The following is a 57,671-nucleotide window of genomic DNA, read 5'->3' on the forward strand; positions in this document are numbered from 1 at the left end:
GGAGCCAGGTCACTCGGACCGCCGCGACCTCATCTTTCCGGGACGCGCAAGATTCCCTAACGGAGGTACCACCGTGAATCCGCCCTCGGCTCCGGCCCCCACGTCCTGATGGACGGCGGCCGCCTGAACAACGCCTATCCGTTCACCGCCGTCGTCGGCCTCGACGATCTGAAGCTGGCGCTGCTGCTCAACGCCGTCTCCCCGCGGGTCGGCGGCGTGCTGGTGCGCGGCGAGAAGGGGACCGCCAAGTCGACCGGGTGGCTCACCTCATGGTCGAACCCGGCCACGGTGCGGGGATCGGCGCACTCCCACGCTGCCCATGGTGGGCTGCCCGCCATCGGTGAGGCGGAGATGAGGTCGCTGAAACAGGCCGAAGGGCGCGGTTTCAGGGAATCGATTTCGCCGCCAAGACGTACGCCAACGGCGTCATGGAACGCACCAGGGGCGTGATCAGCCAACTGCTCGATCTCCTTAACAGCTGACACCGAAAAGGCGGCTTCCAACACGCCGGCCCGGGACCGCAATGGCTCCCCACAAGAGCTGCCGCACCGGGCACCACAGCCGTGAGCGTGCCTCGACACAGCGTCGAGCCGCGCTCACACGTTGTTCGCATCGCCGTAAGTGAGCGCATGTAGGGCCCCAAAATAGGCCCTTGTGTGTTGCCGATCATCGATGGATGCTTGATCTTGACGCTTATTCACTGTCAAGGGAGTTGTAATGGCGCATGCGGCGGGGATCAGGCCGGTTGTCGTGGCGGTGGCGTTGATGCTGTCGTCGCTCGTGGCAGGGAAGGGGGTGGCCTCGGGGGTAGCGGTCGGTGACCCTCCAGGCGAGCAATTACGCGCGAAGTTGAGAGAGGCGCGGCCGAGCGTCCCAGGAGCCGCGGCTTCGAATGCGGCTCCCCCGTCGCGTAGGCAGCGGGGCACTTGGGCGTCGCTCGGTGGGAACATCGTGGGGCACGTGTCCGCCACCGCGCGGAACGGTACCGGTGAGCGCAACATTTTCGCTAGAGGCACGAACAATGCCGTGTACACCAGGCACGGCAAGCCGTACCTGGTGTGGGATCCATGGGAGAACGTCGGCGGCCAGACGACCTCGGCGATCGGTGTCGACCCCCAGTTCGACGGCGACCGGCTCGACCTGGCCGTCCGCGGTGCCGATGGGAAGGTCTGGCACAAGGCCCACGGCCTCGGCGGAGCCTGGCACAAGCTCGGCGATCTCGATATCCAGGGGACGCCCGTGGTCAGGCATTTCGCCGGCGGCGACGCCATCATATTCGCGCGCGGGGCGGACAATGCGGCCTGGACGATCTACCAGGACAAAGGGGTATGGGGCCTCTGGGTCCGGCTTGGCGGAGATCTGAGGTCGGATCTCGACGTCGCCTGGACCGCCGGTGTCGCGGGGGTATTCGGCCGCGGAGCGAACGACCAGCTCATGTACTACCCGCTGTCCGCGCAGGAGCCGGCGTGGACTCCGCTTGGCCATGTTCTCGCGTCGGCCCCATCGCTGGCCACGCCGAGCAACGAGCGAATAGACGTCGCGGTGCGCGGCACCGACAATGCCGTCTGGCATCGTGCGCTCTCGGCCGGAGCCTGGGGGCCGTGGATGTCGAGAGAGGGCAACACGTCCGATCAGCCGGTAGTGGATTTCGGTTACACCCTCGGCATTCTCGACGTGGATTTCCTGGTGCGCAGTCCCAACAACCGCCTCTGGACGCGCGCCTGGTATCCGGACCGGGGCACCTCGACCACATGGCTCGATCTGGAAGGCGCGATCTCCACCCGACCCACGCCGCTGGCCTATCCCGCCGGATTCAATATCTTCGCCAGGGGCACCAACGGCGCGGCCTGGTACTGGTACCTCTAATCCGGAGGGCGCGGGCGGGCGCCGAAGGTTCGGCGCCCGCCCCGGCGGCGGCGTGAGAAGAGCGCGTAAATGCCCGCACCCAAGGCCAGTGGGAGGGAGAAATAGGCGGCGAATCCGAGGAGGTCACCGAATTTCAGGCTCGTGTAGTCAATGGCGACCATCGTCGCCGGGAACACCGCGAGCGGGAGGACGGCGAGCGCCGGGCCGCGTTTGCCATCGGCCAGCAGCAGGCCCGCCGCGGCGGCGATCGCCAGACAGGCCAGATAGACCGTGCGGCGGCCGTCGGCGCCGAGCTGCTCGTCCGCCGACCGGAAGTACGGCGAGGCGTCGAGCATGCCCTGGAACTGGTAGCCGATGCCCACTTCGATGACGGCGAGCGACATGGCGGCGATCGGGTCGAGCTTCAGGGTGCGGTCCGCGGCCGTGGCGTAGATCGCCGCGCCGAGGGCGATCGGGAACGTGATCAGCCAGATCAGGAACGGCGCCACCTGGGCGTCGCTGACGGTGACCAGGGCGGGCGCGACGGCCAGCGGCATGACGGCCAGCGCCGCGTGCCGCTGGCGGTCTGCGACCAGCAGCGCCGCGCCGGCCGCGACGACGGCGCTGGACAGGCCGAGGACGGTGTGGTGGACCGCGACCCGCTGGGTGGTGTCGTCGGTCAGCCCGAAGGGGATGACGCAGCCGCCGACGACGACCGCGATCAGCGCCGCGCCCGCCAGCCGGTCGATCTTCCGCCTGGGGGTCTCCGCGGCCGTCACCGTCTCGTCCGCTCGCGGTTCAACGCCCGACCGTGATGGGCCGCGAGGTGACGATGTCCAATTCGCCGCGGTCGTCGATCGTGGTCAGCGTCACGGTGTAGGTCCCTCGTTCGGCGAAGGTGTGGGTCAGCCGTTTCCCTCTGAGGAGCGTACCGTCGCCCAGTTCCCAAAGATAGGTCTTGATGCGCCCGTCGCTGTCGGCGGATCGTGACGCGTCGAAGACGAACTCGTTGCCCTTGTCGCCATTGCGCCGCAGGGTCATGCGAGCGGTCGGCGGGACATTCCGCTTGGCGATTTCCGTGGCCGCGAGACGGACCGTCATCGGGGCGCGGTTGGCGGCGGCTCCATGCAGTTCGATCGTCCAGCCGCCAGCCCGCGGCCCGGGTACATAGCCGTCTTCCTGGCTTATCCCGTCCGGTGTTCGCACCACTCGTCCGCGCAGCCCACGGCGGTCCCAGAGGCGGCCGTCAGGGTCGCGAAGCCGTGTTTCCACATTTCCCTGCTTCCAGGACGTGGAGATTCCGACGCCGGGACCACCGGCCATCGTGACCGGTATTCGAACGGTCTGGCCTGGGGAGACGGTGATGTCCCGGGTCATGCGGAGGGGCGTGGTGTCGCCCCCCATGTGCGACGGGGCGCTCGGCGCGCAAAGGTCCTCTTTGAGACGTTCGGCCGTGGTCTGGTATCCCCACTTCTTGGGGTGGAACGACTCGGGCTTCACCCCCGTGTTGGGAGGGAGGATACTTCCCACGAGTCCGTGGACGTACCGTTCATCGAGAGGCACGTCGCCGTCGGGGCAGATCTCACGGCCTTCAGAAAGCTGATAGATGTCGACCGGGGTCGCTCGATGGTCGGCGACCGCGGCGGCGACGAGGTAGTTGTCGAGCCGGCGGATCCAGTTGTTGATCCAGAGCTGGTCGCTCACGAGAATGTAGTTGCACCTGTCCTTCCAGGGGAGCCATGTCCTGCTGGTGCCGTCCTTCCCGCCATTGATGGAGAAGAACCTCGGATAGGTGAGGAGGAACAGCTTCGCGGCCGGGGCGCGTGCGCGTATGTCGCTCAGGATCCACTCGACCCGGTTGAGATTTCCGGGTTGGTCGCGTCGCGTGAGCCGGTCGAACGCCGCCTGCGCTTTCGCGTCGAGCCGGGCGTCGCAGGGGCCCTGGAAACGCACATAGCCCATGAGGCATTCCTCGAGCAGCGAGGAGAACCCGAGATCGTTGCCTCCGATGCCGAGCGTCACATGGGAGACCTCCGACGTCAGCGCGTTGACCTGCGGAGGCTCCCCTTTCATTCCGGCGTAGAGGGCATCGGTCGTCGCGCCGTCGCAGGCCACGAACGTGAACGGCACCTTTTGGCCGCCGGCGCGCAACGTGCCGTCCGTGTCGATGAGCTTTGGATGGGACGCGGGAGATCTGCGGCACTCTCCGCTGTCCGGATAGTAGTCGCCGGTTCCGGTGCCCGCCTGGTACGAGTCCCCCAAGGCCACCCATCGGCCCGGCGCCTCGACCGAGAATGCCGGGTCGCCGTTCGCGGAAACGGGCGTCGCGAGCAGGACCACCGGGAGCGCGATGGCGAGCGCCAGGATGACCGTATGTCGTCTTCGGCTCATGACTCCCTACGGACGTAGCAGTTTTCGGGTCTGCGCATTACGGGACGATGTCCTGATCACAGATACCCGGCCGCTACACGGCCGTCAATGCCGGGCGAATATCGTGACCGTTTCCGGCCTGAGATTCGATCAGGAAAAGGCGTCGCCGGTCGCCCGCCGTCGCGCCCGGAATACCCGCCATTACCGCTTTTGGATCGTCCACAACTGATCTTGCTCGGCCGATCCGGTGCGCGGGCGGCTACCCGCGGTACGACCCGGAGGTCATCCGGCCAGATGATCACTTTTTTGTGGAGGGGACGCCGGTTCGGCGCGCGGCCGTAGTGCCCGATAGAGCGGTCCGATATCCGGGGGCCGCCCAGGCCCAGCCGTTGGAACGATTCCTCCGGGCGGGCGGCGGCGTCCTTGACTCTTCGATGGCGGCGGCCGATGCTGCGCTCACCTTCCGGAAATGAGGAGTGAAGGGATGGCGAGTCCGGACGAGTGGCGGGAAGCGGAGCCGTACGTCGAAGAGGCGAAGCAACGGCTCTGGGCGAGATACCGGGACGACCCCAACGTGGTCGGTATCGCATTCGGACCGCCGGTCCGCGGCGGTGAACGCCTCGACGAGCCCGCCTGCGTCGTCTATGTCGCGCGGAAACTCCCCGAACGGGAACTGGCCCCGGATCGCGTCGTTCCCCGGACGGTGGAGGTCCGCGGACAGGAAGTCAGAACGGACGTCGTCGAGTCGGGACGTTTCTACGCCTACGAGTTCACCGGACGGGAACGTCCGGCCATCGCCGGTATCAGCATCGGGCACGCGCATATCAGCGCCGGAACCCTGGGCTGCCTCGTCCGCGACAATGACGTGAACGGGAGGCTGTCCATCCTGTCCAACAATCATGTGCTCGCCAACAGCAACAATGCCAAGGCGGGCGACTTCATTTACCAGCCGGGACCGGCGGACGCCCATGTCCAGCCCGGAAACGCGGTCGGCACGCTTACCCGATGGGTCCCGATCTCCTTCGGGTCCAGCGTCAACCGCGTCGACTGCGCGGTCGCCGATGTCCGGATCGACTGCGACATCTCCGACGACGTCAAAGGCGCCATGACCTCGCCGAGCAGGGACCAGCCGGCCATCGGGCTGCTGTTCGCGGGAGGCGCCTCACACACCGTTCTCAATCCCATCAACGATGTCGCGAGCCGGCTGCGCGTGGAGATGACGGCCGGTCCGCAGGCGCGCTCCGCGGTGACGGCCGCCGATGTCGTCCCGCCGGGCGCGCCCGTTCAGAAGACCGGGCGCACCACCGAATACACGACGGGCCGGGTGCTGGCCATCAACGGCATCCTGGAGGTCAACTACGGGGACGGCCGGATCGCCGCGTTCGACGGCCAGATCATCACCACCCCGATGGCATGCGGTGGCGACTCGGGTTCGGTCGTCTGCCGTGGTGGAACCGGCGTCATCACCAAACCGGAGTGCCTGGTGCTCTGCCCGTTCCTCGGCGCCGGCGAAGACCTGACGGGCATTCCGTTCACCCAGGAATGGGTGTCGATCCGCCATGTGCGCGACAGGTATCTGTCGACCTCGTTGATCGGCCGCTGGCTCATCGACCTCATGTACGAGAACCAGGAAAGCGCGCTGCGGCGCGCCCGCGAGGCCCAGGTCCCGCCACAGGATCGGGCGCTGGCTCAGGCGCTGTACGCCACTTACGGCACCGAGCTGAAACTGGCGGCGGCGGACCCCGACCGCAGCGACCTCGTCGTCACCGACCAGCATCTGCTGGACGCGGAATCGGCGCTGGCGAGCCTTCACAAATACCTCACGCCGAAGGAGCAGGAGGCCGCCAAGGAGATCCGCGACATCGGGTTCTCGTTGCGCGGCAAGACGGCCCGCGAGCTGATCACGATGCTCGATGATCAGGAGCTCTACGACAGGCTACGGAGGATCGTTGACGACACCGGATCCCTGGTCGACCCGCATCGCTGAGCAGGCCCCGCGAGGGCGGGCGCGGACGCGGCGACGCAGCGAGATCACCGACGTGCTCGTGTGCGGCTGCGGCCTGCTGCTCGCCGGCACGCTGGCCGGATGCGGCGACGACGCCGGGGACACGGGTCGTCCCGCGACTTCCGGGTCGGCGGCCAGAACCCCGGCCGGCACGCCCTCCACATCGATGACGCAAGGCGTGGACTTCGCGACCGCGAGCAAGGCGCTCGCGCGATATCAGCACGATATCCGGCGTCAATACCCGGGCGTCACCGGGATGGGCGTCGGCAGCGTCGTGAACGACCGGGCCGCCGACGGAAAGGGCTGGCGGATCTACGGGATCCTCGTTTTCGTGGTCGCCTCCGCGGATCTGCCCGAGCGGCCTCAGTCGATCGGCGGTGTGCCGCTCAAGTTCCAGGTGAGCGGTCCGTTCACCGCCAATCCGGCCGACGGCCGCACCTGAGGACCGCCGGTGAACTCGACGAACGCGGCGGGCGAATTCGGCTGGCTGCGCCACCCGGCGGCACGAGAACGGCTGGCCGGGCTGGAGAGCGCGCTGGACGAGGCGCTGCGTTGCGAAGACCCGTGGCTCGCGGACGTGACCTCCCGTCTGATCCGGCGTGGTGGCAAACGGCTGCGTCCGGCACTTCTGTTCGTCGCGGCGGGGCTGGGGCCATCCCGCGATACCGGCGACGAAAGGGAACTGCTGCTCGCGGCCGCAGCGGTGGAACTGCTTCACGTGGCCGCGCTTTATCACGACGACGTGATGGATCGGGCCCGGACGAGACGCGACGCGCTCACCGCCAACGCCCTCTGGGGAGAGGCGGCGGCGGTCACGGCGGGCACCTTCATCTTCGCGCGAGCGATGAAATTGCTGGCTCGCATGGACGAAGAACTCGCCCGCTGGGCGAGCCAGAGCGCGGTGGCCCTCGCTCTGGGGCAGTTGCAGGAGGCCGAGAACACGTTCAACCTCGATCACCGGCTGGATTCGTACACCCGCATAGCGGCGCGGAAGACCGCCTCGCTGTTCGAGCTGCCGTGCCGGATCGGGGCATATCTCGGCGGCGCCGGTCAGGCCGTCATCGACGCTGCCGGACTCTATGGACGAGCGGTCGGCATGGCCTTCCAGATCGTGGACGACACGCTGGATCTCACGGCCGAGGCGGCGTCCTTCGGAAAGCATCCGGGAACCGATCTGCGCGAGGGCGTCTACGGCTTGCCGGTACTGCTCGCACTGGAACGAGGCCCTAGGTCGCGGGAGATCAGAGGGGTTCTGGAACGTCAGGACCTCACCGAGGCCGAAATCCGCGAAGCGTGCCGCGAGATCGTGAGCACCGGTGCGGTCGCCGCGGCGCTCCATGCCGCGAACGAGTACTCCGCTCAGGCGGTCGAGCACCTGAAAATGGTCCCCGACGGCCCGGCCAGGGAGTCATTGATCCTGTTAGCGAACTATATCGTCGTGCGTCGTTATTGATGGGCCAGAAAGGTGTGGACAATGGATGTTTCGCGGGGCCGCCGGGCGACGCGCAGAGGCTTCATGGCGACCGCCGGAATGACCGTCGCGGGCGGCACGGTGGCGTTCGGCCTGCCCGATACGGCCACCGCGGACCCGCGCCCGCCCGCCGCCCTGAGCGGTGAACGGCAGCGCGCCTACCGTGCCTTGGTCGAGGTGGTCGCGAACCTCTCGCACCCCGCGCAGGCCGCGGGCATCGCCGACGCGGCCACACGCAGACTGGCCGCGCGTTACGACCGTGCGAGCGCGGCCGAGCGACAGGAGATGGACGGCGTGCTCGACGCCGTCGAGGCGGGCCTTCATCCCGGCGCGTTCGCCGCGCAGCCGCTCCGGATCAGGATCTCGACGCTGGCCGATCGGCTCGCCGGGCCGATGGAGGGGCGGCTCACCCCGGCGATCGCGCTCGCCGTGGCCGGAGTGCACGGATTTCATGATCGAGATCGGGGTCCGGCGGCCGGGCGCCTGCATGCGCGGGCCATCCGGGCGCTGCCCGCGCAGCGCGGCCCGGGCCGCACTCCCGGCGCGGCCCGCACGACCGGGGCCTCCTGCGCCGCGGTCGCCCGCTGACGCGGTGAGGGCCGTCGACGTGGCGGTCGTGGGAGCCGGTCCGGCCGGGGCCGCCGCCGCGTACCACCTCGCCCGCAGCGGACGCACCGTGGCGCTGCTGGAGCGCGCCGCCTTCCCCCGCGACAAGAGCTGCGGAGACGCGGTCACCCGGGCCGGGGTCGGGCTGCTGGAGGAGATGGGCGTGACGGAAGACCTTTCGGCCGCGCGGGAAATCGGCGCATTGAGAGTCTCCATGGGCCCGGCGGGTTCGCGAAGAACCCGCGAATTCCGTTACGGGACCGGAGCGCGCGACGGACGGTTCGGCCTCGTCGTGACCCGCGCCGTGCTCGACGCCGCCATTGTGCGCAGGGCCGTCCGTGCGGGAGCACGGTTATATGAGCGGGCCGACGTCCGCCGACTGGTGAAAACGGAGGGCGTGGTCACCGGGATCGAGTTCACCGGCCCACGCGGCCCCGGAACAATGCGGGCCCGCGTGGTCGTGGCCGCAGACGGCGCGTTATCCCGGATCGCGCGCCAGGCGGGTCTGGCGGGAACGTCGCGGACCTCCCTCGGCCGGGCGCTCCGGGCCTATTTCACGGGCGTCGACGACCTGGACGATTCGCTACGCCTCTTCATGCCGCTCGTCGGCTCGCCGAATGGCGGGGTCCTTCCCGCGTACGGCTGGATGTTCCCCGTGGGCGGCCGCGTCGCGAACGTCGGCGTCGGGTTGCTCGAACGGCGATCCGACGTGCGTCTCGATGACCTGTTCAGGCGATTCGTCGGCGAACTCCGTACGTCCTTTCCGGGATTCACGGACGCCCGCCGGACGAATCCGCCGCGGGCCGCCCCGCTGCGCGTCGACTTCGATCCCCGGCGATGCTGGGCGCCGGGCATCGTGCTGGTGGGAGAGGCCGCGGGCCTGGTCAACCCGGGCACGGGAGAAGGGATCAGCTTCGCCCTCGAATCCGGAAAGATCGCCGCTGGAGTCATCGACGATCGTCTCCGGGCGGGCCGGGTGGAGGATCTGTCCGGGTACGCCGGGCTGCTGAGCCGCCGGTTCAGCGGCTACGCGGAGACCGGCCGCTTCGCCGCGTCCCGGCACCGGCTCGCCTGGAACGTACTGCAGGACACCTTCGATTCCGAGAAGCCCATCTTCGCGCTGGTCCGGCACGCGGCGCTGGCCCCGGATCACATGATGGGATTCGGAACGGCCTCGCTCTTCGAGGATGTCGGGGCGTGCCTGGACGATCGGCTGCGCCTGGCACCACAGCTCTTCGAAGTGGACGAGATCCTCGCCGATACCGTCCGCAGGGAATGGCCGTTCCTGGTACGCCTCCAGTCGCTCGATCCGGCCGGCCGCACTTTCGCGCTCCGCCCGGCACTGCTCGCGCTCCTCGCCGCCCAGTTCGGAAACGCCGGCCGGCGGAGGCTCGCGCCACTCGCGGCCGCCACCGACCTCGCGAACATCGCGGCGCTGGCCCAGGCCGGCGTCGGTACCGAATCCCGCCGGAACGCACCGAACTGGGGGACCAAGTTCGCGATCCTGGCCGGCGATCTGCTCCTGACGCGCGCCCTGGAGCTCTGTGTCGGAGAAAGCCCGGACCTGACGTTCCGGCTGGCGGAGATCCTGGAGGAAGCGTGCCGGCACCGGATGCGCGCGCTCCAGGTGGGCCGCTCCACGGCGGCGGGCCCGGCTGAAGCGGCTCCCTTGACCGCGGGCGCCTGCGAACTGGGCGCGATGGCCACCGGCTCCACCGTCCAGACGGTGGACGCGTTACGGGCGTACGGCCGCAACCTGGGATCCCTGCTCCAGCTCAGAGAGGACGTCCGCCCTCATCTCTCGGGCGCCCGTGACCGCCGGGGCCTCGGCGAAAGTGACGAACTCCGGCAGACCTATGCGCACATCGAGGAATTCGGCCGCGCCGCCCTGGCGGCCCTCGGCCCGCTTTCTCCAGGACCGGCCCGGCATTCCCTGCACGAGATCGTCCGGCACCTGCTCACGACCGCGAGACCACCCGCATTCACGAGCCCCCCTCCACCAAAGGAAGAACGATGAACCGAAGACTGCTGGCGATGGCCACGGCGCTGATGGCCGCCACGGCATACCTCACGCCGGGCACCGCGAGCGCTGAACCTCCGTCCCCCACACAGACGCTTCTCGACAGAATGAAGAAGGAACAGCCAAAGCTCAGCAACGCACCGAACCGTCCGACCATGCCGGCGCGCCCGAAGCGGAGCACCTTCTGGTCGCTCGGCGGGCAGATCGTCGGCCCTGTCTCCACCGTGATGCGGCAACCCGCCGGGCGAAGCATTTTCGTACGAGGCACCGACAACGGTGTGCATCACCGTTTCAGCACCAACGACAAATGGGGCCCCTGGGAGAATCTCGGTGGCCAGATCTCATCGGCGGTCGCCGTCGACTCCTATTTCGATAGCGAGAAGCTCGACCTGGCCGCCCGCGGCACCGACGGATACGTCTGGTTCAAGGCACACGCGGCCGGTGGACCGTGGGAGAAGGTCGGGGACCTGAGCATCCAGGGGGCGCCGGTCATCAGGCACTTCGCCAACGGCGACGCCATCATCTTCGCCCGCGGCACCGACAACGCGGTATGGATCATCGCCCAGTACGAGCGCCAGTGGCAGGTGTGGGGTTCCCTCGGCGGCACGGTGACGTCCGATATCGACGTCGGCTGGACGTCGAAGGTGGGCAGCGGCGTGTTCGCGAGAGGCACCGGCAACCAGCTCATGCATTTTCCCCTTTTCGCCCCCGAACCCGCGTGGGTCTCTCTCGGCCAGACATTGGCGTCCGCGCCATCGGTGTCCGTCCCCCACGCCTCCCCACCGTCGTTCGCCAACGCCGAGAACCGTATAGACGTCGTCGCCCGCGGCACGGACAACACCGTCAGGTACCGTCCATTCGTCGACACGGCGTGGCGGCCGTGGATGTCCATCGGCGGCGACACCAGAGGCCAGCCCGTCGTCTATCCCCGGGAGATCTTCTATTTCGAGGTGGCTTTCCTCGCCCTCGGCCCGAGCACGAACCTCCTGTTGAGAACGTACAGGCCGGATAACAACCAGCTGTCCGCATGGGAGGACCTGGGCGGCAAGACGACCGCCCGCCCGACACCGCAGATCTTCCTCACCGGAAACCCGGCGGGCCTGTCAGGCGAGATCTATGTAAGAGGCACAGACGGCGCCGTATGGGCCACCTTCGCCTGACAATCAGCATCGGCGCACTGCGGCGGCGACCACCGGCACCATGACCAGGCTCAGGATGGCGCCGCAGAGCGTCAGCAGAGGGAAGCCGGCGGCGGTGGCGACAAGGCCCGAGGCCATGCCGCCGACGGCACCCGCGACGGCGACGGCGACGCCCGCCAGGCCCTGGACGAGGCGCATCAAGGTCGCGACCTGGATCTCCCGCCACCCCCGCCTTCCGCTCGGTGGCCTTCTCTGTCTCGGCTCACGGCTCGTTCGTTTCCAGGTTGTGGAGGATCTTGGCGGAGAGGTCGGCGAACTGGTCGAGCTCTTCGGGGGTGAGGCGGTCGACGAACAGGCGCCGGACTTCTTGGCCGTGGCGGGGAACGGCCTTTCTCAGCGCGTCGAGCCCTTCTGCGGTGAGCACGACATGGACGCCGCGCGAGCCGCACCGCTCGCGGGCGATCAGGTTCCGCCGGCTCATCCGGGTGAGCTGGTGGTGCATGCGGCTCTTCTCCCAACCGGCTACCAGGCACAGCTCGTAGAGGCGCATCCGCCTGTCGGGAGATTCGGACAGCAGGGCCAGCACGGTGTAGTCGGCGTTGGACAGGCCGCTGGTCGCCTGGAGCTGCTGTTCAAGGCGCGCCCGCAGCAGCTCCACCATCCGGAAGGACGTCCGCCATGCGCGGAGCTCGCGTTCGGTCAATCCAAGATGTGCCATGGGGACATCCTAAAACCAGGAGTTGACACGTCAACTCGATCATGTACTGTCTAGTTGACACATCAACTCACTGGTCGAGGGGGCGCCGGGGCGGTCGGTTCCGTCTCCTACGCCATGGCGGGCGGCGGTGCGCGCCCTCGAACACCTGCGATCACCGCGTTTCGAATGGCCTTTTCCGAAGGAGGAGGAACGTGTCCAGCGGGCAGAACGAAGACGAGCGGCGCAAGAATGTCGCTCCGCGATTTGGACGTCGCAGTTTCCTCAAGACCTCGACAGTGGCCACGGCGGCGGGCGGCGCGGGCCTGCTCGCGGCCTCTCCGGCCACCGCGCAGGACCGTGACCAGGCACCGCCGAGGGACAGCGGCGCCCGCGGACGCCGCTACGTCCTCCGGGGCGGGGCGGTGATGTCGATGGACCCGAAGGTGGGCGACTTCGAGGTCGCCGACGTTCTGGTCGAAGGCAAGAAGATCGTCGCGGTCGGGCACGACATCCGGGCCTCCGGCGCGGACGTGATCGACGCACGCGGCCGCATCGTCATGCCGGGTTTCGTCGACACGCATCACCATTTGTTCGAGACGGCCGAGCGCGCGTTCCTCGCCAATGGCCTGCTCCTCGACGACCGCTCAGGCTCACCGAGCGCGAACCCGAACTACGACAAGCACATTCTCGAGGGGTTCCGGCTGGTATACCGGCCGCAGGACGTGTACATCAATGACCTTTTCGCAGGACTTTCCCAGCTTGACGCGGGCGTCACCACGGTGCTGGACGTATCGCAGATCCACCACTCCCCGGAGCACACGGACGCGGCGATCCAGGCGCTGATCGACACCGGGCGACGCGCCGCGTTCGGCTATTTCGAGGGTGACGGCCGCGCCACAGCCCGGTATCCGGAAGACGCCCACCGCATCAGGGACCGCTGGTTCTCCTCGGACGACCAGCTGGTGAGCATGGTCATGGGCGGCGAACTCCACCTCGGCAGGGATGTGTACACCCGGTCCTGGGCGATCGCCCGCGAGCTGGACATCAAGATCGCGGCGCACTCGGTCGGGTCGTGGGGGATGCTGCCGGTCTTCGAGGACCTCGCCCGGGGGACCGCCGGGGTCCGGGTGGGGCCGGACAACCTGTTCATTCACATGACCGGGATGTCCGACCGGGTCTGGAAACGGTTCCGGGACGCCGGCGCGCAGGTCTCGCTCGCCTTCCCGATCGAGATGGTCATGCGGCACGGCACCCCGCCGATCCTCAAGATGCAGGAGCTCGGCATGGAGCCCTCGCTGAGCTCCGACGTGGAGACGACGATGGCCGCGGACGCGTTCACGCTGATGCGCTCCGCCATGATCATGCAGCGCATGGTCGTCAACCAGATCGTCCTGGACCAGGGCGACCCCGTGCCGCCCAACAACTGGCCCACGCCGGCCGAGGGCACGCCGGCGCTCCTCACCGTCCGCGACGTGCTGCGCTACGGGACCGTCAACGGCGCGAAACACCTCGGGCTCGCCGGTAAGACGGGCACGCTCACGCCCGGCAAGGAGGCCGACATCGTCGTGCTCGACGCCACCGCGCTCAACGTGGCCCCGCTCAACAGCGTGCCCGGAGCGGTCGTCACGCTGATGGACCGCACGAACGTCGAGACGGTGATCGTCGCCGGCAAGGTCCGCAAGTGGCGGGGGCGCCTGCTCGACGCCGACCTCGGCCGTCTGCGACGCGAACTCGAAGCGTCACGCGACTACCTCTTCAAGGCGGCAGGCATACGGCAGGACCTTTTCGCATACAGCTAAAGGTCTGGATGGTACAGATGGCGTCCCGGTCAGGGCTCGTGAGTGGGATGGACGTTGTCCCAGGCCCAGGTGCGATGCCACACGGTTGCGGAACGGACAGCCTGCGCTGGGTGGCGGGCAGATGGTTCTTGACGGTGCCGGACGCGAGGTGGTGGGGCGCGGCCGTCGGGGGATGGGCGAGGCGGCGCAGCATCCGGATGGTGATCTGCGGGCTGATGAGCGCGTCACCGGCCCCGGCGGCGCGAACGGCTCGACCTCCAGCTTGGCGTCCGAGGCCGATAAGGCGGAGCTCCGTTCGGCCCCCGCCAGGCTCGGCGTACTCGCTGATCCAGTGTGGCAGAGGATTGTGGAGACCACGAAGGATGAACCGGCGTTGGGCCGGTGCGACCACAAACCGATCCACATCCATCGCCGTTTGCCCGTGGTGACACGCTTCTTAGGGGTGGACCGTTCCTACTGTGCCGCCTCACGTACTTGCAGGTCGTACTGGAAGGGCGGGCGCGACAACGACCACCGGGCGGACCCGCGCGGTGAGGTGTCGGCCAGGCGTGCCGTTATCTGCAGGTCGGCGGGGTCGAGCGGTTCAGCCGCCTGCGCGCGGGTGCGGAGTTCGGCGGATAGGGCGGCGTCACCGTATCCGAAGAGCCGGTCGTCACGGATCAGCGCCAGGGCCCCAGCCCGCTGGTCGTACAGGCCGGACGACGCTTGGCCGGTGTGCAGGGAGAAGATCTGAAGCGCGCGTTCGTCCGCCAGCGCCAGCGAGGGGAACCAGCCGCGCGCCAGGCCGGGCACGGCCTCCTCGACCGTGGGCTTCTCGTTCAGGAGCCGCCCCAGCCGCGCGGTGCCTGACGGGTCGAGGAAGTCGGCGGTGACGAAGTGGCCGTCGCCCAGCGGACGGTAGCCGTCCGGACCGGCGTGCGCCCCCCGCAACCGCAGGAAGGCGCACGGCTCGCAGCTGAGGCCGCGCAGGACGTCGCCGTGACGTTCGAAGGCGACGCTCACCTCCAGGCCCGGTCGCAGCCACAACGGGACGACCAGCCGGCCGCCCGGCGTGAGCTGCTCGAACCAGGCGGCGGGTAGGCCCCATACGCCCACAGTCGCCTGGATGCGGTCGAATGGGGCGGCGTCGGGCGCGCCGTCGGCGCCATCGACCGCGCGCACGTCGACCGCCGGGCCCAGTCGCCGCGCCGCCCGCTCGGCGAGCGCGGGATCGATCTCCAGCGAGACCACCCGGTCGGCCAGGTGCGCCAGCAACGCGGCGTTGTAGCCGCCGGCGGTGCCGATCTCCAGGACGCGGTGCCCCGGCCGGGCGTCCAACTGCTCCAGCATCCGCGCCACGATCGTCGGCTGGCTCGCGGTGCTGGCCGGAAAGCCGTGGCCGTCTTGGGTGAGGGTGACGGCGCGGTCGGCGTAGGCATCCTCGGGCGGCAGGTCGGTGGGCAGGAACCGTTCCCGCGGCACCTGCCGCATCGCCTCCTCGACGGACTGGGAACGCACCGCCCCGGACGCTTTGAGTTCGTCGACCATCGCGCCCCGCCATGCGGTCGTATCTCCTGTCCCCACTCGCTGACCTCCCGTTTTCGCTCCCGTCCGCGACGGTAGTCGCGGACACTTGAGAACGCCGGGATTTTACCCGTGATTTACCTGATTCCGTTTTATGATCGCGGTGGAGTAGCGGGGCAGAGGATTTTCGGGACCATCTGCACAGTGAGTAGTCAGAAGGAGGCCTTATGAAGCGTTGGGAGAAGCCCACGATTCGTGAACTGTCCATCACCGAGCTGGAGAGCATAGCCGAACTTGACATGGCCTTCGCCGTCATCACGTTCTGCACCGACTTCGCATGACCGCGACCGCCGAATAGGCGGTTGACGGGCGTGACCCACCGCCCCCTACTCCGCGATCGTCCAAGGAGCGTGATGTGGCGTCGACTACCGTTGTACGCACCCCGCACGTGGTGGTGGAATGGCGGGAACAACGGCTGGTGGCCACCGATGGGGCGACCGGCCGCAGACACGCGGTCACCGTCGAGGCGCTGCGCGTCCTGGACGTGGCCGAAGCGCCCGCCACGGCCGCCGACCTGGCCGCACGCGCCGGGGTCGAGCCCGCTGTCGTCGTCGCCCTCCTCGCCGCCCGGCTGCTGGTGCCACATGACCGGGTTCCCGAGCGTCATTACTGGTCAGCGGCCGAACTGGTGGTCCAGCGTACGACGAGAACGGCGCGACCGGCAGCCGACCGCGAGGCCACACGGGACCTGATGGAACCACCGAGCAAGGACACCGCGGGGCCGTCCCTGGAGCTGCCCGTGGCGGAGCCGGCGGACGATCCCCCGTTCAGCCAGGTGCTGGCCGAGCGCAGATCATGCCGCAGATTCGGTGACACGCCCATCGACGCGGCAACGCTCGGACGCTTTCTGGAAATGGCCTGCGCGGTCCGGCAGGACGCCCGGAAGTTCGGCAGCGGGGTGTCGTGGCGGCCCCATCCGTCGGGCGGCGGGCGGCATCCCCTGGAAACCTACGTATATCCGCTGAACGTCACCGGTCTTGAGCCTGCCGTCTACCGTTACGACCCTTTCCTGCGTCACCTGGAGCAGGTCGACAAGGCCGACGAGTCGTTTTTCGAAACGGTGCGCAACCTTCATGAGCATACCGAACTAATGGAAGGCGATCCCGCCGTCCTTCTGGTGGTCACCAGCGTCTTCGGGCGAACGATGTGGAAGTACGACAATGGCGGTCTGCTGATCGTGCACCAGGACGTGGGGGCCCTTTACCAGACGTTCTATCTGGTGGCGACCGCCCTCGGGCTCGGGGGCTGCGTCATCGGCGGAGGAAGCGAGGCCCTCATCGCCGGCGCATTGAACATCGATCCGTTGCGGGAAGGGCACGTCGGCACCTTCCTGCTCGGTGTCCCCGCCGACGACCGGTACCGGGATCCGCTGCGTGATGTCTTCGCAGAAACGCTTTGAGCGAACCCGCGCCGGGCGGGGTCACGCCCGGCGCAGATACGGCGGTCTCATCTCGCGTGCCGCGTTCTCGCTGGTCCGAGACGGCCGCGTGCCCCGCGTCGTCGAGGCCGACCGGCAGGCCGCCGATCAGCGCCAATGGTGCGCCGACGCGGTCCGCGCCGAGGCCCGGCGGCGGCTGGACATCGTCCTGACCGCGGCCGAGACGGCGCCGTTCTACCAGCGGGAACCATGGTGGGACCGGCTCGCCGACCCCGAACTGCGCGACCTGCCCGACCTGACCGGCTTACCCATCCTCGAACGCGACGAACTGCGCCACCACACCGCGCGACTCGCCGCGTCCACGGCCGATCCCGGGCAGCTGGACCTGACCTTCACCTCGGGGACGAACGGCGCACCGAGCCACATCCTCCGTCCCCGCGACGTGCCGTCCGACCAGGGCGCCTGCGAGGCACGCTGGTACAGCGGGCTCGGCCTGCCCCGCGTCTTCGACCTCACCGCGGTGACCCCGTGGCCCGGATCCGGCCGGGTCAACGCGGCACTACGGGACCTCCGGGTGGGATACCACGAGCTGGGAGCCCGGGACGTCCTGCGCCGCCTGGAGCACCGGCTCGGGGCCGGAGACCTGCTGCTGTCCAGCCCCGACGTTCTCGCGCTGCTCCGCGACCGGGTACGCGACTGGAACGACGTGCGCGTACTGGCCTCCTCGTTCGAGGTCTCGCACTCTTGGCCGACGGACGGGACATCGCCGCCGACGGCGGAGATGTACTGCGCGGCCGAGGTGGCGACGCCGATCGCCTTCTCCTATCCGGGATGCGCGGGCATGCACGTCAACGCGGACTTCGTTCATGTCGAGGTCGTCGGCCCTGACGAGGCACCGCGTCCGTACGGCAGGGCAGGGGCCATTGTCGTCACCGATCTGGTCAACACCGCGATGCCGATCCTGCGCTACCGGATAGGCGACGCCGGTACGCTCCAGGAACCCGGCGCCTGCTCCTGCGGGCGCGCGTTGCCGCTGCTACGCGTCCACGGACGGCTGGTGACGACGGTGCGCGGCGAGAACGGCCCGGTCCCGGCGAAAGCGCTCCGCTCGCTGCTCGGCCCCGGCATGCTCGAACAGCGCACCACCACGGAGTTCGTGTTCCACGGCACCGTTGAACCCGGCCGGTACGAGACGGCGGCAGAGGGGTTCGCACGACTGCTCGGGCCCGTCTCGATCTCCACCGGGCCCGAGGCGCACCAGGACCTGGCTCCATGGGACGGCGCCGTACTGTTGACGGCCCCACGGCACCCGGTGGAACGCCACTTCGCCGGACCGGCCCCCACCCGCTGGGCCTATCTCCGCCAGGACTCCTCGCCCCCCGCTGCATCGTCCGTTCGCACCGCCCGTGATACGGCGCGCCGCGTCCTCCGTGAGCGGTACGCCGCCGAGGGACGGATCACCGACGTCCCCATCGTGGACACCTCACGCAGCATGTATCCCCTGTTCGAGAAGGGCACGCGGGTGCGCGTCCGCTGGGGACGGCCGCACGGTGCGGGGCTGCGCGGCCGGGTCGTCCTCCTCCAGCTTCCCCAGGACCTGCTCGCCGCGCACCGGGTCGCCGACGTCCGGACAACCCCCGACGGCCGCACCGAGATCCTCCAGTTCGCCGACAACTACGATCCGCACAACCCGTTCTGCTACTTCTGGGTCCCGATCGACGATGTGCTGGGCACTGTCATCGGCCTGCGCACGGCGCACGGCCGCACCGTCGACCTCGGGACCCGGCCGGCTCGCCTCGCGGGACGGCTCGTCGCGGCGGCCGATCGCGCCGTCACGGGCGCAGGGCGGCCGGACCGGTTCGCCGTCCTGCCACTTCTGCTCGTGCAGAAAGCCGTCTTCCGCATCTCCTCCCGCCTTCTCCAGAAGACCAGTAGAGGAACCACCCCATGACCGTCTACGCCCATGCCGGTGACGTCGAGAGCAACGACCTCGGGGAGCAGATCCTGCTCACCACCCCGTCCGGAAAGTACCTGGTGCTCGAGGGCACCGCCGCGCTGCTGTGGCGGCTCATCGACGGATCGCGGTCGCTGGGTGACCTCGCCGCCGCCTGCGGCGCGGAGTACGAAGGGGACGCGGTGCAGATCCGCGAAGACCTGGCCGACGTACTCGACGACTGGGCCGGCCGCGGCCTGGTGACGGCCGCGGCCTGACGGGGCGCCGATGCAGGAACGCCTCAGGCTGCGCGTTTTCGGGACACCCGCCCAACTCGCCGCGGTCCGGCCCGAGCTGGACGAGCAGTTCCGCCGATGGGCCCCGCGGTGGCGGCCTCCCGCCGATGTCGACCTGCGCCACCACTTCGCCCTCCCGGAGCTCCTCGGCCACGTCCTCGCCCTCGGCAGCCTCGAACGCGACGACGGCGACCGCCCGATCGAGTTCGCGGGATGCGCGACGTCCACCTCCGAAGCGATCACCGCATGCGTCGGCGAGCTGGTCGAACGCGTCGCCGCCCGCCGATGGCGCCCGGACGGCATCCGGGCCACCGCGGCCGAGCTGGCCACCGCAGGGGAACCGGTCCTGGACGTGCCGGGCGTGATCGGCCGCCCCGTCTTCCCCGCGCGATGGCCCTTTCCCGACTACACCCCAGACCGCCCGCTGACCTGGACGCGGGGAACCGCGGTGGACGACGGGCGGCCCGTCTGGATCCCCGAAGCCCTGATCGCCCTCCGTGACGTCCCGCCCGATGGCCGGCTCAGCGAGATCACCACCATTGGCCTCGCCGCCGGGCGGGACCCCACGTCGGCGGTGCGCCATGCCACCGCCGAACTGCTGGAGCGCGACGCCGTGATGCGGGTCTGGGCGGGCGAGGCCCACTTCACGCCGATCGACGGCATCCCGCCGGAGATCGCCGAGGCCCTGGAACGCGACGCCCGGCTAGGCTGGACCACCGAGCCGCTCCAGACCACGGCCCTGACCGGACGACCGGTCGCCGCGGTCCTCACCCGCAGACCCTCCACCTACTCGTTCGGGATCGGTTTCAGCGCCCACGACGACCCGGTCCAGCGGCTGCGGCACGCCCTGGCCGAGGCCGTCCAGGTACGGCTGCTCGCCGCGCTATACGGGAACCGCCGAGTGGACGACGTCACCACGTTCCAGGACCATCTTCTCTACTACTGCAATCCCGACCGCTTCGCCCTGCTCGACCGCCTGACTCACAACGACGGCCGCGTCGCCTCGCCCCCCGCCGCCCCCGACATGTCAGCGGCATGGGTGAGACTCGCCGGAGAAGACGACGGCCCGTCGGTCGTGCGCGTCGTGGCGTCGGGCCTCCACCACATGGAGGTCCGCCCATCCTGCGCCCGCACCCCCTCGCCTCCGTCCGCTCCCACCGGCGACTACCTACCCCACCCCTACCCGTGACGGCACACCGGAGCGCAGATCAATCCCGGTGACGACGAACCGTTCGCTCCGGCGGCGAGCCAGCGACGCCGCCGAAGCCTCGACCGGCGCCATCCCGTATTTCGCGCACTTCTGCAGCTCGAGCTCCACCGGCTGTCCCGCCGACGCACCCCTTCGCCCAGCTCCGGCATCAGCATCGTGGACCACTCCTGAAGCCGCATCCCGGTCAGCACCGCCAACTCCAACGCCGCCCGGCTCCGATGCAGCGCCCACCCGCGAAACCCCCCGCTCACGCTCCCATCCGGCAGCCGCCCGCCAAGCCCCACGTCCCTGAAGTACAGATACTGCTCGACCGTCATGTGCCGGACCTGCATCTCCCGCCGCACTCCGGGCTGCAGCGCACTGCGCCGCCGCGACCCGCCGCCGGTCAGCCGGAACGGGCGCCGCCGAGTCAGGCCCTGATCAAGCAAGTAGCAGGTTGATGAGCACTGAGGGCCCTACGCTCTCCGGACAGCGTTCTGATGGCGACCTACGCGGCCTGCTGTCGGCTCAGGTACTCGGTATGGACCTCCGGTGGGGTCCGGTACACGATCGCCGAGTGAAGCCCATGTCAATTATAGAAGCCTTCGATGTATTGCACGACTGCTCGGCGGGCCTTGGCACGCGCGACAAAGACCATACGGTCGAGCCACTCGTTATTCAGGGCACCGAAGCCCGCACGATCTGGCGTTTTCACCGGTTCCTCACCGCTCCTACTGCGCCCGCTCGGATGAGGGGTAAGCAACCATGGGTGGACGGGTCAATGGGGCTTCCGCCAATTACTTTCGCCAATTCGTTGATCGTTGACTTTGCTCGCCAATGAGCAGTCTTCGCATTTCTCTCCGTTCGGGGCCCGGTAGTACAGGCAACAGCTGCGGCGCCGGAAATCCAGGTCGGCGGAGGTGATCCGCCCGGTCCCGGCCAGGCGGCTGGTGTTCAGCATTTCCTCGGTGAGCCTCACCAGGTCGCCGCGCAGCTCCGGGCGGGCGGCCAGGATCGTGCGGGCCGCCTCGGCCAGGGCCGAGGCGGCGTTGCCGTACAGCAGGCCGGCGGCGACCTTGACGCGCAGGCCTGCCGCCAGGCGGTCCAGATGCCGGACGACGACCGCCTGGTAGAGCGCTTGGGCGAGGCGCCCGTCGTCGGGTGCGCGGTGCCCTTGCGGGGCCGGAAGGCGAAGCCGAGGGCCGCTCTCGGCCTGCTGCAGTTCCTCCAGGTCGAGGACGATGCCGTACGCGACCGCGCAGTACAGGACCGGGGACCACAGGCGGGCCGCATGCCCGAGCTGCGTGATCGAGGCCGCGATCCGCATCTCGGCGGTGCAGTGGCGCAGCGCAGTCGCCTCGACCAGCGTCTGGACGCCGGCGGCGTAGGCGTCGTCGGCCGGTCGCCATCCGGTCTCCGGGCCTCCCACGGCGATCGCGAAGAAGGCTCCCAGCGAGGCGGCCTCGGTCAGCGCGGCCATGACGTCCTCGGGTGGAACACGCGAGAGGTGTGTCATAGAGCGGCTTTCTTTTCGCGGCAGAAGTCCGTGGTCAATACCTCGTGGCGCGCGGGAATCGGCTTCCGTTAAAGCTGGTTTAGTCGTCGCTGCCTGATCGTCGGCCATTCGGCATTCTTTTCATCGGCTCGCCATTTCTGCTGCGGTGTTCTGCTGGGAGGACGGTGATCTGGGGGTGGCCGCTGCGGGGGTGCTCGACGACTTCGGCGTCGACCCGGTAGACATCGGCCAGCAGTTCTGGCGTGAGCACGTCCCCTGGGCGCCCCGTCGCGACGGTACGGCCGGTGTTCAGGACGTGGAGGCGGTCGCAGAACGAGGCGGCCAGGTTGAGGTCGTGCAGGGCGACGACCGCGGTGACGCCGAGGCGGCGGACGAGGTGAAGGGCGTCGATCTGGTGCCGCAGGTCCAGGTGGTTGGTCGGCTCGTCCAGGACCAGGACCCCGGTTCGCTGGGCCAGCGCGCGGGCGATGAGGACGCGCTGCTTCTCACCGCCCGACAGCCGGTCGAAGGGCGCGTCGACCAGGTGCGCTGCCTCCAGTTCCGCCAGCGACCCGGTGATGATCTCGCGGTCGTGGGGGTCGTCGCCTTGGAAGGTGCGTTTGTGCGGGGTGCGGCCCATCGCCACGACGTCATACACGGTCAGCTCGAAGTCACCGGACGTCTCCTGTAGGACGGCGGCCAGATGCCGGGCAAGATGCTTGCCCGGCATGCGCCAGACGTCTTCGCCGTCTAGCAGGACCCGTCCCGAGGTGGGGCGCCGGGCCCGGTAGAAGGTGCGCAGCAGGGTGGATTTTCCGGCGCCGTTGGGGCCGACGAGCCCGACGATCTCCCCTGGCGCCGCTGACAGGGAAACGTCGTCCACCAGGGTCCGGCCGTCGACGACTACCGACACCGCTTCGGCTCGCAGCGTCCCGGCCCTAGGTCCGGCACTCGTCGTGACCGCGTCCATGGTCATCGCACCGCCTTGCGCCGCATCAGGAAGAGGAAGAAGGGGCCGCCGACGAGCGCGGTGAGGATGCCGACGGGGATCTCCTCGGGACTGATCAGGGTTCGCGCCGCCAGGTCGGTGGCGATGAGGAAAGCGGCGCCCAGCAGGGCCGCGGCGGGCAGCGCGCGGCGGTGGTCGGCTCCGACCAGCAGCCGTACCGCGTGGGGCATGATCAGCCCGACGAAGCCGATCGAGCCGCTGACCGCGACGATCGCGCCGATCATCAGGGCGACCAGCGCGAACAGCGCGCCGCGGAAGCGGTGCACGTCCAGTCCGAGCGCGGCGGCGGCCTCCTCCCCGGCCAGCAGCAGGTTGAGGGGACGGGACAGGCCGAGCAGGACCGCCGTGCCCGCGAGGACCACGGCCGCGGGGATCCACAGCACCGTCCAGGTGGTGCCGGCGAGGCCGCCGAGCATCCAGCGCAGGGCCGATTCGGCGGCGCGGGGGTCGTCGGAGGTGAGGACCAGGTAGCTCGCGACCGCCGTGAGCACTTCGGCAGTGGCGACGCCTGCCAGGACCAGGCGGATCGTGGTCATCCGGCCGCCGGAGCGGGCCAGGAAGTACACGAGGACCAAGGCCAGCAACGCGCCGCCGAAGGCTGCCAGCGGCAATGAGAACATCCCGAACCACGCCATCGGGAACACCACCACGAGCACCGCGCCGACCATCGCGCCCGAGGACACGCCCAGCAGCATGGGGTCGGCCAGGGGGTTGCGGACCACGGCCTGCAGAACCATCCCGCAGACCGACAGCCCCGCCCCGACCACCGCGCACAGCAGCACCCGGGGCAGCCGGACGTCCATCACGATCGTCTCGCGGACCGGTGACCAGACCGGTTCGGCCAGCGCGGGATGCACCTGGTGAAGCAGGATGCCCCACACCTGGCCCGGCGGGATCCCCACCGAGCCCGCGGCGATTCCCGCCGTGGCCGCCACCAGCACCAGCGCGCCGAACAGCGCCAGGACCAGCGGATAGGGGAGGCGGCCGCGGGGGGCGGCGGCGACCGCCGCTGGTCCGCCGGAGACGCGGGGCTCGGCGACGCCGGTCATGTGAACCGGTCCGGGTGCAGCTGGCGGGCGAGCGACTCGACCGCGCCGGCCGCCCGGACGCCGGTGACGGTGGACGACAGCGGCAGGACCGCGAACCGCTTGTTCTTGATCGCGGGAACGTGTTTCAGCGCGGGGTTGGACAGCAGGAATTTCTGCTTGGCGCCGGCGGACTGGTCTCCGTAGTCGTAGATGACGATGACCTCGGGCGCCCGTGCGGCCAGTTGCTCGAACGAGACGTCCCCGTACGCCTTGCGCATGTCGGAGAACAGGTTGGTCCCGCCCGCCAGCCGGATGATCTCGTTGCCGATCCCCGCGCCGCCCGCCGTGAAGACGGTCTTGTCGCCGCTGTCGTAGACGGCGACCTTGACCGGCGTCGCGGCGGGAGCGGGTCCGGCGAGCCGGGCCTTGACCCGGTCCAGGACGGCGCGCAGCGAGGCGATGCGCCGCTCGGCCCGGTCCGGCACGCCGAAGATCTCGGCGATGGTCCGGATCTCCTTCTCGACCGTGGCCATGGTCACCGGGCCCTTGGGGCATTCCTCGATGTTGAGATGGGTGTCGATCCCGGCCTTCTTCAGGGCGGCCCGGCTACGGCCCTCCTCGAATGTGCTGGCCCATCCGCCATAGACGAAGTCGGGCTCGGCCGCCAGCAGCGTCTCGTAGGAGGGGTACTCCTTGGACAGCACCTTGACGCGGTCGTAGGCGGCCTGGAACTCCGGCAGGATCCGGTCGTCGAGGTAGCCCGTCCCGACCATCGACTTCTCCAGGCCGAGAGCGAGCATCACCTCGGTCGCGTGCTGGTTCAGCGACACCGCGCGCTTCGGCGGGCGCTGGTAGGTGGTCGTCACCCCGCAGTTGGCCACCGTCGCCGGGAAGCCGGGCGGCGCCGTTTCCGCGCGGTCGGCCGAGGAGCGTCCCGTGTCGCCGCCGCATCCGGCGGCCAGTGCCAGCACGACCGCGACGAGCAGCGTGGGCGCCCATGCCCGCACACGGATACCGGAGCGTACGTCGGCGGCCCGGTGTGCGGTCGCCCGGCGCGGCGCCGGGCATGTCGAGCCTCTGGGCATGCTGCCCTCTCCTCTCTGGGGAGATCCGCCCCAGTCCTGTCGAGGAGGCGACCGCGTGAGTCTCCTGGCTCTCGGGTCGATGCTCGTCCCGGCCTTCCCGCCCGCTCGCGCGGGCAGTGGCGTCGTCGGGATCCGCTCGCCGATCACAGTGGCGGGACCGCGCCGGAATCGCACCGGCTTCCTCGTCCGCCATCGCCTACCCCGCAATGGTGACACAGGACGTAGTTGCAAGGAAGTCGCAATAAATCATGACAACGGGTAGGGAAGTGTCACCTGGCCCGGCCCTTGACCTGGGCGCGCGTGATCTTGACAGCCGCGGGAGCGGGACCGTACCGTCCCCCTGTTCCGCGGTTGTCCGAGGGAAATCCGGTGAGAGGCCGGTGCGGACGCGCCACTGTATCCGGGTCGACGAGCCCGGGAGCCAGGTCACTCGGACCGCCGCGACCTCATCTTTCCGGGACGCGCAAGATTCCCTAACGGAGGTACCACCGTGAATCCGCCCTCGGCTCCGGCCCCCACGTCCTGATGGACGGCGGCCGCCTGAACAACGCCTATCCGTTCACCGCCGTCGTCGGCCTCGACGATCTGAAGCTGGCGCTGCTGCTCAACGCCGTCTCCCCGCGGGTCGGCGGCGTGCTGGTACGCGGCGAGAAGGGGACCGCCAAGTCGACGGTGGTCCGCGCGCTCGCCGCGCAGCTTCCCGCCGTGGACACCGTGGCGGGCTGCCGGTTCGCCTGCGATCCGGCCGCGCCCGATCCGTCCTGCCCGGACGGTCCCCACGACCGGGGCGTCCCGCCGGTGCGGCGGCCGTCCGCGCTGGTGGAGCTGCCGGTCGGCGCGTCGGAGGACCGGGTCGCCGGGTCGCTGGACGTGGAGCGGGCGCTGACCGAGGGTGTCAAGGCGTTCGAGCCGGGCCTGCTCGCGGCGGCGCACCGCGGCGTCCTGTACGTGGACGAGGTGAACCTGCTGCACGACCACCTCGTCGATCTGTTGCTGGACGCGGCCGCGCTCGGCACCTGCTACGTCGAGCGGGAGTCGGTGTCGGTCCGGCACGCGGCGCGGTTCCTGCTCGTCGGGACGATGAACCCGGAGGAGGGCGAGCTGCGCCCGCAGCTGCTCGACCGGTTCGGGCTGACGGTGGAGGTGCGGGCGTCGCGGGTGCCGAAGGAGCGGGCCGAGGTCGTCCGGAGGCGGCTGGCGTTCGACGCCGATCCGGCGGGGTTCGCGGCGCGCTGGGCCGCCGAGGAGTCCGCGCTGGCCGCTCGCATCGCGGCGGCGCGGGAGCGGCTGGCGGGCGTCCGGCTGCCGGACGAGCGGCTGGAGCAGATCGCGGCGGTGTGCGCCGGGTTCGAGGTGGACGGCCTGCGCGCCGACCTCGTCACGGCGAACGCCGCGCTCGCGCACGCCGCCTGGCACGGCCGCGACGAGGTGGCGGCGGACGACGTCCGCGCCGCCGCCCGGCTGGCGTTGCCGCACCGCCGCCGCCGCGACCCGTTCGACGCCCCGGGGCTGGACGAGTCGCTGCTGGACGATCTGCTCGACGACACCTCTCCCGATGACGACCCGCCACCCGGCGGCGACGATGGAGGCACAGGCGATCGGACATCTCCTCCCGAGGGCGGCGCGGACGGATCCGAGCCGCCCGCTCCAGAGGCGGAGGACGGCGAACCGCCCGGGGGCACGGGCGGAGGCGGCGAGCGGGTCGCGTCCGCCGCCGCGCCGCACGCGGTGCCGCTGCTGCAGGTTCCCGGTGTCGGCGACGGCGTCGCGGGACGCCGGTCGCGGTCGCGGACCCCGCGCGGCCGCGTCACCGGAGCACGCCGTCCGGCTGCGAAGGTCCGCGACCCTCACGTGGTGGCGACCATCCTGGCCGCCGCACCGCACCAGCGGGCGCGCGGCCGGTCGGGCGCCGGGCTCGTGCTGCGGCCGGACGATCTGCGCGAGTCCGTCCGGGAGGGCCGCGAAGGCAACCTCGTCCTGTTCGTCGTGGACGCCAGCGGCTCGATGGCCGCGCGCCGTCGCATGACCACGGTGAAGACGGCGGTGCTGAGCCTGCTGCTGGACGCCTACCAGCGCCGAGACAAGATCGGCCTGATCACCTTCCGGGGACGTACGGCCGACCTCGTCCTGCCGCCGACGTCATCGGTCGAGGCGGGCGCGGCCCGGCTGCGCGCGCTGCCGACCGGGGGCCGCACACCGCTGGCCGCCGGGCTGGTCCGGGCGGCGGAGGTGCTGCGCGCCGAGCGGCTGCGCGACCCGGCGCGGCGGGCGCTGCTCGTGATCGTCACCGACGGCCGCGCGACGGCCGAGGGTGACGTGGCGCGGGCCGCCGGGCTGCTCGCGGGGACCGCCGGAATCGTCGTCGACTGCGAGGACGGCCCCGTCCGGCTCGGCCTCGCCGGACGGCTCGCGACGCGGCTCGGGGCACGGCTCGTGCCGCTGGGCGACCTCGACAAGATCGTGCGCGATCAGCGGAAGGCGGCCTGAGATGCCCCAGGGGAAGCCCGCGTCCGTCCCCGACGACGGCCTCACCACGCGGCAGCGCCGCAACCGGCCGCTGCTGATCGTCCACACCGGCCCAGGGAAGGGGAAGTCGACGGCCGCGTTCGGGATGGCACTGCGGGCGTGGAACCAGGGCTGGCCGATCGCGGTGTACCAGTTCGTGAAGTCGGCGAAATGGCGCATAGGTGAGGAACGCGCGCTGCGAGTGCTGGGCGAGAGCGGCGAGGGCGGGCCGGTCGCCTGGCACAAGATGGGCGAAGGCTGGTCGTGGATCCGGCGGCCCGGCGCCGAGGACGACCACGCCGCCAACGCGCGGGAGGGCTGGGAGCAGATCAAGCGCGACCTGGCCGCGGGGACGCACCGCTTCTACGTCCTGGACGAGTTCACCTACCCGCTCAAGTGGGGCTGGCTCGACCTGGACGACGTGGTGGAGGCGCTCACCGCCCGTCCCGGCGACCAGCACGTCGTCATCACCGGACGGGACGCGCCCGACCGGCTCATCGAGGCCGCCGACCTCGTCACGGAGATGGGCAAGGTCCGGCATCCGATGGACACCGGGCAGAAGGGCCAGCGGGGCATCGAGTGGTGACCGCCCGCCGCGTCCCGCGGTCAGGCGGTGGCGTCCCGCGGTCAGGCGGTGGCGTCCCGCGGCTGGTGGTCGCGGCGCCGGCGTCCGGGAGCGGGAAGACGACCGTCGCGACGGGGCTGATCGCGGCGCTGCGGGCCCGCGGCCTGGCGGTGTCCCCGCACAAGGTCGGGCCCGACTACATCGATCCCGGTTACCACGCGCTCGCGGCCGGGCGTCCCGGCCGCAACCTCGACCCCTGGCTCGTCGGCGAGGAGCGGATCGCACCGCTGTTCCTGCACGGCGCCGCCGGGTGCGACGTCGCCGTGGTCGAAGGCGTGATGGGCCTGTTCGACGGGCGCGGCGACACTGGGTTCGCGTCCACGGCCCATGTCGCGCGGCTGCTCGCCGCGCCCGTGGTGCTCGTGGTGGACGCCGCGCGGCAGAGCCGTTCCGTGGCGGCGCTCGTGCACGGCTTCGCGTCGTTCGAGCCGGACGTCCGGGTGGGCGGTGTCGTCCTGAACCGGGTCGGGTCGGACCGGCACGAGGAGCTGTGCCGTGGCGCGCTGGAGGCCGCGGGCGTGCCGGTGCTCGGGGCGATCCGCAGGGACGGCGGGGTCGTCACGCCGTCCCGGCATCTGGGCCTGATCCCGGCGGCCGAACGCGGGACGGAGGCCGTGCGCGCGGTCGACCGGCTCGGCGACCTGGTCGCCCGCGCCTGCGACCTGGACGCCCTGCTGCGGCTCGCCGCCGGCGCTCCCCCGCTGCCGGGCCGGGCCTGGGACCCGTCCGAGCAGGTGGAGACGCTGCCGGGCCGTCCGGTGGTCGCCGTCGCGGGCGGACGGGCGTTCACGTTCTCCTACACCGAGCACGCCGAGCTGCTGCGCGCGGCGGGCGCCGACGTCGCGGTCTTCGACCCGCTGCGCGACGAGACGCTCCCGGACGGCGCCGCCGCGCTCGTCATCGGCGGCGGGTTCCCGGAGGAGCACGCCGCCGAGCTGGCCGCCAACGCGCCGATGCGCGCGGCCGTCGCCGCGTTCCGCGGCCCGATCGCCGCGGAATGCGCGGGCCTGCTCTACCTGTGCGAGGAACTCGACGGACGGGCCATGTGCGGGCGGGTGCCGGGACGGGCGCGGATGACGTCCCGGCTGACGCTCGGATACCGGGACGCGGTCGCGGTGGCGGAATCGCCGCTGACCCGTCCGGGCGAACGGTTCCACGGCCACGAGTTCCACCGGACGGCCCTGACCACCACCGCCGGCCCCCTCTTCCGGTGGAAGGACGCCGCCGACGGGTTCGGCGACGACCGGATCACCGCGTCGTACCTGCATCTGCACTGGGCCGGGCATCCGGAGGCGGCTCAGCGGCTGGTGTCGTCCTCGTCGTCCTCCAGGTCGCCCTCCGCCTTGAGATAGACCTCCTGGAGGCCCTGGAGGACGTCCGGGTCCGGGTGCTCCCACATGCCGCGCTCGGCCGCCTCGAGCAGCCGTTCGGCGATGCCGTGCAGCGCCCACGGGTTGGACTCCGCCATGAACGCGCGGTTCTCCTCGTCCAGGACGTAGGCGGCGGTGAGCCGGTCGTACATCCAGTCGGCCATGACGCCGGTGGTGGCGTCGTAGCCGAACAGGTAGTCGACGGTCGCGGCCAGCTCGAACGCGCCCTTGTAGCCGTGCCGCCGCATCGCCGCCAGCCAGTTCGGGTTGACGACGCGGGCACGGAAGATCCGCGCGGTCTCCTCCGACAGCGTCCGGGTGCGGACCGCGTCCGGGCGGGTGCTGTCGCCGACGTAGGCGGCGGGGTCGCGGCCGGTCAGCGCTCGCACGGTCGCGATCATCCCGCCGTGGTACTGGAAGTAGTCGTCGGAGTCGGCGATGTCGTGCTCGCGGGTGTCGATGTTCTTGGCCGCCACGGCGATCCGCCGGTAGGCGCTCTCCATGTCGGCGCGGGCCGGGACTCCGTCGAGGTCGCGGCCGTAGGCGTGGCCGCCCCACACCGCGTACACCTCGGCGAGGTCGGCGTCGTCGCGCCAGTTGCGGCTGTCGATGAGCGGCAGCAGGCCCGCGCCGTAGGCGCCGGGCGCCGACCCGAAGACGCGGAGGGTGGCGCGCCGGTCGTCGCCGTGCCGCTCCCGGTCGGCCTTGACGTGCGCGCGGACGTAGTTGGCGTCGCCGGGCTCGTCCAGGGCGGCGACGAGCCGGACGGCGTCGTCCAGCATCGCGACGACGTGCGGGAACGCGTCCCGGAAGAACCCGCTGATGCGGACGGTCACATCGATGCGCGGCCGGCCCAGCTCGGCGGGCGGGACCGGCTCCAGCCGGGTGACGCGGCGGGACGCCTCGTCCCACTCCGGGCGGACGCCGAGCAGTGCCAGCACCTCGGCGACGTCGTCGCCCGCCGTGCGCATCGCGCTCGTCCCCCACACCGACAGGCCCACCGAGCGCGGCCATTCGCCGTGGTCGGCTCGGTAGCGCTCCAGCAGCGACTCGGCCATCGCCTGCCCGGTCTCCCAGGCGAGGCGGCTCGGCACGGCGCGCGGGTCCACGGAGTAGAAGTTGCGGCCGGTCGGCAGGACGTTGATCAGGCCGCGCAGCGGCGAGCCGCTCGGCCCGGCGGGGACGTAGCCGCCGTCCAGCGCGTGAAGGACGTGGTCGATCTCGTCGGTCGTGCGGGCCAGGCGCGGGACGACCTCCGTCGCGGCGAACGTCAGCACCCGTGCCACGAGATCACAGCGTTCCGCGGGTACATGCGCGGCGACCCGCGTGACCGCGTCCACCTGCCAGCCGGTGTCCTCCATCGCCTGGACGAGGGAGCGGGCGGCGGCTTCGGCGGCGTCCACGTCGGCGAGCGCCTCGCTGCCGTCCTCGGCGAGGCCGAGCGCCTCGCGCAGACCGGGCAGCGTCTCGCGTCCCGACCACATCTGCCGTGCGCGCAGCATGGCCAGCACCAGGTCGACGCGGGCCGCGCCGGCCGGGGCCTCGCCGAGGACGTGCAGGCCGTCGCGGATCTGCGCGTCCTTCACCTCGCACAGCCAGCCGTCGACGTGCAGGATGAAGTCGTCGAACTCGGCGTCGTGGGGACGGTCGTCCAGGCCGAGGTCGTGGTCGAGTTTCGCGGCCTGGATCAGCGTCCAGATCTGCGCGCGGATCGCGGGCAGCTTCGCCGGGTCCATCGCGGCGATCGTGGCGTGCTCGTCCAGGAGCTGTTCGAGGCGGGCGATGTCGCCGTAGGTCTCGGCGCGGGCCATCGGCGGGACCATGTGGTCCACGAGCACGGCGTGCGCGCGGCGCTTGGCCTGCGTGCCCTCGCCGGGGTCGTTGACGAGGAACGGGTAGATCAGCGGGACGTCGCCGAGCGCCGCGTCGGTGCCGCACGACGCCGACATGCCCGCCGCCTTGCCGGGCAGCCATTCCAGGTTGCCGTGCTTGCCGACGTGCACGATCGCGTGCGCGCCGAACTCGTCCGACAGCCACCGGTAGGCGGCCAGGTAGTGGTGGCTGGGCGGCAGGTCGGGGTCGTGGTAGATCGCGATGGGGTTCTGGCCGAAACCGCGCGGCGGCTGCACCATGACGACGACGTTCCCGGCGCGGAGGGCGGCGAGGACGATGTCGCCGTCCTGGACGAACAGCTCCCCGGGCGGCGGGCCCCAGTGCCGCTCCATCGCGTCCCGGAGGTCTTCCGGGAGGGTGCGGTACCAGCGCTCGTAGGACGCGGCGGAGATCCGGACGGGGTTGCCCGCGAGCTGCTCCTCGGTGAGCCAGTCCTCGTCCTGCCCGCCCGCCGCGATCAGCGCGTGGACGAGCGCGTCCCCGTCCTGGTCCGCGACTCCGGGGAAGCCGTCACCGAGGTCGTGTCCCGCGCCGGCGAGCCGGGACAGGAGCCGGACGGTGCTCGCCGGGGTGTCCAGGCCGACCGCGTTGCCGACGCGGGAATGCTTCGTCGGGTACGCCGACAGCATCACGACCAGGCGGCGCTCGGCGGGCGGGGTGTGCCGCAGGCGGCCGTGCCGGACGGCGATGCCCGCGACCCGCGCCGCTCGCTCGGGGTCGGCGGCGTAGACCGTGAGGCCGTCCTCGCCGGTCTCCTTGAACGAGAACGGGACCGTGATGATCCGTCCGTCGAACTCGGGGATGGCGACCTGCGACGCGGCGTCCAGCGGGGACAGGCCGTCGTCGCTCTCCTCCCAGTCGGCCCGGGGCATGGTGAGGCACAGGCCCTGCAGGATCGGGACGTCCAGCTCGGCGAGGGCGCCGACGTCCCACGCCTCGTCGTCGCCGCCCGCCCCGGCGGTCGCGGGCCGCGACCCGCCCGCCGCGAGCACCGTCACGACGAGCGCGTCCGCTTCGCGCAGCGTGGCCAGCAGGTCCGGCTCCGCGGTGCGCAGCGAGGAGCAGAACACCGGCAGCGCCCGTCCGCCCGCGTCCTCCACGGCGGTGCACAGCGCCTCGACGAACGCGGTGTTACCGGCCATGTGATGGGCGCGGTAGTAGAGCACCCCGACCACGGGGCCCTCGGACGTGCGTGGCTCGCGCTCCAGGCGTCCCCACGTCGGTGTCGGCTGCGGCGGCGCGAACCCTCGGCCGGTCAGCAGCACGGTGTCGGACAGGAAGGCATGCAGCTCGGCCAGGTTCGCGGGCCCGCCGTGCGCGAGATAGGCGTGCGCGTCGGCGCACACGCCTCCGCTCACCGTGGACAGCTCCATCAGCTCGGCGTCGGGCGCCTGCTCCCCGCCGAGCACGACCACCGGCCGCGGGCCCGCCAGCAGCGCGTCCAGCCCGTCCTCCCAAGCGCGCCGCCCGCCGAGCAGCCGGACGACGATCAGATCAGCGCCGTCGACCAGCTCCGGCAGGTCGTCCACAGCGAGCCGTGCGGGATTTCCGAGCCGGTAGGGGGCGCCGGACGCGCGGGCGCTCAGCAGGTCGGTGTCGGACGTCGAGAGCAGCAGGACGGTGCGCTCCTGCGTGGACGTGTCGGCGGACACGGCGGATCCTCCCCCTGGGGTCCTCGCCCCGGTCGCGGGTGTCACGACGGCGGGAGTGTCCTGGCTCCCGGATCGGCGCTCGCCCCGGCCTTCCCGTCCACGAGGGACAGTGGCCTCAAGCGGGGGTCGCTCCCCGGTGACAGTGGCGGGACCGCGCCGGATTCACACCGGCTTCCTCCACTGCCGTCGTCATTCAGAGCGTACGGCAGCGCGGGCCGCCCGCAAACCGGGTGGCCGAGCGGAGCTCGTCCTTTGACTGGCGGCGGGTGGGGGCTGGAGGACGGGGGCTAACATCCTCATCGTGCCGAATGTCCAAGCAGCGGGGAGGTCGCGCGCCGACGCGTGCCCCGGGACGCTGCAGACCCACGACGCCGCCGACGGGCCGCTGGCGCGCGTCCGCGTCCCCGGTGGCTCGGTGACGTCCGCGCAGCTCAGGACGCTCGGCGTGGCGGCCCGTGAGCTGGGACGGGACGTGATCGAGCTGACGTCGCGGGGCAACCTCCAGCTGCGCGGCGTGCGCGACCCGGCGGAACTCGCGGAACGCGTCGCCGCCGCCGCGCTGCTCCCGTCGCCCGCCCATGAGCGGGCGCGCAACATCGTCGCGTCCCCTCTCGGCGGACGCGGCCGGGACGGCGTCCTGGAAACCGATCCGCTCGCCGCGGAACTGGATCGGGCGCTGTGCGCGCGTCCCCGGCTGGCCGGGTTGCCGGGACGTTTCCTGTTCGCGCTCGACGACGGCACCGGCGACGTCGCGTCCCTGAACGCCGACCTGACGCTCGTCCCCGAGGGCCTGCTTCTCGCGGGCGCCCGCCTCGACCTGCCCTGCGGGAACCCGGTGGCGGTGCTCGTCACGGCGGCGGAGGCGTTTCTCGACGTCCGCGGTGACGCGTGGCGGCTGGCGGAGATCCCGGACGGGGCGCGCCTCGTCGCGGAACGGCTGGGCGGGGCCCTGGCCGACGGGCCGCGCGTCCAGGATCCGCCGCCCGCACACGCGGGGGTCATCGGCCAACGGGACGGGCGATTCGCGCTGGAGGTCGTGCCGCCGCTCGGACGGCTGTCGGGCGCGCAGGCCGAAGCGCTCGCCGAGGTCGCGCCCGACGTCCGGATAACACCGTGGCGCAGCGTCGTCATACGCGACCTGACCAGTGCGAACGTGCACCGCATCGCGGCGCTCCTTCGCGCGGCGGGGTTCGCCGCCGACCCGGCTTCGCCCTGGGTCGGAGTCACCGCGTGCACGGGCAGTCCCGGCTGCGCGAAGTCGCGAGGCGACGTGCAGGGCGAGGCACGGCGCTGGGTGGACGGCCTGGACCGCGCTCCCGGAACCCGCGTCCACTGGACGGGCTGTGACCGCCACTGCGGTATGCCGCGCGGTCCGATCGTCCTGAAAACGGCAGGCGGGCAAGAGCGGTGACCGACTACATCCGGGACGGCGCCGAGATCTACCGGCGGTCGTTCGCGACCATCCGCGCGGAGGCCGACCTGGCGGGCCTGCCGGACGACGTCGCGCGCGTCGCCGTCCGCATGATGCACGCCTGCGGGATGACCGATCTCGTCGACGACCTGGCCTGGTCGCCGGGCGTCGTCGCGAAGGCGCGGGCGGCGCTGCTCGGCGAGGCGCCCGTGCTGTGCGACGCGGGGATGGTCGCGTCCGGCATCACCCGGGCCCGGCTGCCCGCCGGCAACGAGGTCGTGTGCACGCTCGGCGACCCGCGCGTCCCGGAGCTCGCGGCGCGGCTCGGCACCACCCGGAGCGCGGCGGCCCTAGACCTGTGGCTCGACCGGCTGGACGGCGCGGTCGTCGCGGTCGGCAACGCGCCGACCGCGCTGTTCCGGCTGCTGGAGCTGGTCGCCGCGGGCGCGGCGCGTCCCGCGGCGGTCCTCGGGATCCCGGTCGGGTTCGTCGGCGCGGTCGAGTCGAAGGAGGCCCTCGCCGCGAGCGGCCTGCCGCACCTGGTGGTGCGCGGGCGCCGCGGCGGCAGCGCGATGACGGCGGCGGCGGTCAACGCCATCGCCAGTGAGGCGGAATGATGCCGGGACGGCTCTACGGCGTGGGCGTCGGCCCGGGCGATCCCGAGCTGGTCACCGTGAAGGCGGCGCGGCTGATCGGCGCGGCGGACGTGGTCGCCTACCACTCCGCCCGGCACGGGCGCAGCATCGCCCGCGCCGCCGCGGCCCCCTACCTGCGCGACGGCCAGTCCGAGGAGCAGCTCGTCTACCCGGTGACCACCGAGGCGACCGGCCACCCCGGCGGCTACAAGGGCGCGCTCGAAGACTTCTACGCCGACTGCGCCGCACGGCTCGCCGAGCACCTGGACGCGGGCCGGACGCTCGTCGTGCTGAGCGAGGGCGACCCGCTGTTCTACGGCTCCTACATGCACCTGCACAAACGGCTCGCACCCCGCTATCCGGCAGAGGTGGTGCCGGGCGTCACGTCGCTCAGCGCGGCGTCGGCCGCGGCGGGCCGCCCGCTGGTGGAGGGCGAGGAGACGCTGACCGTGCTGCCCGGCACCCTTCCCGCCGCTGAGCTGGCCGACCGGCTGCGCACCGCCGACGCGGCGGCCGTCCTCAAACTCGGCCGGACGTTCCCCAAGGTCAGACAGGCGTTCGAGGACGCCGGACGGCTCGGCGACGCCTGCTACGTCGAACGGGCCGCCACCGACCGGGAGCGGATCGCACCGCTCGCCGACGTCGATCCGGCGGACGTCCCGTACATGTCGCTGGCCCTGCTGACCAGCCCGGCGGACAGGTCGTTCACCGCGCCCCCGCCGGAGCGCCCGCAGGTGCCGGGCGATGTGGCGGTCGTCGGGCTCGGCCCGGCCGGGCGGCCCTGGCTCACCCCGGAGGCGCAGGACGTCCTGTCGTCCGCCACCGACCTCGTCGGCTACGGCCCCTACCTGGAACGGGTCCCGCCGAACGCGCGGCAGCGGCGGCACTCCAGCGGCAACCGCGTCGAGGCCGACCGGGCCCGGCACGCGCTGACCCTCGCCCGGGACGGCGCGCGGGTCGCCGTCGTCTCGTCCGGCGACCCGGGCGTGTTCGCGATGGCGGCGGCCGTGCTGGAGGCGGCGGACGGGGAGGACTTCGCGGACGTGCCGGTGCGGATCGTCCCCGGGCTGACGGCCGCGCAGGCCGTCGCGGCGAGGGCGGGCGCGCCGCTCGGCCACGACTTCTGCGTCCTGTCGCTGTCCGACCTGCTCAAGCCGTGGGACGTGATCGCCCGGCGGCTCTCCGCCGCGGCGGAGGCCGACCTGGTGCTCGCCCTGTACAACCCCTCATCGAGCCGCCGCAGGCACCAGCTCCCCGCGGCCCGCGACCTGCTGCTGCGACACCGCTCGCCGGAGACGCCGGTCGTGGTCGGACGCGACGTCGGCGGCCCCGAGGAGAGCGTCACGGTGACGACGCTCGGCAAGCTCGACCCCGACCGGGTCGACATGCGCTGCCTGGTGATCGTCGGGTCGTCCACGACGCGGGTCACCGGAAGCGGCGTCGTCTACACGCCCCGCCGCTACCCCTGAGCCCAGCGCGCGGCGGCGGCCACGTCCCCGGTCGCCTCGACGCCGCCCGGGACGGGCGGTCGATCGACCATGATCACCGGCAGTCCGGCCTCCCGCGCCGCGGTGAGCTTCGCGCGGGTCATCGCGCCGCCGCTGTCCTTGGTGACCAGGACGTCCAGCCGGTGCTCGCGGATCAGCGCGCGCTCGCCGTCCACCGTGTAAGGGCCGCGGGAGAGCAGCACGCGCACGTTGGACGGGACGGGCGGCTCCGGCGGGTCCACCGACCTGGCGAGAAACCACACCCCGGTACGGGCCGCGAATACCGGGAGGCTGCGCCGCCCGGTGGTGAGAAACGCGCGGGCGCCGTCCGGCAGCGCGGCGGCGGCCTCGCCGAGCGACGGGACGCGGCGCCAGTCGTCGCCGTCCCCCTCCCGCCAGCCGGGACGGCGCAGCGCGATCAGCGGCACGCCGGTCTGCCGCGCTGCGGCCGCGGCCGAGGCGCTCATCCGCTCCGCGAACGGGTGCGTGGCGTCCACGAGGCGGTCGATCCGGTGCTCGCGAAGCCATGCCGCCAGCCCGTCCGGGCCGCCGAAGCCGCCGACGTGCACGTCCCCGGCGGGCAGCCGCGGGTCCGTGACGCGCCCGGCCAGCGACGACACGACGTGCAGGCCCACGCCGGACAGCCGCGCCGCGAGGTCCCGGGCCTCCGCCGTGCCACCAAGGATCAGGACGCGCCTCACACCCGTTGCCGCTCCGCGCTGTAGAGGTGGCTGTCGGGGAACGCCGTCGCCGCCAGTACCCGCCCGACGACGATCACGGCGGTGCGCTTCACCCCGGCCTCCTGCACCAGGTCGGCGATGTCGGCGAGGGTGCCGCGCAGGATCAGCTCGTCCGGGCGGCTGGCGCGGGCGACGACCGCGACCGGGCAGTCCGCGCCGTAGTGCGGCAGCAGCTCGGCCGTCACCTCGCCGATGCGCTGGACGGCCAGGTGCAGCACGATCGTGGCGCCGCTCGAGCCGAGGGTGGCGAGGTCCTCGCCGTCCGGCATGGGGGTGGCGCGCGCCGCCGTCCGCGTGAGGATCACCGTCTGCCCGACGCCCGGGACGGTCAGCTCCCGTCCCAGCGAGGCCGCCGCCGCCGCGAACGCCGGGACGCCCGGGACGATCTCGTGCGGCACGCCCGCCGCGTCCAGCCGCCGCACCTGCTCGGCCACCGCGCTGAACACCGACGGGTCGCCCGAGCAGAGGCGGGCGACGTCCTGCCCGTCCCGGTGAGCGGCGGTCAGTTCGGCCACGATCTCGTCCAGCGTCAGGTTCGCGGTGTCGACCAGCCGGGCGTCCGGCGGGCAGGCGTCCAGCAGCTCGCGCGGCACCAGCGACCCCGCGTACAGGCACACCGGCGCGGACTCCAGCACCCGCAGCCCCCGCACCGTGATGAGGTCGGCGGCGCCGGGACCGGCCCCGACGAAGTAGACGGTCATGGCGCGTCCTTCCTGGTCGTCCAGATGGTGACGGGCATCGCCGGGCGCCACCCGGTGAACCCGCCCAGCGGCCCGGCCCGCTCGACGCCGACGCGGACGAGTTCCCCGCCGTGCGTCTCGCGCGCCTGGGCGACCCGGACCTCCGATTCGAGGGTGACGCCGTTGGCGACGAGCCGCCCGCCGGGTTTCAGCGCGTCCCAGCAGCGTTCCAGCAGGCCAGGCACGGTGAGGCCGCCGCCGATGAACACGGCGTCGGGAGCGGGCAGTCCCTCAAGCGCGTCCGGCGCCCGGCCCGTCACGACACGAATCCCGGGCACGCCGAGCGCGCCGGCGTTCCGGTCGATCCGCTCCGCCCGCTCGGGGCGGCTCTCCACCGCGACCGCCGCGCAGGACGGATGCACCCGTGCCCACTCGATCGCGACGCTGCCCGCCCCGGCGCCGACGTCCCACAGCAGCTCGCCGGGCAGCGGCGCGAGACGCGACAGGGTGATCGCACGGACCTCGCTCTTGGTGATCTGCCCGTCATGCTCGAACAAGTCGTCGGGCAGCCCGGACGTGCGGGGAAGCGGCGCCGCGCCGGGACCGGGCGCGCACTCCACGGCGACGATGTTCAGCGCGGACGCGGCGGACTCCGTCCACTCCCCGGCGACCCCGTGCCGCACCGTCTCGGCCTCCGCGCCCAGGTCGCACAGCACGGTCATCCGGCTGGGACCGAATCCACGCCCGGCGAGCAGCGCCGCCACGACCGCCGGCGCCTCACGTCCAGCGCCGAGCACCAGAATCCGCCTGCGGGGTGCGACGAGCGCGTTCAGGGTCCCCGGCGGACGGCCGACGAGGCTGACGACGTCCACCCGCTCCAGCGGCCAGCCGAGCCGCGCGCACGCCAGCGACACCGACGACGCATGCGGCAGCACCCGCAGCCGCCCCGGGCCGAGCAGCTCCGCAAGCGTCGAGCCGATCCCGTAGAACATCGGATCCCCGCTGGCCAGGACGGCGAGCACACGGCCCTCATACCGCCGGATCAGCTCGGGCAGCGCGGGCAGAAGGGGCGATGGCCACGCCACCCGCTCCGCCTTCCCTGCCGGGACGAGGCCGAGCTGGCGGCGGCCGCCGAACAGCACATCCGCCCCCCGCAGCACCTCGCGGGAGACCTCCGCGAGCCCGTCCCACCCGTCGGCGCCGATGCCCACGACGGAGATGACACGCGCGTCCACTGGCCTCCCCGCCCGGCTGAGAAATGCGGCTCGATGAAATGCGGCGACAAGCCTATATGAGCGGTTCTGGCACACTTGTCCAGGTGAAGCGGCTCCTGATCATCGGCATCGGCGCGGGCGACCCCGACCACCTCACCTTCCAGGCCGCCAAGGCCATCGCCGCCGCCGACGTCTTCCTCCTCGTCGGCAAGGGCGAGAGCAAGGACGACCTGATCCGGCTCCGCCGCGACCTCATCGCCGCGCACGGCCGCGAGCCGTACCGGATCGTCGAGGCCGCCGACCCCGAACGCGACCGCACCACCTCCGCCTACACCGCCGCCGTCGAAGACTGGCGATCCCGCCGCGCCCAGATCTACGCGTCCTTCATCGCCGACGAACTCGCCGACGGGCAGACCGGGGCGCTCCTCGTCTGGGGCGACCCCGGCGTCTACGACAGCACCCTCGCCGCCCTGGAAGAGATCGACGCCGAGTTCGAGTACGAGGTCGTCCCCGGCATCAGCAGCATCTCGGCGCTCACCGCCCGCCACCGCGTCGCCCTCACCCGCGTCGGACGCCCCGTCCACATCACCACGGGCCGCCGCCTGGCCGCGGAAGGCCCCACCGCCGACGACGTCCTCGTCATGCTGGACGCCGCCTGCTCCTTCACCGACACCTGCGAGGACCACCACATCTACTGGGGCGCCTACCTCGGCACACCCGACGAGATCCTCATCGAGGGCCCGGTCACCGAGGTCGCCGACCGCATCCGCACCGCCCGCGCCGAGGCCCGCGCCCGCAAGGGCTGGATCATGGACACCTACCTCCTCCGCCGCGCGCTTTAAGGCCATGCGTGATCGTCACGGCGATTCCTGCGTTGGCGTTCGAGTGATGGCGCCCGTGCGCAGGGCGAGCAGCCAGGCGGCGCCGGGGGCAGCCATGAGCAGGCCGAGGAGGACGAGCAGGATGCGGTGGCCGAGTACGTCCAGAAGAGCGCCGGCGGCGAAGGCGGAGAGGGTGAGGCCGGCGGTGGCGACCGCGCTCCACAGCGACATGACGCGGCCGCGGACCTCGTCGCCCGCAGCGGACAGGAGGGCCGCGATGGCGGTGGGGCCGTAGACGACGTCGGCGAAGGCGGCGAGACCCCACAGGGCCAGGGCGGCCCAGGCGGCGGTGGGCAGACCGAGCAGGGCGGTGCAGATGCCCTCGCCAAGACAGGACAGGCCGATGACCGACAACCGGCCTTTCGGAGTCATCCGCTGGAGGCGCGGGGCGAAGGCGAGCAGTGCCGTGGCGCCGGCGACGCCCTGGACGGCGTAGAACCAGCCGGTGCCTCCGGCGCCGAGGTCGTGGACCTGGAGGGCCAGGTAGATCATCGCGGTGATCATGCCGCCGAGGCCGAGGCAGAACACCGCCTCCAGGCAGAGCAGCGCGGCGATCAGCCGGTTCCGCCGCGCGGTGCGCAGGCCCTCCCGGAAGGAGGCGGTCCAGCCGGGCGCCGGTCCCTTGGCGCCGCGCCGGCTGCCCGTGGTGACCCGCGCGGTGAGCAGCAGGGACGCCAGGAACGACAGGGCGTTGATCACGAACGCCCAGCGCCAGCCGAACAGCCCGATGACCGCGGCCCCGGCCAGCCCGCCCACGGCTTGGAAGAGCAGCCCGTTTACCTGGACGGCCGCTGAATACAGCACGTACTCGTCCGGGCGGACCAGGGACGGCATCCAGGCGCTGCGGGCGGCCTGGAAGACGAAGCCGGCGGCGGCGGACACGAAGGTCAGCGGGTAGACCAGCCACAGCGTCCCGGGCGAGTCGGCGAGCAGGAAGGCCAGCGCCAGCACGGCGAGGATCCCGTCCCCGGCGAGCATGACCGTGCGGCGGTCGGCGCGGTCGGCGAGCACGCCGCCCCACGGCCCGACCAGCAGGCCCGGCAGGTAGCGCAGCGCGAGGGCGGCGCCCGCGGCCAGGGGTTCGCCGCTGTGCCCGTAGACCATCGCGTACACCGCGACCGCGCTGAACCAGCCGCCGCAGACGCTGATCAGGTTGCCCAGCCACAGCCGCCGGAAGTCGCGGTTGGCCGCCAGCAACGTGACCAGGCCGCCCGCCGGAGGCGTGGTCGCGGTTCGGGGGGATCCATTCATAGCGGTCAGCCTAGAGACATTGACAACCGTTTTCATTGTCGCTCTAATGCGGTGGTCGGAAGTGATCTGAGGGACGAGGAAGGAGGTGAGCACACATGAAGGTCACCAAGCTGGCGGTTTCCAAGAGCCGCAGCCAGCTTCACTCCTCCAACCACGCCACGGCGCGGCAGTCCAGCATCGCCTGGCGCTGACCTGAGGGGGTGACATGAGGACAGGCCGGGTGCGGGCATGGGCGAATCACGCCCGCACCCGGTTCTTCAAGACTAGAGACCCGGGAAGGCCGGATGGACGAGGACTTTCACTGGGCCGGTGGGGTTTCGCTGATCCCGGCCGGTGACGGATGGCTGGTGCACACTCCGGCCGAGGAGTTTCTGGCCGTCGAACCCGAGGCCGGCGCCGGCGGCGAGCCGCACGCGCCGGAGCTGCGGCCGGTGTTCGAGGACGAGGGCGTGCTCGCCCCGCCCGCGCCCCGGCCCGGGATCGTCGGGATCAGCGGGGGCGGCCCGCTCGCCGGAACGCTCGACGCCCTGCTCTCCCAGACCGGCGTCACGGTCCGGCGCGGCTCGGAAGAGGAGCTGTGCGATCAGGCGTCCGAGCTGGACGTGCTGGTGGCGTGCGCGCCCTGGCTGCCCGACCGGCGGTGGACCGGCCTGGACGCCCGGTGCCTGGAGGCCGGGCTGCCGTGGCACCGGGGCTACGCGGAAGGCCGCCGCTGGTACGCCGGGCCGTTCCGCATCGGGCCCGGCGACGCCGGATACGCCGACACCCGGATCCGGCGGCTGGCCGCCAGCCCCTGGCCCGCCGAGCTGGCCGCCTACTGGCGCTGGCTGGACGAGGGCGGACGTCCCGAACCCGACCCGGCGGGCGCGCTCGGCGCCACCATGGCCGCCGCGCTGATCGCCCTGGACGTGCGGAGCTGGCTGTGCGGCGGCGAACCGCCCGGCCGGGGCGTCCAGGCGGGGGTGGATCCGGCCACCGGGCGGGTCGGCCGCCATCCGGTGCTCCCCGTCCCGGCGGGGCTGATGCGCGAGGCCCCCGATCCGATCCGAGCGGCCCGGTGAGCGGCGGCCGGATCGAGGCGGACGTCGCCGTCCGGGCCGCCGGCGGCGTGTCCCTGGTCGGCGATCTGTTCCTTCCCGCCCGCACCCCCGCGCCGGTGGTCGTCCTGCGCACCCCGTACGGGGCGGCCGGGGTGTGGCCGGAGGCCGCCGCGCTCGCCGGGGCCGGAGTCGCCGCCTACGTCCAGGACCTGCGAGGACGGCACCGTTCCGGCGGGGAGTTCGGGCTGGGCCGCGACGAGGGACCCGACGGCGCGGCCACCCTGGACTGGGCGGCCGCGCAGGCATGGTGCGACGGCCGGGCGCTGCTCGCCGGGACCGGTTACGAGGCGTTCGCGGCCTGGTGCGCGGCGGACCATCCGGCGGTCCGGGCGGTGGCGTCCCGCCAGCCGTGGCCGGCGACCGGCACGCCCCCGCTGGACGACGAGCTGTGGTGGCGCACGGAGCTGGCGACCGGCCCGGCGGTACGGCCCGGGCTCTTCGACCTTGCCCTCACGCTGGAGCCGGGACTCGGCGCCGATCTGGACGACCCGGGGTTACCCGATCGCTGGCCGGTACAGGTAGGCCCGTGGCCGCCGGCGCCCGGCGCCTTCCAGGCCCAGGCCCGCAAGGTGACGCGCGCGGTGCGGACGGTGCCCGTCCCGACCCTGCACCTGGGGAGCTGGTTCTGCCGCTCGGCGGAGACCACGCTCGACCACGCGGCGCTGGCCACCGACCCCACCGTGATCGTCGGCGGCTGGGCGTCCCCGCTCACCCACCGGCTCCAGCCGGAATGCGCGATCGAGGTGCCCGCCGAGCCCGACGCCGCCGACGTCATGCTGAGCTGGCTGGCCACGATCGCCGAGGGCGGCGCGTGGACCGACGCCCGAAGGTGCCTGGTCCTGGGAAGCGGCTGGCGCGACCGCGATCCCCGCCCGCCCGGCCGCCCCCGCTACCGGGAGGAGCCGCTGGCCGCCGCCCGGACCGTCCTTCTCCACGATCCCGCCGACCCCTTCCCCTCGCTGCCGCACTCGGCCGACCTGACCGCCGTCGCCCGCCGGGACGACGTCGTCCGGCTGACCGCCAAGGGGCCGCTGCGCTGGCACGGCTCGGCCTTGCTGGCCGTGACCGTCCGAGCGGGGCGGCCGGTGGAGCTGGTGGCGACGCTCGTCCACGAGCGGGCCGACGGTGTGCGCGTCCGCCTCGGGGACGGCACCGCCTCTCTCCCCGCGGGCACCGGCCGGGCCGAGCTGCGGCTACCGCCGGTCGCGGCCGACCTGCCCGCCGCCGACCGCCTGCACGTCGAGCTGACCGCCGGTCGCGTCCCCCGCCGTCCCGCCCCGCGCGAACCCGCCCGCTACGAGATCGAGCCCGGACCGCTGCGGCTGCCGCAGTCCGCCGCCGAGGAGCCGTGATGGATCCCGAAGCGCTGGTCGACCCGCGCACCGGAGTGATCACCCAGATCGTGCACGCCGAGCCCGAGCCGTGGTGGCCCCGCGGCCTGGACGTGTGCGGCACCCATGTCGCCGACATCGCGAGCCTGCTGCCCTGGCCCGCCGACCGGGTCTCCACCGGCACCGCGTTCGGCGACCCGGGACAGGCCCGGCTCAGCGCCATCGGCGAGGCCGTGGAGCGGTACTGCGGCAACTTCGTGCCCGCCGGGCTGCGCCGGGCCGCTCACTCCGAGCTCGTCGCGGCGGGCGAGAACGCGGTGGACCCGGCCGCCCTGGCGCTGTACTCGGCGGACCAGTACGCCGAACCCGGCTGCCCGTTCACCCCCTTCACCGGCGACCTGCCGGTCCTGTGGACGCGAGGCGCGACGCTGCCGTCGCAGGAGCCTGTGTGGGTGCCCGCCTCGCTGGTCTACGTCAACTACCACTACCCGCCACGGCTGGACGAGCCGATCACCAACTTCGCGATGCTGGCCGGGATCGCCGCGGGGACCGGCGACCGGATGGCCCGCACCGCCGCCCTCGAAGAGATCATCGAACGCGACGCCACCGTCATCTGGTGGGCGAACCGGCTGCCCGCCCGTCCCGTCCGCGTCGACGATCCCCGGCTGGCCCCGATCCTGACGCCCGAGCCCGCCGCGGGACCGGGCTGGGCACGGGCGGCGGGCGCGCGGGGACCGTGCCGGTACCGGCTGGTGGCGCTGCCGACCGTGTTCGACGTCGCCGTCCTCGGCGTCCTGCTGGAGGACCCCGAGCACGAGCTGGCGGTGTTCGGGGTGGCGGCACGGCCCGACCCCGCCGCCGCGGCGCGCAAGGCGCTGGCCGAGGCGGTCACCCTGCGCCGCTACGCGCTCGGGCTGCTCGACCGGGACGGCGACATCTGGACGTCCGCGCGCGAGGGCACCATCCCGATCGAGTTCTTCCACCCGCACCGCCCGGACCGCCGGTACGCCGACTCCTATCGCGCCGACTTCCGGGACGTGACCGACCTCGCCTGCCACAGCCAGATCTGGCTCGACCCCCGCATGCGGCCCCACCTGGAGCCCATCACCGGCGATCACCCGCCCCTCGGCCTGGAGGAGCTGCCCTCCCACGGCGGCGATCCCTACGACCTGTACCTCGGGAGGCTCGCCGCGGCCGGTCTGACCGCCCACGCCGTGGACCTCACCACCCCCGACGTCGCGGCCGCCGGGTTCCGGGCGGCGCGCGTGGTGGTGCCCGGCGCCTACTCGAACGCGCCCGCCGCGTTCCCCTTCCTCGGCGGGACGCGGCTGCGCACCGATCCGGTCCGGCTCGGCCTGCGGCGAGCCCCGATCCGCGAGGACGAGATCAACCTCGTCCCGCTGCCGCACACGTGAACGCCGGGCTGCTGGACCCGCGCTGCGGGCCGGTGCGGACGCTCGACACCGGCCGCAGCCACGGGGTGCTGCACATCGCGACCGCCGAACTGGCCGCCACCGACGCCTTCGCGCTGCCGCTCGGCAACCCGGTGGTCGGCGGCACCTCGTGGACGAGCCCGGACGAGGCCGCCCGCCGCGCCCTCGGTGAGGCCGCCGAACGCTACGCGGGCCATCTGGTCCCGGCCGGACGGCTGCTGCGCTCCCCTTGGCGGCGGCTCGGCGCTGCAGCTTTGGATCCTTCGACGCTGGCGTTGTATTCGCCCGTCCAGCATGAGCGCCCCGGGTTCCCGTTCGCGGGTCTGGACGGCGACAGCCCGATCCGCTGGGTCTCGGGCCGTACCGCGGCCGGTACCGAATGCCTGGTCCCGGCGTCGCTGGTGTGGCTGGCTCCCGGCGAGCACGCCGAGGTCGGCGGGCGTCCGGCTCACCTGCCGGTGGCGGCGGGCATCGCCGCCGGACCGACCCTGGAGGCCGCCCGCGCGGCCGCCCTGGCCGAGGTCGTCGAACGGCATGCGCTGGCCACCGCCTGGCACGGGCACCGAGCGTTTCCTCCCCTGGCGGGGCCGCCACTGCCCGTCCCGGACGGTGTGCGGCTCCGCTGGTTCCAGGTACCGAACCTTGTGGGCGCGCCGGTCGTCCTGTGCGTCGCGCAGGGCGACGGCGACCGGTTGGGCGCCGGCTGCGCGCTCGTCCCAGACGCTCGCGATCCGGTCGCCGCCGCCGGGGCGAAGGCGACCGCCGAGGCGCTGGTGTCGCTCGACACGCTGGACGCGGTGATCGACGGGTTGCCCGAATGGTCCGGCGTGCTCAAACCCCACCGCCACGACCGGCGCTACGCCGACGCCTACCTGCCCGACCTGTCCGACGCCACCGACCTGGCCTGCACCCTCCAGTTGCTGGCCGACCCCCGCATCGCCGGACGGGTCGTCGCCCGCCTGGCGGACGGGCGACCCGAAGGCCACTGGCGGCCCGGCCGGATCGACCTCGACGCCGCGCTGGCCGCCCGCGGCCTGCCGGTCGTGACCGTCGACCTCACCCCTCCCGACCTGGACCGGCTCGGCCTGGCCGTCGCGCGCGTCGTCGTGCCCGGGCTGCGCTCCACCGGGCCCGCCGCCTTCCCGCTCCTAGGGGACGGCGCCGAACCCCTTCCCCCCGACCCCGAATCGCTGCCGGTGCCCCATGCCTGAAAAGGAAACCCCCCGATGAAGAAGATCGCCTCCATCGCGCCCGCCGTCGCGACCGTCCTGCTGATGACCACGGCGACGGCGTGCGGCGGCTCGGACGGCACGAACGCCGCCGCGTCCTCCGCCCCGGTCACCGCCCGCAACTGCGGCGCCGACTACACCTTCACCGCCGCCCCCCAGCGGGTGGTCGCCTCCAGCACTCCGGCCACCGAGGTCCTGCTGGCGCTCGGCCTTCGCGACAAGCTGGCGGGCACCGTGGCCGCCAAGGACATCGTCCCCGAGTACGCCGACGACCTGCGGGGCGTCAAGGTCATCGCCGAGAGCGCGTTCCCGCCGCCGTCCAAGGAGGTCGTCTACTCCGCCGACCCCGACCTCGTGGTCAGCGGCTATCCCGACGACTACGGCCCCAAGGCCATGGGCGACCGCGCCGTCCTGCGCAAGGAGGGCGTCAACACCTACCTGCTGTCGGCCAACTGCCCCGGCCACAAGGCCAAGATCGAGGACGTCTACACCGACGTGCGCGCCCTCGCCGCGGTGTTCGGCGTCCAGGACCGCGGCGAAGCGCTGGCGGCCAAGCTCCAAGCCGAGATCAACGCCGTCAAGGCGGTCCCGGGGTCGCTCAAGGTCTTCGACTACGCGGGCGGCAAGGAGAAGCCCACCACGGCCGGTTCCTCGGCCCTGGTCGACGACCTGATCCGCCGCGCCGGCGGCACCGGCATCTTCCCCGAGGTCACCTCCTTCAAGCAGGTGAGCTGGGAGGAGGTCGTCAAGCGGAACCCCGACGCCATCCTCGTCGAGGACCAGGCGTTCGAACCCGCCGACAAGGCCATCGCCTGGATGAAGACCTACGGCCCCATCAAGGACGTGACCGCGGTCAAGGAGAACCGGTTCATCGTCGTCCCGGTCAACGACACCCAGCCGGGCGTCCGCGGCGGGCGCGCCCTGAAGACCCTCGCAGAGGGGCTCGCCCGGTGACGGTCAAGGCCCCCGACGCCCGGCGGGGTCCGCGGCACCAGGCCCCCCGGCAGCCGGCGGTCCGGCGCGCCGCGCTGCCCGCCCTGGTCGGCGGCCTCGCGGCCGTCCTGGCGCTGTCAATGGTCGCCGCGGTCGGGCTGGGGCCGGTGTCCATCCCCTTCGGCGACGTCGCCCAGGTGATCGGCCACCGCTACCTGCCCGGCCTGGTGGACACGGCCCCCACCGGACCGCGGGCGGTGATCGTCCTGGACATCCGGCTGCCCCGGGTCCTGCTCGGGGCCGCCGTCGGCGCCGGGCTGGCCGCCGTGGGCACCGTGCTCCAGGCGGTGCTGCGCAACCCGCTCGCCGACCCCTACCTCATCGGCGCCAGCTCGGGCGCCTCCTTCGGCGCGGTCCTGGTCATCATCGCCGGCCTCGCCCCGTTCGGGACGCTCTCCCTCCCGGTCGCCGCCTTCCTCGGCGCGATGGCGACGTTCTCCATGGTCATGCTGCTGGCCGGCGGCCGCGGGCTGCTCGCGCCGACCCGGCTCATCCTGGCCGGGGTCGCGGTCGCCGCGTTCACCGAGGCCATCACCCACTACCTGGTGCTGACCTCCCCGGACAAGGACGTCCGCTCGGCCATGTTCTGGATGCTCGGCGGGCTCGGCGGCACCCAGTGGCGCGACATCGGCGTCCCGATCGCCGTCGTCACCGCGGGCGCCCTGTGGTTCTGGACGCAGAGCGGGCGGCTCAACGCGCTCGTCCTCGGCGAGGAGGGCGCCACCAGCCTCGGCCTGGAGGTCCACCGCGTCCGGCGGCGCCTCATCATCGGCTGCGCCCTGGTCATCGGCGCCGTCGTCGCCGTCAGCGGCGGCATCGGTTTCGTCGCCCTGATGGTCCCGCACGCGGTCCGCCTGGTCGTCGGCGGCGACAACCGCCGCGTCCTGCCGCTGGCCGCCCTGACCGGCGCGATCCTGCTGGTCTGGGTGGACGTCGGCGCCCGCATGCTCAACCAGCCCGACGAGATCCCGATCGGGGTGATCACCGCCGTGCTCGGCGCGCCGTTCTTCCTCGTCCTGCTGCGCCGCGCGGACCGCCGGAGGTGGCAGTGACCCCCGTCTCCGTCGAGATCGACAACCTGGCCTGGGCTCCCGCGCGCCTGTCGGACATCACCCTGCACGTGCCGCCCGGCCAGATCACCGGGCTCCTCGGCCCGAACGGCAGCGGCAAGTCCAGCCTGCTGCGCTGCGTCTACCGCAGCCTGCGCCCCGACAGCGGCACCGTCCGCGTCGACGGCGCCGACGTGTGGCGCACCCCGGCCCGCGCCCTCGCCCGCAAGGTCGCCGTCCTCACCCAGGACGCCCCCGCCGACCTGGAGAACACCGCCGAGCAGATCGTCGCCCTCGGCCGCATCCCCCACCAGGGCCCCCTCGGCGGCCTGTCGGCCGCCGAACACCGCCTCATCGCCGACGCCATGCGCCGCTGCGCCATCACCGACCTCGCACACCGCTCCATGGCCACCCTGTCGGGCGGGGAACGGCAGCGCGTCCAGCTCGCCCGCGCGCTCGTCCAGGAACCCCACCTGCTCATCCTGGACGAACCCACCAACCACCTCGACCTCCACCACCAGGTCGAACTGCTCCGGCTCCTCCGGGGACTCGGCGTCACCGCCCTCATCGCCCTGCACGACCTGCAACTGGCCGCCGCGGCCTGCGACCGCCTGGTCGTGCTCGACGAGGGCCGCATCGTCGCCGACGGCGCCCCCGCCGACGTGGTCACCGCCGACCTGCTCCGCACGGTCTACCAGGTCGACGCCGACATCACCCTGGGCCCCGACGGCCTCCCCCGAATCGCCGTCCGCCTCCACGACCAGCACGACCCCGTCCCCAGCGAGGGATGAAACCGCTCAGCCTGTCCCTCACCGCGACGAGGCCTCCTACTCCCGAACCGACGTGACCTGCCGGGAGGGACTGAGGCGCCTCACCCGGCAGACGGCCACGGTCACCGCGACGGCGAACACGGCCAGGCCGATCCAGATCATGGGCCGCGTAACAGCGGGTTCAGCACCCTCAACGCCGGGGGTGCGGCCGCCGTCACGCCCGCTGGCGGCCACGGCCAGCACCACGCCGATGGTCGCCGCAGCGCCGACCCGCGCGACAAGGCGGCCCACCCCATCGAGCCTGCCCTGCCCGGGACGGTACGCAGGAGACAACAGCCTCGTCAGCAGCAGGGCCGCGACGGGCACCTGCAACAACCACACCGTCGTGCGGAACCAGCCGTCGTACCACACGTTCGTGCCGTTCAGCAGGGTGTGCCAAGCGCTGAGGCTTCACTCCGCCGCTGACCGAGAAGCCGCCTCGAAGCCGGGCGCGCAGCATTTGAGCAGGCCGGAAACCAGGTCTTCGAGTTCAATGCCGGTGAGCACGCGCCTCAGCAGCCAGACGCCGACCAGCCCCGAGGCCATGGCGAGGGACCGGAGAGTAGAAGTAGCCGCGATTGGACGGATACCACCTGCGTCCAGCCACCTCGACGCGTCCCCTAGTCCCCTTGGCGTCGATGATGCACACCGCATGCGGCATCACCACGGCCAGGTCGACCTCGTACATGTCACCGCGGACTGGGAGCTCGATGTTGTGCGGTATCAGCCAGTCGTCGGGCCCGTGGTCACGCAGATGCGCGATGGTCGCGCTCAGCGTCGTTGACCGGTGGCCCCCGCCGACGATGTCCGCCATGACCTAACCGGACCGCCTTTCCGCCGCTTCGCAGCCCATCTAACATCGCCAGGCCGCGGTTATCCACCGTGTTGGTCAAGAGCACGACGGAAGTCCCCCACACTGGGTCGCGGGAAGACCGGTTCCGGTCTCCGCTTCGCCTGCGGCCATCCCGGCGGGTTCGAGATACTCCGTCCACTGGAGCCGCCAAAGGGGAGAGCCGTGCCCGATTTCGCGTTGCCCGCCGACATTCCTTTGGGTCCGTTCGAGGGGACGCAGATCAACGTCCATGCCGCCAAGGGCAAGAGCGCCCGCCTGCACGCCGACCGATCGTGCTCGTCGTTGCGGACGAAGGACATCCGCTCGCTGACGCTTCCGCTGAACGCCGAGACCATCGGACGCATGTGCCGGCATTGCGGCGTATGGGGACGCTGGGCGCGGCCAGGCACCGCGTTGAACGTTTTCCTGCAAGCAATCACAGGAATGGGGCTGTGCTACGAACTCGCCATCTATTCCGCGCCGGATGACGAGGAGTGTACAGAGGAGGATGTAAGCCGAGCGGTGCTGCGGCTTCGCGAGGGTGATTACCCTCCCGAAGAGAGCGAAAACGAAGATCTGTGGCCAGAATTCGGAGAAGCTCGCTCCACCAGGGAAGCGGTCTTCCAGCGGTGGGCGAGTGCTGCCGAGAGCCTCCATCGAGCTCTAACCACCGTCAGGCAGTACCCGTGGCTGGAACCTTGGGCACGGCCGATGCTGGCCCAAAAGAGCGAGTACGTGGAAGCGTCGCGCGAAACAGCGGCCCGGTTCTGTCGGCCGGAGGCGCTCAAGGTGGCGACCGCGGTATTCCAGACACCGGATCCGGAACTCCCCGCCGAGGATCCAGACTTTTCCGTTCTGGGTGATGCGACGACCGTAAGATCCCGCCTCCACAGGCTGTGGCTGCGATGGAAGGAGAGCGTCGCATCGGACTGGCTCACGCCGGATCAACACTCCCTTCTCATTTACGATCTCGAACGCGGCATCGAGCGCAAACGCAAGAAGCGCGATCTGGTTTTAACGCGGGGTGAGGAGCTGATCTCTGAGTGGGTAGCGCAGGCTCAAGCAAAGGCCGACGCGCATCCGGACCTCATGGGGCAACCGGTCCTCGCACGGGTTCCCAAGAGCGAAACGGATGAAGGACGACACCGCGGCGACTTCGATGAGTCGGTAACCCACTGGGACCTGGGGGTTCTCGCCACGTACACCGTGGAGGCGGACTGGGGGCGGCGAACCATGCTACTGCGCGTCCCAGCTGCGATCGGCGAACGGCTGCTCGCGGGTGGCTCCACCCTTGATTGTGAGCCCGGCGACGACGGGCTACCCGCCCCATCGGACACTCGAGAGGGGGACGGGTCGCTGACACCCGGCATCCTCGACGACGCCCCCGTGGCGGAGCGGCGGCCCATCACAGCAGCACACCTGCGGGCGCTGCGCGCGGCCGACACCCCTGCCACCGAGCAACTCGCCATAGTTTTCTCCGCCGAGAACGGCGTTGAGGTCCTGCCCGTGAGTGTCGTTGAGAAGCGATGCGAGACCGGATGGCGCGGAGTCTTCATTGCGGCCGCTTCGGATCTACCCGCATCGGTGATCGACCCCTGGACGCAACGAATTGCCGAGAAGGACCATGCGGACCCCGAGCGGGTTTGGACGCACAGGCATCGGTCGCCTCGTGATCAGGGCTTCGCCCAGCATCTCGGGGTAGCGACGGGCGAGGCGTGGCTTCAGGCCAGCCTCAGCGCGCCTTACCACAGTGCTGCAGAGCGGGACAGGGCCTTGCGTTGTCTCGCTCTGGCACGGAACGTCGATGACCTGCGAATCCTGGACGACCTCACCGCCTACCGGAACCGCACCATTCCCGTCGCGGTATGGAATGCGCTCCTTGCGACAGAGGGACTTGATCTACAACCGTTTCAGCAAGAGAACGAGACCGAATTTCTTGGTGGCGGAATCGGAGCTCCACTGAGCGTCCTGGCCGACGTGCAGATCTACACCACCGACGCTGACCCAGCCACCATGGGTAAGGGGCATTCACCCTATTGCTCCCACTCAAGGGGTGCGGGTGTCACCAAATACTATGATCTGCTGACTGCAGCAGACCTGCTCGGGAACGAAGACTTCGACTGGTGTTCGCAGTGCGGCGGGTACGCGCCGCGCAGGCTCACTGATCCTCAATTGGGCTACTATCGCGCCGCTCATCGCCTTCAGGCGATCGCACAACGACTGCGTAGCGAGCATTCGCAGCCCAATGCCCAGGAGTTGGCGACCATGAGGTCCGAATTGGACGAGCTTCGTGAGTGGCGCCCCGGGGATGACACCGGCTGGCGAGGCGCTGCGGCACGGCGATGGCGCGCTATCGTCCGCGATCTCGTCGCGCGGGCCAGCAAGCGCTAACTGACGTCAACGTCAAGTTCCGGAACACCCTGCTGGCGAGCCCCGAGCACTTCTGGTACTTCAGCAACAGCATCACCCTGCTGTGTGACTCGATCAAGAGGTCGGGAAGCGGCCGGCCCGGCTGCGTGGGCGACTTCCACCTGACCGGGGCCAGCGTCGTGAACGGGGCCAGACGGTGGACCGCGATCCACCGAGCCTGCACCGCCGACATCGAGAAGGTCGGCAGGGACGGGTGCTCGTGCGCCTCATCTCACGGGAAACTGCCCGCCCAGATTCGGTGACCAGGTCATCACCGGCACCAACACCCAGAACCCCATTGAAGACCGGGATTTCAAGGCTCTCGACGATATCCAGATCACGCTCCAGCAGGATTTCGCCCACCGGCTGCACCTATCAAACGCAGCGGGCAGCGCATCAATGAGGACAAAGGCTGCTCGATGAACGAGGCCGCGCTGGCCCCCGCCGCGACGCACCCGAACGCCGAGTTCGCCGCCAGGGCCAAGCGCGACACGTCGGCTCTTTGGGAGGACCGAACCTATGCGGCCCTGTTCCTCCTGGGCTGGACGCGTACGGCGTTTGGCGCAGAGTCCGGGTGCTGCGCGCCGTGCGCACCTGGCTCAAGGACCTCAACGAGGGCCTGATCAGGCGTGCAGCGGCCATGGCCAGCCTTGGGGACCTGCTCATTTACGCACGTGGTCTTCGGGCAACTCGATACCGCGCGGATCAGCGACCCGGATACCGACTGGGATGCCCAGCTCACGCGGGCCACCGAACTCACCGAGGACGCGCTGAACTGGATGATGAACAGTATCGACGCGGAGTACGGGCCTAAGAGCCAGGTCCTTCCCGCGATGCGCAATACCGAGCGCATCCGGCGGGTCGCTCCGGCTCGGAGGAGCGGGGACGGCAAGTCGACGTGGTGCAGCCCCTGGTCAACGCCGGACGTATCGAGGACGGGACGGTGCTGGAATTCCGCCCGGTCACCCGGCCCGAACGTCGGGAGATGGCTGATTGGCTGGAGGAGGAGCCGGACCGGCTCCGCGCCATCTGGCGAAACACCAAGACCAACCAGTTGCCGTTGCAGGCAGATGGCAAGACGTACTCGCCGAGCGGCCTGGTGAAGATGATCCGCCAGCAGGCATCTGGCGTCGAGCAGCACGCCCAGGGGACACGGCACTGGCATGTTCCCGGCGAAGGATCACTCGCCGACCATGCAGCGAAAGGTCCGCGCCGAAAGTGGCCTGGACGTGGGCGATGAGGTCGAGGGCGCGTAACCGGCGGTCAGATGCCGAGCTTGCTTCCGATGTCCGCGACCGTGGCCTTCCGCTGCTCGGGGACGAGCCGAAAGTAGACGCGGCCCGGAATCGGCGGGAATCGGCCGTGCCATTCGAAGAGCTGCACGACCCCGTCGAAGTCCTCGAACTCGCAGTAGCGCCTGCGGCTCGCCGACTCTGGTGTCACGTTGGACCGCCACGCGGGAGCGGGTGAATTTGCCGGGTCGGCATCGACGCCGTCCTGGTGACCCCATGGCGCTGGGACGGCCAAGAAAATACCCGCGCCGACCCTCCGAAGCCCAGCCCCGGCGATTGGGCAGGCGGACCTGTTCCAGCGGGGTCGCAACAGAACAAGTATCTTGCAGTTTGCCCTCCCAGAGGACAGTCACAATTGTCTTTCGAGATCGGCCAGCTCTTCCTCAAGCTCGCATTGATGCTCACGCAGTTCCGCCAGTTCGTCTTTGATCTCGCGGGAGCGCAGGAGCCGTTGGAGTGGCGTCCCCTCGTCGAAGGGGGTGACGACTGTTACAGTTCGCTCGGTGACGTCAATTCGCTCCGTCAGCAGGGCACGGGCAAGCTCGGTGAAGCTCCATCGATGAGTGAACGAGGCATGGCCCGCTGCATATTGTGTGAGGTCCGCTATGGCCAGGCAGCCCTGATCTCGGATGCTGGAGACCAGGTCGAGTTCTTCCGCCAGCCGCGACCTGATCTTGACGAGCTCGTCGACCGACTTCGCCGCTCCGACGCAGACGTCGAAGACTGCGATCTTCCTCGCGAGATCGTCCGCGTAGCCTACGAGTGAGCTTTGACCGGGCTCCAGTTCCTTGGCGGTGACCCAAGATGGATGGTCACGGAGCCTTCGATGCAAGATCGAATCGATCCGCTCATCCACAAAGCTCTTCTCGTGGTGTCGGTACTAGCCGTCTTCGTGCCGGTTGTCACACGAATAATGCGCTTCGATCCGCGCTCCGCTTCGGGGGATGCCCGGCCACGAGCTCAGGGGATCGCCGCATTCACCACACCGAATGTCCGGCGCCAGGCGCAGCCGGGGAGGGCATGCCCGGTCGAATTCCTCCATGGCCGAAACGGTGGTTCGGTAGTCCTCGACCCGAGTGGCATACGTCGTGGCCCAGGCGTCGTCTCCTCCAGCGAGCACCGGCGCAACCAGGCCGAGGGCGACCAGCTCATTCGCCCCGCAGTGCACCCACGCGGCCAGCCGCCTTCCGCCATCACCCAGGCGGGCGAAACCATGTTCCGAATCGGATGGACAGACGTAGGAGACCTCAAGAGATCGCGGATCGAAGCTGACGGTCGCCTCAGCATCGCAGTCGTCGCAAGCGACGACTGCGGTACGGTGTTCCGCCGGGTACCGGGCTGCAAGCCTCCTTTCCTCTTCGATCTTCCAGTCCCAGCGGTTCACGATGGATCCCGCGCGTTCATCGATCAAGTCGGCAGGGCGTATTCGCTCCTGCTCCTCCAGCCTGACCCGCTCCTGTTCACCTGCCTGCATAAGGCGTCTCTCCAGGACCGGACTGAGTGCCGCAAGCTGCTCGGCCTGGACTGCGGAGAGCTCTTCGACGACAGCTCCACCGCACGTTCGACAAGGCCGGAACTCGCCACCGCTGCGGAGCTCACTGACGGTCGTGACCTCCTCGGGCGCGGTATTTTTGCCGACCTGCCGACATTGAGGTGCGTGGGTGACACCTGTCCTGCTGATCCGCACCCTGATGATCAATTGCGTCAGCGCGGTTCCTATCTCGTCCAGGGTCAACAGCGTTGACAAAAGCACTTCCATCGTCAGCGGCTTTGCCATCGAAACTTGTCCCTCCGCGTGTGCGGTCGCTGGACACGGCCGGTCGGCGACCTTCCAAGGGTACGGACAAATCACTGGCCTGGTGGCAGAGCGCGGACAATCAGTGCGGATCAAGTCTCAACGGTATGGAGAGCGAGCATCGCTCGATCCTGCAGTGGGGCGCAGGGCAGGCAGCCGTCAACGATCTCCATTGGAGACAGGCTCGATAATATTTCGCACAATCGTGAGCCATTGTCGACCTGGTGATCGGGCCCCCGGAGCATGCCTGGTGAGATCGGTTCCTGTGCTTCATGAATGGAAATAGGAAATCCCCTCACTTGGCCACCGAAGTGACGGCAAGCGCATTTCTTCGCGCGCCGCGCGGGGAACTCCACGGAGGTCACCTTCGCTGCGATGACCCGAACTGAAGGGAATGGACTCCACAGGTAGGAACGAATGGAGCAAGCGAGTTCGAGAAGAAGCTGCGATGACTCCGTGAGACCACGGGATTTCCCGACCAAAGCCCGCAGAGGCCGTCGGGTGTAAGGCCGCGCGCCCTCTGGGTCCCACCCAGACCCGTGCCTCCGCAATGCCGTCCAGCCGGCGAGATTCTGGCTGGATGCGGATCGGTCGGCGCTATCGGCAGATGCGTACTCGGCCTCCTTCTTAGCCTGATGGAGCGGGTAGGGCAGAGTCAGCCATTTCTCAAGTTCAGGAGAGTAACGCAGCTGGCGAACAGGGGCGACCATCCGTAGCGGGCGGGCTGGACGATCAGCCGGTTGCAGAACGCCTAGTACCCCGCGTTTGAGAGCTTGGACACTTTGTGAACGCCGCGCCAGGCTATCTGGGTGATGGGGTGTGTAGACCGCGACGAGGTGAGCTGGGTGCTATTTGGGCGGGCGGATTCTTGTTGCTGCGTCTTGGAGCAGGCCGGGTGCCAGCCGCCGGTGGACGGCGGATAGCGGGGACCACGCGAGACGGCCGAGGAGCCGGTCGTAGCGGAGGAAGGTCGCCAGCGAAACGTGTCCGTCTGTCGTCTGGACGAGAAGGTTGCCGGTCAGGAACCAGGACGCGGCCTCGAGCCGGATCCAGTTCCGGCCGCGTCCGGTGATCTGCCATCCGGCCACGGTGTCCGGTGATCGGCCCTTGGCGAGCCGCAGGCCAAGCAGGGCGCGCCAGATGAATCGTTCCGCGGGGGTGGGAATGTCGCCGAACATCGCCCGGGCCCACTGTTCCGGTGTCGCGTCCCTATCGGTGGTGAGGGTGAACATATCGACGTAGTCGATGTCGGACAGCGAGCTGAGGGTGCGGACGGGGCGCGGGACGTCGTCCGTCCCCACGGATCTGTCGACCAGGCCGGTGGTCATTTCGTGGGCTCCATTCATGTATACGGTAGCGTATAGACAAAGGTTAGGCGATGTATACGGTGGCGTATATGCGGTGGAGAGGTGAGGTGGGGCACATCGTGGGCGCGACTCGCACGCCGCGTGACAGGTGGATCGAGGAGGGGCTGCGGGCGCTGGCCGCCGGCGGTCCGGACGCCGTCCGTGTCGAGGTGCTGGCGAAGAGGCTCGGTGTCACCAAAGGCGGGTTCTACGGGTATTTCGCGGACCGCGACGCGCTGCTGGAGGCGATGCTGGACGTCTGGGAGCGGGAGAGCGTCGACGACGTGATCGACCGCGTCGAGCGCGAGGGCGGCGACCCGAAGACCAAGGTCCAGCGCGCGGGCGGGCTCACCTTCTCCAGCGACCGCCTGCTGCCCATCGACCTCGCGATCCGAAACTGGGCGCGGCGCGACATGGCGGTCGCCGCACGCCTGCGGCGGGTCGACAACCGGCGCATGGCCCTGCTGCGCGAGGTGATCGGCTCCTTCTGCGCCGACGCCGACGAGGTCGAGGCCCGCAGCCTGCTCGCGTTCTGCGCGGCGATCGGCGAGCACTTCCTCGCCGCCGACCACGGCGGCCGTACCCGGGCCCAGGTCCTCGCCCGCGCCGCCGATCTGCTGCTCGACCGGCCCCACAACGCCTGAAGGCTGCCCTGTTCGAGAGCTCTTCGTGCCCTACGTCCAGCTCGATCAGCGGCTAAGCGGTCGCCTGAGCGTGCGCATGGTGCGGCGAGGCTGCCTGAGCAGTTCGCATGGAGTGAGCTAGAGACGCCGTGGTCTCA

General features: G+C 71.1%; 52 protein-coding genes and 3 riboswitches (1 of these 55 running past the window's edge). Of the genes, 30 read left to right on the forward strand and 22 right to left on the reverse strand.

All coding sequences use genetic code 11. The features are described from left to right. Nucleotides 1-108: 108 nt before the first annotated feature. The gene (locus tag E1287_RS15830) at nt 109-450 is read left to right on the forward strand and encodes a hypothetical protein (protein WP_131965706.1); all 342 of its coding nucleotides are present in this window, start codon (nt 109-111) and stop codon (nt 448-450) included. A 510-nt stretch (nt 451-960) separates the two neighbouring features. Then, nucleotides 961-1,866: a hypothetical protein gene (locus E1287_RS15835; RefSeq protein WP_131965707.1), complete on the forward strand. Its 906-nt coding sequence runs from the start codon at nt 961-963 to the stop codon at nt 1,864-1,866. Here the strand turns inward: E1287_RS15835 and E1287_RS15840 are convergent. Further along, entirely contained in the window at nt 1,863-2,624 is a 762-nt protein-coding gene (locus E1287_RS15840) for a hypothetical protein (RefSeq protein ID WP_131965708.1), read from the reverse strand. The two genes, E1287_RS15835 and E1287_RS15840, sit on opposite strands and share 4 nt — an antisense overlap. A gap of 19 nt (nt 2,625-2,643) precedes the next feature. Beyond that, nucleotides 2,644-4,236, reverse strand: coding sequence for a PKD domain-containing protein (locus tag E1287_RS15845; protein WP_131965709.1), 1,593 nt, complete (start codon nt 4,234-4,236; stop codon nt 2,644-2,646). 463 nt (nt 4,237-4,699) lie between these two features. Here E1287_RS15845 and E1287_RS44760 point away from each other — a divergent pair, with 463 nt between their 5' ends. Genes E1287_RS44760 through E1287_RS15875 form a run of 6 tightly spaced genes read left to right on the forward strand, consistent with a single transcriptional unit; the run spans nt 4,700 to nt 11,477 of the window. Then, a complete protein-coding gene (locus tag E1287_RS44760; RefSeq protein WP_207934241.1) occupies nt 4,700-6,202 on the forward strand; it encodes a hypothetical protein in 1,503 nt (500 codons plus the stop codon). A gap of 52 nt (nt 6,203-6,254) precedes the next feature. Then, nucleotides 6,255-6,662 (forward strand): hypothetical protein, encoded by a 408-nt coding sequence (locus tag E1287_RS15855; protein ID WP_131965710.1) that lies wholly within the window; start codon nt 6,255-6,257, stop codon nt 6,660-6,662. 9 nt (nt 6,663-6,671) lie between these two features. Then, nucleotides 6,672-7,673: a polyprenyl synthetase family protein gene (locus tag E1287_RS15860; RefSeq protein WP_131965711.1), complete on the forward strand. Its 1,002-nt coding sequence runs from the start codon at nt 6,672-6,674 to the stop codon at nt 7,671-7,673. Between the two features lie 21 nt (nt 7,674-7,694). After that, entirely contained in the window at nt 7,695-8,279 is a 585-nt protein-coding gene (locus E1287_RS15865; protein ID WP_131965712.1) for a twin-arginine translocation signal domain-containing protein, read from the forward strand. Between the two features lie 19 nt (nt 8,280-8,298). Further along, the gene (locus E1287_RS46335) at nt 8,299-10,314 is read left to right on the forward strand and encodes a geranylgeranyl reductase family protein (RefSeq protein WP_165969021.1); all 2,016 of its coding nucleotides are present in this window, start codon (nt 8,299-8,301) and stop codon (nt 10,312-10,314) included. 17 nt (nt 10,315-10,331) lie between these two features. Further along, nucleotides 10,332-11,477 carry a hypothetical protein gene (locus E1287_RS15875; protein ID WP_131965714.1) on the forward strand — a complete coding sequence of 382 codons (1,146 nt, stop codon included), beginning with the start codon at nt 10,332-10,334 and terminating at the stop codon, nt 11,475-11,477. A gap of 3 nt (nt 11,478-11,480) precedes the next feature. Here E1287_RS15875 and E1287_RS43730 read toward each other — a convergent pair whose 3' ends face one another. Further along, entirely contained in the window at nt 11,481-11,657 is a 177-nt protein-coding gene (locus E1287_RS43730) for a hypothetical protein (protein WP_165969022.1), read from the reverse strand. Between the two features lie 61 nt (nt 11,658-11,718). Beyond that, nucleotides 11,719-12,174, reverse strand: coding sequence for a MarR family transcriptional regulator (locus E1287_RS15880; RefSeq protein WP_207934242.1), 456 nt, complete (start codon nt 12,172-12,174; stop codon nt 11,719-11,721). 191 nt (nt 12,175-12,365) lie between these two features. On the opposite strand from E1287_RS15880, the gene E1287_RS15885 reads away from it, so the two are divergent. Next, the gene (locus tag E1287_RS15885; protein WP_131965715.1) at nt 12,366-13,952 is read left to right on the forward strand and encodes an amidohydrolase family protein; all 1,587 of its coding nucleotides are present in this window, start codon (nt 12,366-12,368) and stop codon (nt 13,950-13,952) included. A gap of 453 nt (nt 13,953-14,405) precedes the next feature. Here E1287_RS15885 and E1287_RS15895 read toward each other — a convergent pair whose 3' ends face one another. Beyond that, a complete protein-coding gene (locus tag E1287_RS15895; RefSeq protein WP_131965716.1) occupies nt 14,406-15,515 on the reverse strand; it encodes an rRNA adenine N-6-methyltransferase family protein in 1,110 nt (369 codons plus the stop codon). Nucleotides 15,516-15,870: 355 nt separating this feature from the next. Between E1287_RS15895 and E1287_RS15900 the strand changes: the two genes are divergently transcribed. From E1287_RS15900 to E1287_RS15915, 4 genes are all read left to right on the forward strand, one after another. Next, entirely contained in the window at nt 15,871-16,914 is a 1,044-nt protein-coding gene (locus E1287_RS15900; RefSeq protein ID WP_131965717.1) for a SagB family peptide dehydrogenase, read from the forward strand. Between the two features lie 88 nt (nt 16,915-17,002). Then, entirely contained in the window at nt 17,003-18,844 is a 1,842-nt protein-coding gene (locus E1287_RS15905) for a hypothetical protein (protein ID WP_131965718.1), read from the forward strand. Continuing rightward, the gene (locus E1287_RS15910) at nt 18,841-19,104 is read left to right on the forward strand and encodes a PqqD family protein (RefSeq protein ID WP_131965719.1); all 264 of its coding nucleotides are present in this window, start codon (nt 18,841-18,843) and stop codon (nt 19,102-19,104) included. The genes E1287_RS15905 and E1287_RS15910 overlap by 4 nt, the downstream gene beginning before the upstream one ends. 10 nt (nt 19,105-19,114) lie before the next feature. Beyond that, nucleotides 19,115-20,311: a YcaO-like family protein gene (locus E1287_RS15915; protein WP_131965720.1), complete on the forward strand. Its 1,197-nt coding sequence runs from the start codon at nt 19,115-19,117 to the stop codon at nt 20,309-20,311. Here the strand turns inward: E1287_RS15915 and E1287_RS43735 are convergent. The 5 genes from E1287_RS43735 to E1287_RS15935 all read right to left on the reverse strand — a co-directional run bounded on the left by E1287_RS43735 (nt 20,291) and on the right by E1287_RS15935 (nt 24,928). Further along, nucleotides 20,291-20,440, reverse strand: coding sequence for a hypothetical protein (locus E1287_RS43735; RefSeq protein WP_165969023.1), 150 nt, complete (start codon nt 20,438-20,440; stop codon nt 20,291-20,293). The genes E1287_RS15915 and E1287_RS43735 overlap by 21 nt on opposite strands. A gap of 649 nt (nt 20,441-21,089) precedes the next feature. After that, nucleotides 21,090-21,827: a (2Fe-2S)-binding protein gene (locus tag E1287_RS15920; protein WP_131965721.1), complete on the reverse strand. Its 738-nt coding sequence runs from the start codon at nt 21,825-21,827 to the stop codon at nt 21,090-21,092. Nucleotides 21,828-21,906: 79 nt separating this feature from the next. After that, a complete protein-coding gene (locus E1287_RS15925; protein ID WP_131965751.1) occupies nt 21,907-22,776 on the reverse strand; it encodes an ABC transporter ATP-binding protein in 870 nt (289 codons plus the stop codon). Nucleotides 22,777-22,778: 2 nt separating this feature from the next. Further along, entirely contained in the window at nt 22,779-23,864 is a 1,086-nt protein-coding gene (locus E1287_RS15930) for an iron ABC transporter permease (RefSeq protein ID WP_131965722.1), read from the reverse strand. Then, the gene (locus tag E1287_RS15935) at nt 23,861-24,928 is read right to left on the reverse strand and encodes an ABC transporter substrate-binding protein (RefSeq protein ID WP_131965723.1); all 1,068 of its coding nucleotides are present in this window, start codon (nt 24,926-24,928) and stop codon (nt 23,861-23,863) included. Before E1287_RS15935 ends, E1287_RS15930 begins: the two co-directional genes overlap by 4 nt. 36 nt (nt 24,929-24,964) lie before the next feature. Beyond that, nucleotides 24,965-25,163, reverse strand: a riboswitch (cobalamin riboswitch). A gap of 125 nt (nt 25,164-25,288) precedes the next feature. After that, nucleotides 25,289-25,358, forward strand: a riboswitch (cobalamin riboswitch). A 95-nt stretch (nt 25,359-25,453) separates the two neighbouring features. Between E1287_RS15935 and E1287_RS15940 the strand changes: the two genes are divergently transcribed. From E1287_RS15940 to E1287_RS15950, 3 genes are all read left to right on the forward strand, one after another. Then, nucleotides 25,454-27,415, forward strand: coding sequence for a VWA domain-containing protein (locus E1287_RS15940; RefSeq protein ID WP_207934243.1), 1,962 nt, complete (start codon nt 25,454-25,456; stop codon nt 27,413-27,415). 1 nt (nt 27,416) lies between these two features. Continuing rightward, nucleotides 27,417-28,019, forward strand: coding sequence for a cob(I)yrinic acid a,c-diamide adenosyltransferase (gene cobO / locus E1287_RS15945; RefSeq protein ID WP_131965724.1), 603 nt, complete (start codon nt 27,417-27,419; stop codon nt 28,017-28,019). A 62-nt stretch (nt 28,020-28,081) separates the two neighbouring features. Next, nucleotides 28,082-29,410, forward strand: coding sequence for a cobyrinate a,c-diamide synthase (locus tag E1287_RS15950; RefSeq protein WP_131965753.1), 1,329 nt, complete (start codon nt 28,082-28,084; stop codon nt 29,408-29,410). Here E1287_RS15950 and cobN read toward each other — a convergent pair. Then, nucleotides 29,356-32,973, reverse strand: a complete 3,618-nt coding sequence (cobN, locus tag E1287_RS15955) for a cobaltochelatase subunit CobN (protein ID WP_131965725.1) — start codon at nt 32,971-32,973, stop codon at nt 29,356-29,358. The genes E1287_RS15950 and cobN overlap by 55 nt on opposite strands. 53 nt (nt 32,974-33,026) lie before the next feature. Beyond that, a riboswitch (cobalamin riboswitch) is annotated at nt 33,027-33,151 on the reverse strand. Between the two features lie 123 nt (nt 33,152-33,274). Here cobN and E1287_RS15960 point away from each other — a divergent pair. The 3 genes from E1287_RS15960 to E1287_RS15970 are packed head-to-tail and all read left to right on the forward strand — an operon-like array spanning nt 33,275 to nt 36,488. Then, on the forward strand, nt 33,275-34,384 hold the full coding sequence (locus tag E1287_RS15960; RefSeq protein WP_131965726.1) for a precorrin-3B synthase: 1,110 nt from the start codon (nt 33,275-33,277) through the stop codon (nt 34,382-34,384). Further along, nucleotides 34,381-35,001: a precorrin-8X methylmutase gene (locus tag E1287_RS15965; RefSeq protein WP_131965727.1), complete on the forward strand. Its 621-nt coding sequence runs from the start codon at nt 34,381-34,383 to the stop codon at nt 34,999-35,001. Before E1287_RS15960 ends, E1287_RS15965 begins: the two co-directional genes overlap by 4 nt. Then, the gene (locus E1287_RS15970; RefSeq protein ID WP_131965754.1) at nt 35,001-36,488 is read left to right on the forward strand and encodes a precorrin-2 C(20)-methyltransferase; all 1,488 of its coding nucleotides are present in this window, start codon (nt 35,001-35,003) and stop codon (nt 36,486-36,488) included. Before E1287_RS15965 ends, E1287_RS15970 begins: the two co-directional genes overlap by 1 nt. On the opposite strand, the gene E1287_RS15975 is transcribed toward E1287_RS15970, so the two are convergent. The 3 genes from E1287_RS15975 to cbiE are packed head-to-tail and all read right to left on the reverse strand — an operon-like array spanning nt 36,479 to nt 39,161. Next, entirely contained in the window at nt 36,479-37,207 is a 729-nt protein-coding gene (locus E1287_RS15975; protein WP_131965728.1) for a cobalt-precorrin-6A reductase, read from the reverse strand. The two genes, E1287_RS15970 and E1287_RS15975, sit on opposite strands and share 10 nt — an antisense overlap. Then, nucleotides 37,204-37,947, reverse strand: coding sequence for a precorrin-4 C(11)-methyltransferase (gene cobM / locus E1287_RS15980; protein WP_131965729.1), 744 nt, complete (start codon nt 37,945-37,947; stop codon nt 37,204-37,206). Before cobM ends, E1287_RS15975 begins: the two co-directional genes overlap by 4 nt. Beyond that, a complete protein-coding gene (gene cbiE, locus E1287_RS15985; protein WP_131965730.1) occupies nt 37,944-39,161 on the reverse strand; it encodes a precorrin-6y C5,15-methyltransferase (decarboxylating) subunit CbiE in 1,218 nt (405 codons plus the stop codon). Before cbiE ends, cobM begins: the two co-directional genes overlap by 4 nt. A gap of 83 nt (nt 39,162-39,244) precedes the next feature. On the opposite strand from cbiE, the gene cobF reads away from it, so the two are divergent. After that, nucleotides 39,245-39,982 (forward strand): precorrin-6A synthase (deacetylating), encoded by a 738-nt coding sequence (gene cobF / locus E1287_RS15990; RefSeq protein ID WP_131965731.1) that lies wholly within the window; start codon nt 39,245-39,247, stop codon nt 39,980-39,982. Nucleotides 39,983-39,997: 15 nt separating this feature from the next. Here the strand turns inward: cobF and E1287_RS15995 are convergent, their stop codons facing one another. Beyond that, nucleotides 39,998-41,272 (reverse strand): MFS transporter, encoded by a 1,275-nt coding sequence (locus tag E1287_RS15995; RefSeq protein ID WP_165969025.1) that lies wholly within the window; start codon nt 41,270-41,272, stop codon nt 39,998-40,000. Between the two features lie 284 nt (nt 41,273-41,556). On the opposite strand from E1287_RS15995, the gene E1287_RS16000 reads away from it, so the two are divergent. From E1287_RS16000 to E1287_RS16030, 7 genes are read left to right on the forward strand one after another with little or no spacing between them, the layout of a single operon-like run. Continuing rightward, nucleotides 41,557-42,333, forward strand: coding sequence for a hypothetical protein (locus tag E1287_RS16000; protein ID WP_131965733.1), 777 nt, complete (start codon nt 41,557-41,559; stop codon nt 42,331-42,333). Continuing rightward, nucleotides 42,330-43,724: a CocE/NonD family hydrolase gene (locus E1287_RS16005; protein ID WP_207934244.1), complete on the forward strand. Its 1,395-nt coding sequence runs from the start codon at nt 42,330-42,332 to the stop codon at nt 43,722-43,724. Before E1287_RS16000 ends, E1287_RS16005 begins: the two co-directional genes overlap by 4 nt. Beyond that, nucleotides 43,724-45,118 carry a YcaO-like family protein gene (locus E1287_RS16010; protein WP_131965734.1) on the forward strand — a complete coding sequence of 465 codons (1,395 nt, stop codon included), beginning with the start codon at nt 43,724-43,726 and terminating at the stop codon, nt 45,116-45,118. The genes E1287_RS16005 and E1287_RS16010 overlap by 1 nt, the downstream gene beginning before the upstream one ends. Then, nucleotides 45,115-46,347 carry a YcaO-like family protein gene (locus E1287_RS16015; protein ID WP_131965735.1) on the forward strand — a complete coding sequence of 411 codons (1,233 nt, stop codon included), beginning with the start codon at nt 45,115-45,117 and terminating at the stop codon, nt 46,345-46,347. Before E1287_RS16010 ends, E1287_RS16015 begins: the two co-directional genes overlap by 4 nt. A 15-nt stretch (nt 46,348-46,362) precedes the next feature. Then, nucleotides 46,363-47,319, forward strand: a complete 957-nt coding sequence (locus E1287_RS16020; protein ID WP_131965736.1) for an ABC transporter substrate-binding protein — start codon at nt 46,363-46,365, stop codon at nt 47,317-47,319. Next, nucleotides 47,316-48,410, forward strand: coding sequence for an iron ABC transporter permease (locus E1287_RS16025; RefSeq protein ID WP_243719065.1), 1,095 nt, complete (start codon nt 47,316-47,318; stop codon nt 48,408-48,410). Before E1287_RS16020 ends, E1287_RS16025 begins: the two co-directional genes overlap by 4 nt. Next, nucleotides 48,407-49,198 carry an ABC transporter ATP-binding protein gene (locus E1287_RS16030; protein WP_131965737.1) on the forward strand — a complete coding sequence of 264 codons (792 nt, stop codon included), beginning with the start codon at nt 48,407-48,409 and terminating at the stop codon, nt 49,196-49,198. Before E1287_RS16025 ends, E1287_RS16030 begins: the two co-directional genes overlap by 4 nt. A gap of 36 nt (nt 49,199-49,234) precedes the next feature. On the opposite strand, the gene E1287_RS16035 is transcribed toward E1287_RS16030, so the two are convergent. Together E1287_RS16035 and E1287_RS16040 are read right to left on the reverse strand one after the other, a co-directional pair. After that, nucleotides 49,235-49,588: a hypothetical protein gene (locus E1287_RS16035; RefSeq protein ID WP_131965738.1), complete on the reverse strand. Its 354-nt coding sequence runs from the start codon at nt 49,586-49,588 to the stop codon at nt 49,235-49,237. Between the two features lie 118 nt (nt 49,589-49,706). Then, on the reverse strand, nt 49,707-50,030 hold the full coding sequence (locus E1287_RS16040; RefSeq protein WP_131965739.1) for a nuclease-related domain-containing protein: 324 nt from the start codon (nt 50,028-50,030) through the stop codon (nt 49,707-49,709). Between the two features lie 201 nt (nt 50,031-50,231). On the opposite strand from E1287_RS16040, the gene E1287_RS16045 reads away from it, so the two are divergent. Both E1287_RS16045 and E1287_RS16060 read left to right on the forward strand, forming a co-directional pair. Beyond that, a complete protein-coding gene (locus E1287_RS16045) occupies nt 50,232-52,439 on the forward strand; it encodes a hypothetical protein (RefSeq protein WP_131965740.1) in 2,208 nt (735 codons plus the stop codon). A 916-nt stretch (nt 52,440-53,355) separates the two neighbouring features. Beyond that, nucleotides 53,356-53,697: a hypothetical protein gene (locus E1287_RS16060; RefSeq protein ID WP_131965742.1), complete on the forward strand. Its 342-nt coding sequence runs from the start codon at nt 53,356-53,358 to the stop codon at nt 53,695-53,697. 23 nt (nt 53,698-53,720) lie between these two features. Here the strand turns inward: E1287_RS16060 and E1287_RS16065 are convergent, their stop codons facing one another. From E1287_RS16065 to E1287_RS16085, 4 genes are all read right to left on the reverse strand, one after another. After that, a complete protein-coding gene (locus E1287_RS16065; RefSeq protein WP_131965743.1) occupies nt 53,721-53,900 on the reverse strand; it encodes a hypothetical protein in 180 nt (59 codons plus the stop codon). A 198-nt stretch (nt 53,901-54,098) separates the two neighbouring features. After that, nucleotides 54,099-54,605, reverse strand: coding sequence for a hypothetical protein (locus E1287_RS16070; RefSeq protein ID WP_131965744.1), 507 nt, complete (start codon nt 54,603-54,605; stop codon nt 54,099-54,101). Nucleotides 54,606-54,629: 24 nt separating this feature from the next. After that, the gene (locus tag E1287_RS16075; protein ID WP_131965745.1) at nt 54,630-55,526 is read right to left on the reverse strand and encodes a hypothetical protein; all 897 of its coding nucleotides are present in this window, start codon (nt 55,524-55,526) and stop codon (nt 54,630-54,632) included. Between the two features lie 866 nt (nt 55,527-56,392). Then, on the reverse strand, nt 56,393-56,872 hold the full coding sequence (locus tag E1287_RS16085) for a DUF2867 domain-containing protein (protein WP_131965747.1): 480 nt from the start codon (nt 56,870-56,872) through the stop codon (nt 56,393-56,395). A gap of 86 nt (nt 56,873-56,958) precedes the next feature. On the opposite strand from E1287_RS16085, the gene E1287_RS16090 reads away from it, so the two are divergent. Next, nucleotides 56,959-57,534, forward strand: coding sequence for a TetR/AcrR family transcriptional regulator (locus tag E1287_RS16090; RefSeq protein WP_131965748.1), 576 nt, complete (start codon nt 56,959-56,961; stop codon nt 57,532-57,534). Between the two features lie 134 nt (nt 57,535-57,668). Here E1287_RS16090 and E1287_RS16095 read toward each other — a convergent pair whose 3' ends face one another. Beyond that, nucleotides 57,669-57,671, reverse strand: the final stretch of a protein-coding gene (locus E1287_RS16095) for an isoprenylcysteine carboxylmethyltransferase family protein (RefSeq protein ID WP_243719067.1). It continues 441 nt past the right edge of the window; 3 of the gene's 444 nt are visible here — the last part of the coding sequence; its start codon lies off the right edge, out of view — the gene reads right to left on this strand; its stop codon occupies nt 57,669-57,671.

The organism is Actinomadura sp. KC06, from assembly GCF_004348735.1.
Lineage (GTDB): Bacteria > Actinomycetota > Actinomycetes > Streptosporangiales > Streptosporangiaceae > Spirillospora.

Bases quoted from the DNA above. Each gene is read 5' to 3' on its own strand.
- E1287_RS15830 (WP_131965706.1), top strand. From the start codon at position 109: ATGGACGGCGGCCGCCTGAACAACGCCTATCCGTTCACCGCCGTCGTC.
- E1287_RS15845 (WP_131965709.1), bottom strand. From the start codon at position 4,236: ATGAGCCGAAGACGACATACGGTCATCCTGGCGCTCGCCATCGCGCTC.
- E1287_RS44760 (WP_207934241.1), top strand. From the start codon at position 4,700: ATGGCGAGTCCGGACGAGTGGCGGGAAGCGGAGCCGTACGTCGAAGAG.
- E1287_RS15865 (WP_131965712.1), top strand. From the start codon at position 7,695: ATGGATGTTTCGCGGGGCCGCCGGGCGACGCGCAGAGGCTTCATGGCG.
- E1287_RS15875 (WP_131965714.1), top strand. From the start codon at position 10,332: ATGGCCACGGCGCTGATGGCCGCCACGGCATACCTCACGCCGGGCACC.
- E1287_RS15880 (WP_207934242.1), bottom strand. From the start codon at position 12,174: ATGGCACATCTTGGATTGACCGAACGCGAGCTCCGCGCATGGCGGACG.
- E1287_RS15910 (WP_131965719.1), top strand. From the start codon at position 18,841: ATGACCGTCTACGCCCATGCCGGTGACGTCGAGAGCAACGACCTCGGG.
- E1287_RS15915 (WP_131965720.1), top strand. From the start codon at position 19,115: ATGCAGGAACGCCTCAGGCTGCGCGTTTTCGGGACACCCGCCCAACTC.
- E1287_RS15920 (WP_131965721.1), bottom strand. From the start codon at position 21,827: ATGACACACCTCTCGCGTGTTCCACCCGAGGACGTCATGGCCGCGCTG.
- E1287_RS15925 (WP_131965751.1), bottom strand. From the start codon at position 22,776: ATGGACGCGGTCACGACGAGTGCCGGACCTAGGGCCGGGACGCTGCGA.
- E1287_RS15930 (WP_131965722.1), bottom strand. From the start codon at position 23,864: ATGACCGGCGTCGCCGAGCCCCGCGTCTCCGGCGGACCAGCGGCGGTC.
- E1287_RS15935 (WP_131965723.1), bottom strand. From the start codon at position 24,928: ATGCCCAGAGGCTCGACATGCCCGGCGCCGCGCCGGGCGACCGCACAC.
- E1287_RS15940 (WP_207934243.1), top strand. From the start codon at position 25,454: ATGGACGGCGGCCGCCTGAACAACGCCTATCCGTTCACCGCCGTCGTC.
- cobO (WP_131965724.1), top strand. From the start codon at position 27,417: ATGCCCCAGGGGAAGCCCGCGTCCGTCCCCGACGACGGCCTCACCACG.
- E1287_RS15970 (WP_131965754.1), top strand. From the start codon at position 35,001: ATGCCGGGACGGCTCTACGGCGTGGGCGTCGGCCCGGGCGATCCCGAG.
- cobM (WP_131965729.1), bottom strand. From the start codon at position 37,947: ATGACCGTCTACTTCGTCGGGGCCGGTCCCGGCGCCGCCGACCTCATC.
- E1287_RS15995 (WP_165969025.1), bottom strand. From the start codon at position 41,272: ATGAATGGATCCCCCCGAACCGCGACCACGCCTCCGGCGGGCGGCCTG.
- E1287_RS16000 (WP_131965733.1), top strand. From the start codon at position 41,557: ATGGACGAGGACTTTCACTGGGCCGGTGGGGTTTCGCTGATCCCGGCC.
- E1287_RS16010 (WP_131965734.1), top strand. From the start codon at position 43,724: ATGGATCCCGAAGCGCTGGTCGACCCGCGCACCGGAGTGATCACCCAG.
- E1287_RS16020 (WP_131965736.1), top strand. From the start codon at position 46,363: ATGAAGAAGATCGCCTCCATCGCGCCCGCCGTCGCGACCGTCCTGCTG.
- E1287_RS16040 (WP_131965739.1), bottom strand. From the start codon at position 50,030: ATGGCGGACATCGTCGGCGGGGGCCACCGGTCAACGACGCTGAGCGCG.
- E1287_RS16075 (WP_131965745.1), bottom strand. From the start codon at position 55,526: ATGGCAAAGCCGCTGACGATGGAAGTGCTTTTGTCAACGCTGTTGACC.
- E1287_RS16085 (WP_131965747.1), bottom strand. From the start codon at position 56,872: ATGACCACCGGCCTGGTCGACAGATCCGTGGGGACGGACGACGTCCCG.